Origin of the sequence: Achromobacter deleyi (assembly GCF_016127315.1) — a bacterium.
Taxonomy (GTDB): Bacteria; Pseudomonadota; Gammaproteobacteria; order Burkholderiales; family Burkholderiaceae_B; genus Achromobacter; species Achromobacter insuavis_A.
Genome location: NZ_CP065997.1, coordinates 2,378,120 through 2,435,071 on the forward strand (window position 1 = coordinate 2,378,120; position 56,952 = coordinate 2,435,071).

The window sequence follows — 56,952 nt, forward strand, 5'->3', positions numbered from 1 at the left end:
CGCCGGTGCGCACCTTGCCGCGGAACACGTAGTAGGACCAGGCGGTGTACATCAGGATAATCGGAATGATGGCGAGCGCGCCGACCAGCGCGAAGCCCAGGCTCTGCGGCGGCGCGGCGGCGGTCCAGATCGACACGTCGGGCGGAATCACCGCGGGCCAGATGCTGATGCCCAGGCCGCTGTAGCCCAGGAACACCAGGCACAGCGCCAGCACGAACGGCCCCGCGTCGGGCGCGCCGCGCACGCGCCGCATCAGGTCGATGCCGGCCGCCGCCACCAGCAGCGGCACCGGCAGGAACCAGAACATGTTGGGCAGGCTGAACCAGCGCTGCGCGATCTGCGGCTGCGCCAGCGGCGTCCACAGGCTGAGCACGGCGATCACCGCCAGCAGCGCCAGCGTCAACGGCCGCGCCAGCGCGCACATGTGGCGGTGCAGGCGGCCCTCGGTCTTCATGATGAGCCAGGTGCAGCCCAGCAGCGCGTAGGCCGCCACCAGGCCCGCGCCGGTGAATAGCGAGAACGGACTGATCCAGTCCCACGGCCCGCCCTGGTAGGCGCGGTCGACCACCGGAATGCCCTCGATGTAGGCGCCCAGCGTCACGCCCTGGAAGAAGGTGGCGCAGAGCGAGCCGAGCACGAAGGCGCGGTCCCACAGCGCGCGATGGCGCGGGTCGGCCTTGAAGCGGAACTCGAACGCCACGCCGCGGAAGATCAACCCCAGCAGCATGAACACCAGCGGCAGGTACAGCGCGCTCAGGATCACCGAGTAGGCCAGCGGAAACGCGGCCAGCAGCCCCGCGCCGCCCAGCACCAGCCAGGTCTCGTTGCCGTCCCAGACGGGCGCGACGGTGTTGACCATGGCGTCGCGTTCCTCGGCGTCGGCGATCAGCGGAAAGAGGATGCCGATGCCCAGGTCGAAGCCGTCCATCACCACGTACATCATCACGCCGAACAGGATGATGCCGGCCCATATCAATGCAAGGTCGATGCCCATGGCGTCAGGCTCCTTTGAATCCAGGTTGCGCGGACTTGGCGTCCGCCGAGGTGGACGCGGCCGATAGCGGCCGCGACGGCTGGCGCGGTTCGCCGGGGCCGCCGGACAGTGGCGCATGGCCGGGCGCCGGGGTCGGGCCCATGCGGATCAGGCGCAGCATGTACGACACGCCGGCGCCGAACACGAACAGGTACACCACCACGAACAACACCAGCGTCAGCGTCAGTTCGCCCAGGCCATGGCGGGTGGCGGCGTCGGCCGTGCGCATCACGCCGTAGACGATCCACGGCTGGCGGCCGATCTCGGTGACATACCAGCCGGCCAGGATCGCCACCAGGCCGGACGGCCCCATCCACAGCGCGAAGCGTTGCAGCGCGCGCGACTGGTACAGACGGCCGCGCCAGCGCGCCCACAGCGCCCAGGCCGCCAGCAGGATCATCAGCATGCCCAGTCCGGCCATGACGCGGAACGACCAGAACACCACGGTGGCGTTGGGCCGGTCCTTGGGCGGATACGACTTCAGGCCGGGGAATTGGCCGTCCCAGCTGTGCGTGAGGATCAGGCTGCCCAGGCGCGGCACGTTGAGCGCGTAGCGGGTTTCTTCGCGCTCCATGTCGGGGATGCCGAACAGCGTCAGCGGCACGCCGGCGCCGGGCTCGTTGTCCCAGTGGCCTTCGATCGCCGCGATCTTGGCGGGCTGGTGCTTGAGCGTGTTCAGGCCGTGGAAGTCGCCCACCACCGCCTGCAGTGGCGCCGAGATCGCCAGCATGGCCATCGCCATCGCGAACATCTTTTTCACCGCCGGGCTGCGGTCGCCGCGCAGCAGGTGCCAGGCGCCGGACGCGCCCACCATCAGCGCGGTGGCCAGGAACGCGGCGATGCCCATGTGCGCCAGGCGGTAGGGGAACGAGGGATTGAAGATCACCGCCAGCCAATCGGTCGGCACCACGCGGCCGTCCAGGATCTCGTAGCCCGCGGGCGTCTGCATCCAGCTGTTGGACGCCAGGATCCAGGTGGCCGACACCAGCGTGCCCAGCGCCACCATGATGGTCGAGAAGAAGTGCAGGCCCGGGCCCACGCGCGACCAGCCGAACAGCATCACGCCGAGAAAGCCGGCCTCCAGGAAGAACGCGGTCAGCACTTCGTAGGCCAGCAGGGGCCCGGTGACGCTGCCGGCGAAATCGGAAAAGAAGCTCCAGTTGGTGCCGAACTGGTACGCCATCACCAGGCCGGACACCACCCCCATGCCGAAGTTGACGGCGAAGATCTTGGTCCAGAAGTGGTAGAGGTCGCGGTAGACGGTGTTGCGGGTGCGCAGCCAGCAGCCTTCGAGCACGGCCAGATAGCTGGCCAGGCCGATGGTGATGGCGGGGAAAATGATGTGGAAGGAAATGGTGAATCCGAACTGTATTCGGGCAAGCAGTAGCGCGTCGCTATCCATGGCGGGTGATTCCTGACTTCAAGGCCCGCGCGATCCTGCCGCCACCGGGCGGCGCGCGCGGACAGGCCGATGCCTGTAGCGCCAAGATAGGCCGGAGCCGCTGTGCAGTACAGATTCAGACGACGACGAAAAAAGCGGATCAATTTGGCGATGCGGTCATGCCGCGGCCCGGATTCCCATAGGGAAAACGAAGCGGGTGCGATGAAAGGGCCAGATGGCGGTGTTACAAAAAAAACGGCGCAGCGGTGAGGCTGCGCCGTCTGCTCCGGCCGCCGCGCAGGGGCACCTGGCGGCGGGCCGGACCCGTCAGGTCGCCTGCGCGGCGCGCTGCCGCTGGCGCAGCGCCGTGACGGTTTCGCCGGCCACGCCCCAGCTGTCGGTGTCGACTTCCTCGATGACCACGAACGTGGCCTGCGGGTCCTTGCCGAGCACGCGCACCACCAGGTCGGTGGCGCCCTTGATCAGCTCGGCCTTCTGTTCGCGCGTGGCGCCTTCGCGGGTGATCTGGATGTTGATGTAAGGCATGGTTGTCTCCTAGGCGAGTTTCGATGATACGCGGCGCTGCACGCGCTGGCTCAGCCACACGCTGGCCACCACGATCGCCATGCCGGCCATCTGCGCCGCGCTCAGGCGCTGGTCCAGCAGCGCCCAGCCCAGCAGCACCGCCGACACCGGGCTCAGGAAGCCCAGCGACGACACCACCGCGGGCTCCAGCCGGGCCAGGCCGCGGAACCAGATGACGTAGGTCAGCGCGGCGCCGATCAGTCCCAGGTAGGCGATGCCCAGCACGTTCAGCAGGGTCGGCGCGGGCAGCGCCGGTTCGGCCAGCAAGGCGAGAGGCACGAGCAGCACGCCGCCCGCCGTCAATTGCCAGGAGGTGAACGCCAGCGCCGACACCGGCGGCTGCCAGCGGCGGCTCAGCACCGTGCCCAGCGCCATCGACGCGGCGCTGGCCAGCCCGGCCGCCACGCCCACCGGATCCAGCGCCGCCTTCGGCCCCAGCACCAGCAGCGCCACGCCGCCGATGCCGGCCAGGGCCGCCAGCACCGCCAGGCCGCGCACCGGCGTGCCCAGCAAGGCGCGCGCCAGCAGGATCACGACCAGCGGCTGGATCGCGCCCAGGGTCGCGGCCACGCCGCCCGGCAGGCGGTAGGCGGCCACGAACAGCAGCGCCCAGAAAATGGAAAAGTTCAGCGCGCCCAGGATCGCGGTGCGCAGCCACCAGATGCCGTGCGGCAGCTTGCGCACCGCCAGCAGCAGCAACAGCCCGGCGGGCAGCGCGCGCAGCATCGCCACCGTCAGCGGATAGCCCTGCGGCAGCATCAGGGTGGTGACGACATAGGTGCTGCCCCAGATGGCGGGGGCGGTGGCGGTCAGGAGCAGGTCGGTGCTGCGCGGCATGGCGGGATTCCTTCAGGCCGGCCACGCCAAAGGGCGCGGGCCGGCGGCTTCGATACCGACAGGCTAATTGAATCGCGCCCGGACGATAATATCGATTCCGGTCGCGACATCATTCACTGCCAGTAAATAAAAAAGGGCCGTCCCATGGATCATCTCACCGCGCTCAAGGTCTTTCGCCAGGTGGTCGAGCAGGGCGGCTTCGCCGCGGCCTCGCGCCAGTTGCGCCTGTCGCCCGCGGCCGTCAGCAAGAACATCGCCGAACTCGAGGCGCACGTCGCCGCGCGGCTGCTGAACCGCACCACGCGCCGCATGAGCCTGACCGAGGCGGGGCGGCAGTACTACGAGCAGGTGGCCCGCATTCTCGACGACCTGAACGAGGCCGAGCTGGCGCTGGGCCCCTTGCAGCAGGAGCCCAGCGGCACGTTGCGCGTCAGCGCGCCGCTGTCGCTGAGCCTGACCCTGCTGTCGGCCGCGATGCCGCGCTTCCTGGCGCGCCATCCGCGCCTGTCGCTCGACCTGCACCTGGAGGATCGCCGCATCGACCTGGTCAAGGAGGGGTTCGACGTGGCCATCCGCGGCAGCGACCGGCTCGAGGATTCGAGCCTGGTGGCGCGCAAGCTGATGGCGCTGGAGCATGTGCTGTGCGGCGCGCCGGCCTACTTCGAGCAGCATGGCGAACCGACGCAGCCGGCCGACCTGCGGCGTCTGGAGTGCGTGCGCTTCACGCTGTCGGGGCATGCGGATGAATGGACCTTCCGGCGCGGCGCGCAGGTCGAGCGGGTGCCGGCGCGCGGCCGCTACAAGGTCAGCTCGAGCCTGGCGGTGTGCGACGCGTTGCGGGCCGGATTCGGCGTCAGCCTGGTGCCGCGGGTATATGTGCGGGACGACCTGGAACGCGGCACGCTGCGCGCCGTGCTGCCGGACTGGACGCCGGTGGAGACCGACGTCTACGCGGTGTACCCGTCGCGCCGTCACATGGTGGCCAAGGTGCGCGCGCTGGTGGACTTCCTGGTCGAGGAACTGGCGCCGCCGCCGGCGTGAGGCCGGCGCGGCGACAGGCAGGGCGCGGGAAACGGCCGGACGCCGCCGCCCGACGCCCGGCGCGCATCAATACATGTGCTGCCCGCCGTTCATGGCCACATTGCTGCCGGTCATGAACGCGGCCGCGTCGCTGCAGATGAACGCCACCAGCGCGGCGATCTCGTCGGGCTCGCCCAGCCGGCCCAGCGGAATCTGCGGCAGGATCTTCTCCTTGAGCACTTCCTCCGGCACGGCCTTGACCATGCGCGTGGCCAGGTAGCCCGGCGACACGGTGTTGACCGTGACGTTCTTTCGGGCCAGTTCCAGCGCCAGCGCCTTGGTGAAACCGTGGATGCCGGCCTTGGACGCGGCATAGTTGGTCTGCCCGAAGGCGCCCTTGGAGCCGTTCACCGACGAGATGTTGACGATGCGTCCCCAGCCGCGGTCGGCCATCGGCCCGCAAAGGGGTTGCGTCATGTTGAACATCGAGTCGAGGTTGCTGCGCAGGACCTCGTTCCAGTTCTCGTAGCTCATCTTGCGCAGGCTGGCGTCGCGTGTGATGCCGGCGTTGTTGATCAGGATGTCGATCTGGCGGCCGTCGTCGGCCAGGCGCCGCGCCAGCGCCTGGCACGAGTCGTAGTCGGCCACGTCGACCTTGACCATGTCGTAGCGGCGTCCGGCGGCGGCCTCTTCGTCGAGCCATTCGCGCGTGGCGGCCTCGCTGGAGTGGCAGGTGACGATGACGTCGTGGCCGGCGTCGTGCAGGGCCCGGGCGATGGCGCGGCCCAGGCAGCCCGCGCCGCCGGTGATGAGCGCGGTGCGTTTAGTCGCCATGGCGCGCTCCGAACTGGCTGGCCTCGCGCATGGCCGAGCAGGCCGAGGTCATCTGGTCGCAATACGACGACCACATGCGCGTCAGCGGCGAATCGGCCAGGCCGCCGCTGGCCGCGGCCGAGGCGTTGCGCAGCCAGCCGCTCACGGCTTCGCTGACGCCGGCGGCCAGCGCCGCCTGGTCTTCCAGCGCGGCGTGGGTGATGGCCTGGCTGGCCTCGAGCTGGCACTGCCATTGCTTGCGCGTGACCTCGCCCAGCGCGGGGGCGATGTTCTGCCAGTTGCCGTCGAGCTTGAGCGGCGCCAGGGTCGACAGGTACTGGCCGGTGCCGTCGCTGGCCAGGCGCTGGCCCAGCTGCAGCCAGCGCTGCTGGCTTTCGCGCGCCAGTTCGCCCAGTCGTTGGCAATAGGCGGCGTTGGCGCCGGCGAGGTCCTGGGGCGTGGGGGCGGTTGTCTTCTTCATCATGCGTCCTTTTAAGAGAGTGGTAAGGGGCAACGAATGCACAGGCCTCACGCCATCTGGCTGAGGGTCTTGCGGAATCGGGTCAACGAGAAGGCGAACAGGACGCTGCCGATCAGCGCCAGCGCCAGGAAGGGCTGCCACACGACGCTCAAGCCCGCGCCGCGGAAAAGAATGGCCTGGCCGAGTTCCACGAAATGGGTGGTGGGGGCGGCCAGCATGATGTTCTGCACGAAGTCCGGCATGCTTTCGCGCGGCGTGGTGCCACCCGACAGCATCTGCAGCGGCAGCAGCACCAGCACCAGCAGCATGCCGAATTGCGGCATGCTGCGTGCGAGGGTGGCCATGAAGATGCCCATGGAAGTGGTCGCGAACAAGTGCAGCGCCACCCCGGCCAGGAACAGCGCCACCGATCCCTCGACCGGCACCTGCAGCAGGCCACGCACGACGAATGTCAACGATAGCCCAGCCGACACCAATACGACCAGCCCCATGGACCAGACTTTCGCCAGCATGATCTCGGTGGGTGTTACAGGCATGACAAGCAGGTGCTCGATGGTGCCGTGCTCGCGTTCGCGGATCAGCGCGGCGCCGGTCAGGATGATCGACAGCATCGTGACGTTGTTGATGATCTCCATCAGGCTGCCGAACCAGGCCTGCGTCAGGTTGGGGTTGAACCGCATGCGCACCGCCAGGTCCACCGGCAGCTCGGTCGGCTTGCGGTAGCGCTTGACGAATTCGTTGATCTCGTCGGTGATGATCTGCTGGATGTAGCTGCTGCCGGTGAACGCCTGGCTCATGCGGGTGGCGTCCACGTTCAGCTGGATCTCGGCCGGCTTGCCGGCCAGCACGTCGCGCTGGAAGTTCGGTGGGATGTTGACCGCGAAGGTATAGCGCCCGGCGTCCATGCCGGCGTCGGCCTCGGCCGAGGTGACCATCTCGGGCCGGGTGAAGTGCGGCGGGTAGAACGCCGAGGTGATGCGCGCCGACAGCGGCGAGGCGTCCTCGTCCACCACCGCGATTGCGGCGTTGTGCAGCGACTCGGGCACGGCGGTGGCGGCCGTGTAGATCATCAGCGTGAACGACACGCAGATCAGGACCAGCATCATCGGGTCGCGCGCCAGGCTCCACAGTTCCTTCACGCCCAGCCGGAAGATATTGGCGGTATGTCGCGGCATGGCTCAGGTCTCCTGCTTTTTCAAAAGGAGCACCGACGCGCCCAGGATCACGGGAATCGCGACGATCAGGGGCCAGAACGATCCCTGCAGGTTGGAGAAATCCAGCGCCTTGCTGAACACGCCGCGGCTGATCGTGAGCATGTGGGTGGCCGGGTAGACCTGGCCGATCAGCTTGCCGGCGCCTTCCAGCGACGACACCGGGTTGAGCAGGCCGGCGAACTGCACCGCCGGCACCAGCGTGCCGATCATGGTGAAGAACAGCGCCGCGATCTGGCTGCGGGTGAAGGTCGAGGCCAGCAGGCCGATGGCGGTGGCCACCACGTTGTAGATCAGCGCGGCCGCCAGCAGCGTGGCGAAGCTGCCGGTGATCGGCACGCCGAACAGCGTCACCGCCAGCAGCGCCATCAACAGGAAGTTGAGCATCGCCAGCGCCACGTAGGGCGCCTGCTTGCCCAGCAGGAATTCCAGCCGCGTGACCGGCGTGACGTACAGGTTGATGATCGAGCCCAGTTCCTTCTCGCGCACCACCGCCAGCGCCGTCAGCATGGCCGGCATCATCAGCAGCAACAGCGGGATCACGGCCGGCACCATGGCCGGCAGGCTGCGCACGTCGGGGTTGTAGCGAAAGCGCGTCTCGATGCCGACCTGCTGCGTGGCGGCGGCGCCCAGCCGTTCACGCGCCTGCTGCTGCTGCCAGCCCTGGTGCATGCCGAGCACGTAGCCGCGGATGGTCTCGGCGCGCTGCGGCATGGCGCCGTCGATCCAGACGCCGACCTGCGCGTTGCGGCCGCGCTCGGCGTCGCGCGCGAACCCCTGCGGGATTTCGATCGCCAGGGACAATTCGCCGCTGCGCATGCGCGCGTCCATGTCCTGGTAGCTGCTGATCGGCGGCTGCTCGATGAAATAGCGCGAGCCGGCCAGGTTCAGGCTGTAGTTCTGGCTCAGCGTGGTCTGGTCGCGGTCCATGACCGCGTAGCGCAGGTCTTCCACGTCCAGGCTGATGCCAAAGCCCATCACGAACATCAGCAGCAGCGAGCCGGCCAGCGCCAGCGTGGCGCGCACCGGGTCGCGGCGCAGTTCCAGCGCCTCGCGCCACATGTAGCTGAAGGTGCGCTGCAGGCTGAAGCCGCGGGCCTCGTGCGCCGCCGGTTCCGGGGCGGCAGCGGGGGCAGGCGCCGGCGCTTGCGCCTGGCCCGGCTGGGTGCCCGCGCCGGCGTCGATCAGGTAGGCGATGAAGGCTTCTTCCAGCGTCCTGGCGCCGCGCATCCGCGTGATCTCGTCGGGCGCGGCGCTGACCAGCACCTTGCCGGCGTGCATCAGCGACATGCGGTCGCAACGCTGCGCCTCGTTCATGAAGTGGGTCGAGATGAAGATGGTGACCTGGTCGCGCCGCGCCAGCGCGATCAGCAGGCGCCAGAAGTTGTCGCGCGCCACCGGGTCCACGCCCGAGGTCGGCTCGTCCAGGATCAGCAGCTCGGGCTTGTGCACCATGGCCACCGCCAGCGACAGGCGCTGGCGCACGCCCATCGGCAGCTTCTCGGGCAGTTCATCCAGCGACTCGCCCAGGTCGAAGCGCGCCGCCATCTCGTCGACCCGGCCCGCGATCTCGGCCTCGGGCACGTGGAACAGACGCGCATGCAGCACCAGGTTCTGCCGCACCGTCAGCTCGCCATACAGCGAGAAGGCCTGCGACATGTAGCCGACGCGGCGCCGCGTGTCGATGTTGCGCGGGTCGACCTCGGCGCCGAACAGCCAGGCCTTGCCCTCGCTGGCCGGCAGCAGGCCGGTCAGCATCTTCATGGTGGTGGACTTGCCGCAGCCGTTGGAACCCAGGAAGCCGAAGATCTCGCCCTTGCGGATGCGGAAGTTGACGTGGTCGACCGCGACGAAATCGCCAAACCGCATGGTCAGGTCGCGCGCCTCGATGGCGATGACGGCGTCGTCGTCCAGCGTCAGCGGCGGGATCTCGACGGGCTTGTGGCCGCGCCGCTTTTCCTCGGGCAACAGCGCGATGAAGGCGGCTTCCAGCGTGTCGGTGCCGGTGCGCTGGCGCAGCTCGTCGGGCGTGCCGGTGGCCAGCACGCGGCCCGCGTCCATGGCGATCAGCCAGTCGAAGCGCTGGGCCTCGTCCATGTAGGCGGTGGCCACGATCACGCTCATGCCCGGGCGCTCGCGGCGGATGTCGTTGATCAGGTCCCAGAACTGCGCGCGCGCCAGCGGGTCGACGCCGGTGGTGGGTTCGTCCAGGATGAGCAGGTCGGGGTCGTGGATCAGCGCGCAGCACAGGCCCAGCTTCTGCTTCATGCCGCCGGACAGCTTGCCGGCCGGACGCGACAGGAACGACGCCATGCCGGTGCTCTGCGTCAGGCTGTCGATGCGGCGGCGACGCTCGGCCTCGCCGTGGCCGAACAGGCGGCCGAAGAATTGCAGGTTCTCTTCCACCGACAGGGTCGGGTAGAGGTTCTTGCCCAGGCCCTGCGGCATGTAGGCGATGCGCGGGCAGACCGCGTCGCGATGCGCCTTGCTGGCCATGTCGCCATCCAGCACCTCGACCGTGCCGGCCTGCACCGCGCGCGACCCCGCGGCCAGCGCCAGCAGGCTCGACTTGCCCACGCCGTCGGGGCCGATCAGGCCCACCATGTGGCCGGCGGGGATGTCCAGGGAGATATCGTCCAGCGCCAGCGTCTTGCCATAGCGCAGCGTCACCCCCGACAGCTTGACCACCGGGGCGGAGGAGGCTGTCGTGGTCGCGTTCATCACGGCACCTTGACTTCAAGGTTGGCGGGCCATTGCGCGTCGCCGTCCAGCTTCAGCCAGGCCACGCCGGGCAGCCCGGTCTTGACCTGCCGCAGGTGTTGCCGCAGCAGTTCGGGATCGATCTGCGCCTTGACGCGGAACATCAGTTTCTGGCGCTCGGTGGCGGTCTCGACGGTCTTGGGCGTGAACTGCGCGGTGCTGGCCACGAACGACACCTTGGCCGGGATCACGTACTGCGGCGCGGCGTCCAGCACGATGCGCACGTCCTGTCCCAGCGCCACGCGGCCCGCGGCCTGCTCCGGCAGGAAGAAGGTCATGTAGACGTCGGCCAGGTCCACCATGTTCAGCACCTTGCCGCCGGCGCCCAGCACTTCGCCGGCCTGCGCCACGCGGTACTGCACCCGGCCGTCGCGCGGCGCGCGCAGCTCGCTGTCGGTGATGTCGGCCTCGATGCGGGCGATGGTGGCCAGCGCCGCGTTGACCGCGGACTGGGCGCCCACCTGGGCCGCCTTGGCCGCGTCGATGGCCGCCTGCGCCGCCTTGACCTGGGCGCGCGCGGCGTTGACGGCGGCCTGCGCGCTGCGCATGCGGGCGCGGTCGTCATCCAGTTCCTGGATCGACGAGGCGCCTTCCCTGGACAGCGTCTCGGAGCGCGCCAGGCGCCGGCGCGCGGCGTCCAGCTCGCTTTCGCGCTGCACCACCACGGCCTCGGCGGCCAGCTTGTCGCTCTCGCGTTGCGCGATCTGGGCGCTGGCGCTGGCGGCGTTGTTGATGGCCTGCTGGTGCTGGGCGCGCGCTTCCTCGCGCTGCGCCTGCAGCGTGTCGATCTGCATGCGCGCCAGCGGCTGGCCGGCGGCGACGAAGTCGCCCTCGCTCACCAGCACGTCCTGCACGCGGCCGGCCAGCTTGGTGGCGACGTCGACCTCGGTGGCCTCGATGCGGCCGTTGCCGCTGACGAAGCCGGCGCCGGGGCCGGTGTCGGACAGCATGCGCCAGCCGTAGTAGCCGGCGGCGGCCACGGCCAGGATCACGAGGACGGGAATCAGTTTTCGGGTGGGCAGCTTCATGATGCGGATCCTGTGTCGGTCGGCGCGGGGACGGTCGGAGTGGCGGGTGTGCCGGGCGCGGGCGTGGCGGGCGCCTCGGTGCCGCCGCCGAGCGCGGCATACAGGCCGACGCGGGCCGACAGCAGCGCGCGCCGCGTCTGCACCAGCGTCTGCTGCGCGGCCAGCAGGTCGCGCTGGGCGTCGAGCACTTCGAGGTAGGGCGAGGCGCCGTGGTCGTAGCGCAGCTTGGCCAGGCGCGCGCGTTCGCCTTGCGCGGCGACGGTGGCGCGCAGCACCGCGACCTGCTCGGCCAGCCAGCGGCGCGCCGACAGCGCGTCGGCGACATCCTTGAAGGCGCTCTGGATGGCGCGTTCGTAGCCGGCCACGGCCTGGTCGCGGCGCACCTCGGCCAGGTCCAGGTTGGCGCCGCGGCGGCCGGCGTCGAAGATCGGCAGGTTGATGCTGGGCGCGAAGTTCCAGGCGCGGCTGCCGCTGCCGAACAGGCCGTCGAGTTCGGCGCTGGCGGTGCCGAAGGCGCCGGTCAGCGTGATGCGGGGGAAGAACGCGGCGCGGGCCGCGCCGATGTTGGCATTGGCGGCGCGCAGCTGGTGTTCGGCGGCGACGATGTCGGGGCGGTTCGTCAGCAGGTCGGAGGGCAGGCCGGCGGGCAGGTCGCGCATCACGCTGGCGTCGTCCAGGCCCGCCTGTGGCAGGGGCAGCGCCAGCGGCTTGCCGGTCAACAGCTCCAGCGCGTGGGCCTGGGTGGCGCGTTGGCGTTCGAGATCGGCGCCCAGCGCGCGGGCCTGCTGCCACAGGGTTTCGACCTGGGTCAGGTCGAGCTTGGAGATCGAGCCGACCTCGTAGCGGCGGCGGAAGATGCGCAGCGATTCCTCGCGCGAGGCGATGGTTTCGCGCGTCAGCGCCAGGCGTTCATCCAGTTCGCGCAGCGACAGGTAGCTGTCGGCCACCTGCGCGATCAGGCTCAGCGTGGCCGCCTCGGCGGCGGCATCGGAAGCCAGGTAGTTCTCGAGCGCGGCGTCCTTCAGGCTGCGCACGCGGCCCCAGAAATCCAGCTCCCAGGCCGCCATGCCCAGGCCGACCTGGTACTGGCTGGCCACTTGCGGCTGGCCGGTCAGGTTCAGGTCGCCCGGCGTGCGGCCGCGGGCGCCATCGGCCTGCACGCCGAGCGTGGGGAACTGGTCGGCGCGCTGGATGCCATAGAGCGCGCGCGCCTCTTCCACGCGCAGCAGGGCGGTGCGCAGGTCGCGGTTGTAGGCCAGGGCGTCGGTGATGAGGCCCTGCAGCACGGGATCGGCGAAGTAGTCGCGCCAGCCCACGCGGGCCGCGTCGGGAGCCGCCGACGCCGCGCCGGCCGGTTCGGGATAGGCCGCGGCCACCGGGAGGTCGGGGCGCACGTATTGCGGCGCCATCGACACGCAGCCTTGCGCCAGCAGCAGGGCCAGCGCAACGGGCGCGAGGCGGGCGGCGCGCCATGCCGGAGGGGAACGCCGAGTCATGCCTTATCTCTCCATCACGTAAGTGCCGGGCGCATCGCCCAGCGGGGGGTAGCCCTTGCGCGTGGCGCCCAGGGCTGGCGGTTTGGCGGGATTGCCCGACAGGGCATCGAGCCAGGCGCGCCAGTGCGGCCACCAGGAACCGTCGTGCGGCGTGGCGGCCGCCAGCCAGTCGTCCGGGGCCAGCGCCGGCGCGGCGGCCGGCCGCAGCAGGCTGCGAAAGCGCCGCCGCGGATGGCCGGGTTCGCTGACGATGCCGGCGTTGTGGCCGCCGCTGGTCAGCACGAAGGTCAGCGGCGCGGGCGACAGGTGGTGCAGCTTGTAGACCGAGCGCCATGGCGCCACGTGGTCGGTTTCGGTGCCGACGCAGAACGTCGGCAGGGTCAGGTCGGCCAGTCGCAGCGGACGGCCGTCGATGCCGTAGCGGCCGGCGGCCAGGTCGTTGTCCAGGAACAGGCGGCGCAGATATTCGCCGTGCATGCGCGCGGGCATGCGGGTGGCGTCGGCATTCCAGGCCTGCAGGTCGGTCATGGGGCGGCGCTGGCCCAGCAGGTATTCCGACACCATGCGCGACCACACCAGCTGCTGCGAGCGCAGCAGCTGGAACGCGCCGCTCATCTGCTGCGCCGGGAAGTAGCCCAGGGCCGCCATCTGCGTTTCGAGCAGCGCGACCTGGACATCGTCGATGAACAGGCCCAGTTCGCCGGGTTCGCTGAAATCGGTCTGCGCGGCCAGCAGGCTGAGGCTGGCCAGGCGCCGGTCGCCGTCGCGCGCCATGGCGCTGGCGGCCATCGCCAGCAGCGTGCCGCCCAGGCAATAGCCCGCCGCGTGGATCGCGGCGCCGGGGACGATCGCCTCGATCGCCGCCAGCGGCTCATGCACGCCCAGGCGCAGGTAGTCGTCCATGCCCAGGTCGCGGTCCGCGGCGGTGGGGTTCTTCCACGACACGCAGAACACCGTGTAGCCCTGGCCGACCAGATAGGCGATCAGCGAGTTGCGCGGCGACAGGTCCAGGATGTAGTACTTCATGATCCAGGCGGGCACGATGAAGATCGGCTCGGGCCGGGTGCGGGCGGTCGTGGGGCGGTACTGGATCAGTTCGGCCAGGCGATTGCGCAGCACCACCTTGCCGGGCGTGGCCGCCACTTCATGGCCGGGACGGAATTGGTCCGCGCCGGCCGGCGGCAGTCCGCTCCATTGGCGCAACCCGTCTTCCCAGGCCGCCCGCGCGCCGCGCAGCAGGTTGGCGCCGCCCTCGCGGACGGTCTGGCGCAGCACCACGGGGTTGGTGAACGGATTGTTGTCGGGCGCCAGCGGCTCCAGCCACTGGCGCGCCGCGAAGGCGGCCAGCTCGCGCTGGTGGCGGTCGGCCAGGGGCAGGGCGCGGACACAGGCGTCGCCGTTGCGCCGGGCCTGCTCGAAGCCCAGGCGCCACAGCGCGTAGGGCCATTGGCGCCAGGCGTCGTCATCGAACCGGCCTGCGGGCGCCGCGGTCTGCTTGGGGGCTGGCGGGGGCGTTTTCGGCATGATGGCTCCGTGGCGCGGGCGGCGGGAGTGCCGCTCGCGTGGGGCCGGACCGTCACGAAACCGGGCTTGTGGCCTGGCGTCGGACCAATCCGACTCAACCGTCTTGCGCCCATTGTGCCGCCGCGGGGGTGGGCAATCCTTGATCAGGATCAAGCTAACGACTGACTGGTCGGTTTTTAATGGGTGTGTTGGCCGGCCATGACGTCGCGCCAACTCGCACAGGAGCCAGGGTGATGAGTACGCCACGCCAGCGTCTCCCGCCAACCGTGCGCGTCGGGCAAATCCTTGACGCCGCGCTGCAGGAGTTTTCGGCCGCCGGCTATGCCGGCGCCCGGATGGACGACATCGCCGCGCGCGCCGGCCTGTCCAAGGGCGGCCTGTACGCGCATTTCGCCAGCAAGGAAGAGGTGTTCGAGGCGCTGCTGGCGCGCTACCTGAGCCCGCCGCGGCTGGACGCCCGCGCCCTGGTCGAGGGCTCGGCCACGCCGCGCCATCTGGCCGAGCGCATCGTCAACCATCTCCATGCCAGCCTGGCCAACCCGGCCATGATCACCGCCATGCGCCTGCTGCTGGCCGAGAGCGGCCGCGTGCCGCACCTGGCGCGGCGCTGGCGCCAGGACACCGCCGACGCGCACCAGGCCGACATCGCACGCCTGCTGGAACTGGCGCGCGAACGCGGCCTGTGCGGCGACGGCGCCGCGCTGCGGCATCCCTGGCTGCTGCTGTCGCCGGTGGTCCATGCCATCTTCATGGCGATCCTGCTGGGGCCGGACGAGCGCCTGAACCTGCCTGAACGGCGCGAGGCGCACGTGGCATTGATCTGCGGGCTGCTGTAACGCGCTCGCCGACGCGCTACCAGCGATAGCTGGCGGTCGCGACCACCGTGCGCGGGTCGCCGTAGTAGCAGCTGCCGTAGCCGCAGTTGGCGATATAGGTCTTGTTGCTCAGGTTGCGCGCGTTCAGCGCCAGGTTCCAGCGACCGGTCTCGTAGCCGATCATCGCGTCGAACAGCACGAACGACGGCACCGGCACCGGCGCTTCGCCGCCGTCGCCACGGTTGGAGCCCGTGAAGCGCGCGCCCAGGCCGACCTTGATTCGCGATTCGAAGCGGTAATCCACCCACAACGAGGCGCGGTTCAGCGGCACGGCGGTGGCCTGCCTGCCGATCTCGGCGGGATTGCTGCTGGCGGTCACCACCGCCTTGGGCGTCCACGAGTACGAGGCGATCACGTTCAGGCGCGGAATCGGTTGCAGCGTGGCTTCGAACTCGACGCCGCGCACGGTGACTTCGCCGGTCTGCCTGGGCATGGCGTCGGCGTCGTAGCTGATGTAGTTCTGGCGCCGCAGGTCGAACACCGCCGCGCTGTAGCTGTCCTTGGTGCCGGGAGGCTGGTAGCGGATCCCGGCCTCGTACTGGCGGCTGGTTTCGGGCTTGAACGGCTGCTTCTGGGTCGGGTCCAGCGTGGCCGTGGGAATGAACGATTCGGAATAGCTGACGTACGGCGCCCAGCCGGTCGGGTCGACGTACACGAGGCCGGCGCGGCCGCTGAATTTGTTGTTGCGCAACTTGGTGGTGCTGTCATCCAGGCGGCTGCGGACCTTGATGTCGGCCATGTCGTAGCGGCCGCCCAGCGTGGCGACCCAGCGTTCGTTCCACTTGATCTGGTCCTGCAGGTACAGGCCGGTCTGTGCCAGGGTCAGGTCCGCGTCCATCCAGGGCGCGCCGCGCATGACCGGGCCCTGGTGATACTTCGGGTCATAGACGCTCAGCGGGGGCGCGCTGCCGCCGCTGAAGCTGACCTGGTCGATGCCGGTGCGTTGGTAGTCCACGCCGACCAGGATGCGGTGGCGCCAGTCGCCCAGCGTCAGGTCCGTCTGCGCCTGGTTGTCCATGGTGAAGCTGCTGATGCGTTCGCGGCTGCCGGACACCGAGCGCCGCAGCGTCTGGTAGTTGGCCGGGTCGGCGGCATCGTCATTCACGGTAAGGTAGCCGTTGGCCTGGACCGCCGAGTAGTCGAGATCCAGGCGGCCGTAGCGCAGGTTCTGGCGCAGCGTCAGCGCGTCACTGACGCGATGCTCCAGCTCGTAGCCCGCCAGCCATTGCTTCTGGTCGAAGTAATCGTAGCCGGGTTCTCCGACGAACAGCGACGCCGGGATGTGCGTGCCCGCGGCGGTCGGCGCCAGCGATCCCTCGGCGGGGCGCGCCCGCGTGTAGGTGCCGCCGCGCTTGCTCGCGTACTGCGCCAGCAGGGTCAGCGTGGTGTCGGCCGACGGCCGCCATGTCAGCGACGGCGCCAGGTACAGGCGGTCGTTGTCGATGCCGTGCGTGGGCAGCTCGGAATCCAGTCCCATGCCGACGAAGCGGTAGAGCCACTTGCCCTCCTCATCCAGGGGGCCGGTGAAATCGGCCGCGATGCGGCGCCGCTGGTGATCGCCCACCTGCGCCTGCAATTCATGCAGCGGTTCGTCCTGCGGCCGCTTGCTGACCACGTTGACCAGCCCGCCGGGCCCGCTCTGGCCATACAGCACGGAGGCCGGGCCACGCAGCAGTTCGATGCGCTCGGCGCCGTAGTTCTCGGTCTGCCAGATGCCCCAGTTGCCGTTGTTGCGCAGTGGCAGGCCATCCAGGAAGAAGCCCGGGCTGTACGCGTCGAAGCCGCGCAGCGAGACCCAGTCGTAGCGCGAGTCGGCGCCGTAGGTGGTGATGGCCACGCCGGGCGTGTAGGCCAGGGCATCCTTGATGTTGGTGGCGCCCAGCGCGTTGTAGCGGTCCGCCGTGATCACCGAGATCGACTGCGGCGTTTCGATGATGGGCGTGTCCGTCTTGGTGCCGGTGGCGCTGCGGCGTGCCACATAGCCCTGTACCGGCCCCCAGGCGCTTTCCGGCGCGCCGGTGACGCCGATCGGCGCCAGCGTGGGGACCGGTTGCGTGCTGCGCCGGAGCGTGAGCGCGCCGCCGGGCAGCGCCACCGCCTCGAGGCCGGAGCCGGCCGTCACGTGCCGCAGCGCCTCGTCCAGCGTGTAGGCGCCGCGCAGCGCGGGCGCTTCGAGCCCGCGCACCACGGCGGGGTCCAGCGACAACACGCGGTTGTTCTGTATCGCGATGCGGTTCAGCGTGACGGCCAGCGACGCGGCCGGCAGGTCGTAGTCGAGGCGGGCGGATTGCGCGGTGGCGGCGGGGGCGATCAGCGCGGCCAGGAAGAGCAGGCTGGCGCGGGACAGGCGGGGCATGGCGGGGGTCTCCGGGAGCAGAAAGGGGGTGGATCTACCCGGAGGTGTATGGGCGCCGGAAAACCGGACAGGCAATGTGTAACAACGGTGCGTCGCGGCCGGCGGCGGGTCAGGCCACGTCGACCCAGGTCAGCCAGCCGCCATAGCGGGTGACCCTGAGCGGCAGCGTGGCGGCGAGCGCGGCCCAGGCCTGGTCGGGATGGTCGAGCGAAAAGACGCCCTGCACCCGCAGAGCGGCGGCGCGTCCGGACAGGTGCAGGGCGCCGCGCATGTAGGGTCGCAGCGCATCCGCCACGGTGGCCAGCGGCGCGTCCAGCACGTCCAGGCGGCCTTCGCGCCAGGCCGCCATGGCGGCCGCCGATGCCGCGTCCAGCGTCTCGATGCCGGCGGCGCCGTAGCGTGCCGCCTGTCCCTGGCCCAGGTCCAGTTGCTGACCCGAGCGGCTGTCGATGCGCACCTCGTGGACCAGCACCGCCGCCAGGCTGTGGTCGGTTTCCTTGCGCACCATGTACTCGGTGCCGCGGGCCCAGGCCGTGCCGTCCTCGGTGGTGACGCCGAATGGCCGCCGGGGGTCGGGCGCGACCGCCGCGACCAGCGCGCCGCGCAGCAGGCGGACCCGCCGCACGTCGGCGTCGAATTCCAGCCGGACCTGGGTGCGTGCATCCAGGTCCAGCCTGCTGCCGTCGTCCAGGGCGATCGACAGGCGTTGCGCGATGCCGGTGCCGAGATCGCCGCGCGCCTGCCACAGGCGGCTGCCGAGCCAGGCGCTGCCGACGCCCACGCCCGCCAGGGCCAGCGTCTTGCCCAGGAATTGACGTCGCGAGGGGCCGCGCGCCAGCAGGTCGCGCAGCGGCGAACCGTCGGCGCAAGGCTGGCCCGTGGCCCGCAACGCCTGCAACGGCGCGCCGATGCTGGTTTGCAGCGCCTGCCAGGCCAGCGCATGGGCGGGGGCCGCCTCGCACCACTGCCTGAAACGGGATTGGTCCTCGGCGCTGGCGGCGCCGGAACAGAGCCGCACCATCCATTGCACGGCCTGGCGGTCGATCTCGGGCGTCATGCGCGGTCCTCGCGTTGCGCCCGCAGGCAGCGTTCCAGCGCCTGGGCGAAATGGCGCTGCACCGTGCGCACCGACAACCCCATGCGCTGGCCGATTTCGGCATAGCCCAGGCCATCGAGCTGGCTGTACAGGAACACGGCGCGCACGGCGGGCGGCAGGCCGGCGAGCAGGGTGTCCACGCGCAGCAGCATTTCCATGGTCAAGGCCTGCGATTCGGGCGAGGGCGCGCAGTCGCCGGCGTGCAGCGCCAGCCATTGCAGATAGGCCTGTTCGAGCTCGCGCCGCCGCCAGAAATGGAACAGCAGCCGCCGCGCGATGGTGGACAGGTATGCCTTGGGTTCGGCGATCTGGCAGGGCGAGCGCGCCGCCGCCACTTGCAGGAACGTCTCGGAGGCGAGGTCTTCGGCGTCGGCGTGGTTGCGCAGCCGGAAGCGCAGCCGGTCCACCAGCCAGGGCCGGTAGTCCACGTACAGGGAAGCAAGGGCGGAGAAGGCGGGGAGCTTTCCCATCGGACATACCAGGCATCAGGAATAAGTATCATTCAGTATATTGGAAAAGCGCGTTGTCGAGCGCTTGTGTTCGCTCCGCGCGCGGGATCGCCTCGCCCTGTATCCTTGCGTCACTCCCATGACTGCAGCAGCGAGGACGATGTGCCTACCTCTGGAATGACGGTCCGCGCGCCGTCCTGGCGCTATTTTCCCGTGGCCCTGGCCCTGGTGCTGCCCGTGCTCGCGTGCGTGGCCTGGACCTGGCTGCATGCCCAGCGCAGCGAACGCGCCGATGCCGCCGTCGCGGCCCAGATCGTGCGGGTCCAGACCGAGCAGATCCTGGCCCGCGCCCTGGATATCCTGCCGCGCGTCACCGACCTGTCGGCCAGGTCCTGTGAAGAGGCGCGTTCCGACCTGTACCGCTGGGGCACGCTCAATCCCTATTTCCGTTCGCTGCTGCTGGTCAATCACACGCACATCTATTGCTCGTCCGCGTTGGGCGAAGTGGACTACGACTCGGGCGTGTTCCAGCGCTGGCCAGTCGGCATCTCGCCGACGCAATGGTTCCTCAGCGTGTCCGGCACGCCGCTGGCGCCGGACCGGCCCGCGCTGCTGCTGGGCATGGCCGGCGAAAACGGCCATGGCGGCGCGGTGGTGGTGGATGGCCGCTACATCCAGGATGTCTTGAACGCGGTCTCGTCGCTCGGGACCTACCAGTTGGAGGTGACGCTGGGCAACGGCGCGCCGATCCACAACGACGGCTGGTCGGCGGCCGGGCTGGAGCAGATGGGCGGATCGGCGATGTCGATCGCCGGCCGCGGCGAGCTGGCCATCAAGGTCATGGCGCCGCCCGAAGCGGTGGTGCGCGCCTGGCAGCAGCTGCTGATGGCGTATCTGCCGGTGGCCCTGCTGTGCGGCGCGCTGCTGGCGCTGGGCGCGTATCGGTTGCAGGCCAACCGGCAGTCGTTCAAGGAGCAGCTGCGGCGGGCGATGGCGGCCGACGAGTTCCACGTCGAGTACCAGCCGGTGTACGGCAACCGCACCGGCCGCTGCGAGGGCGCCGAGGCCCTGATGCGCTGGACCCGCCCGGGCGTGGGCCCGGTGCGGCCCGACATCTTCATCGCGGCGGCCGAAGCCGAGAACATGATCGTGCCGCTGACGCAGCACCTGCTCAAGCTGATCCAGCGCGACATGCAGGGCTGGGCCACGCCGCCGGATTTCCACATCGCCGTGAACGTGGCGCCGGAACACCTTTCCTGCCCCGCGCTGGTGGAGGACGTGCAGGCCTTCCGCGGCGCCATCCGGCCGTCGCTGATGGTGCTGGAGATCACCGAGCGCAGCCTGATCTCGGACAGCGGCCAGGCCCGCAGGAACATCGAGACGCTGCGCGAACAGGGCGTGTTCGTGGCCATCGATGACTTCGGCACGGGGCATTGCTCGCTGTCGTACCTGCAGAAATTCCCGGTCGACTATCTCAAGATCGACAAGGGGTTCGTGCAGGCCATTGAGCCCGGTGGCGAGGAAACGCCGGTGCTCGACGTGATCATCACGCTGTCGCATCGGCTGGGCTTGGCGGTGGTGGCCGAAGGCGTCGAGATGCCGGAGCAGTTCACCTACCTGACTGCGCGCGGCGTGGCCTATATCCAGGGCTATCTGTTCGCGCGGCCGATGCGCTCGGCCGACTTCGTCCGCTGGTATGCCGAGAACGCGGCGCGGCCGCCCGTGGCGCAAGCGACCGCCGGCTGAGGCCGCGCCAGCGAGAAAAGCAGCAGCGCGACCAGCAGCGAGGCCAGCGCGAGGGCAAGCCGCATGATTTACCTCGTGGGATAAAAAATTATTGTTCTACGATAATTTGTTGCTACACTACAGCAACTTTCTGACCCTCGCAACGTGTTCTGGAGACCCCCGTGGCCGCCGCGCTGACCCCCCCTACCGCCCAGCAGAAGCCCGCCGCCAGGCCGGCGCGCAACCGGCTTGAACGCATCCGCGGCCTGTCCCGCTGGATGCGCGGCCTGCTCATCGCCGCGGCGGTGCTGCTGGTCGCCGCGATGATCGGCATGTGGTTCTTCACTTCCGAGGCGGTGCTGGCCCGCGCCATCTATTCGTTCCTGGGCGTCACGCCGTCGCCGCAGGCCGCCGAGAGCGACGCGCTGCGCATCGGCCTGGCGCCGACGCTGAACGCGCCGCGCCTGCAACTGGGCTTTGGCTATCGGGTGCTGGGCTTCGCGTTGTTCGGCGTGCTCGCCGGCCTGGCGCTGCGCGGCATCGCGCACGCTTATGCCATGTTCACGGACTTCGGCCGCGGCGACGTGCTCACGGTCGCCACCGCGCGCCGGCTGCGCGGCATCGCCGCGCTGGTCACGGCCTTCAGCCTGGCGGTGCCGGTGCTGAAGACGGTGCTGGTGTTGGCCCTGACCCTGGCCAACGGGCCGGGCGGGCGCCACATGCTGATCGATATCGACGTCAGCGACATCCTGCTGGCCCTGCTCGGCGGGCTGCTGTTCTCGCTGGCCTGGGCCATGGAAGAGGCGGCCCAGGTTGCCGAGGAAAACCGAGGGTTCATCTGATGGCGATCGTCGTGCGGCTGGATGTGATGCTGGCGCAGCGCAAGATGAAGGCGCGCCAGCTGGCCCAGGAAATCGGCATCACCGAGCCGAACCTGTCGTTACTCAAGTCGGGCAAGGTGAAGGGCATGCGCTTCGACACGCTGGAACGCATCTGCGAAGTGCTGCAATGCCAGCCCGGCGACCTGCTCGAGTACCAGCCGGGCGGGCCGTCGGACGACGCCGACCCGGACTGACCTGCTCTCCCATTTTCCTGTCACCCGACGCGCGGGTTCCACCCGCGCGCCGGCTTCCCACGTCCCTTTGATGGATGCCTGTCGTCATGCCCGTCCTCTTCGCGATTCCCCGCGCCGCGCGGCGCGCCGTGTTCCTGCTGGCCTGTGCCGCGCCCTTGGCCGCCTGCGCGCCCACCGCACTGGCGCCCGGCGCCGCCGCCAATGTGCGCATCACCCATAACGAGCCCGGCAAGGAGTGCGCGTTCCTGGGCGATGTCACCGGCAGCCAGGGCAACTTCCTGGCGGGGGCGATCACCTCCAACGCCGACCTGGAGACGGGCGCGCGCAACGACCTGAAGAACCGCGCGGCGGCGCTGGGCGGCAATGTGGTCTACCTGCTGACGCAGCGCGCCGGCCAGACGGGCGGCAAGGACCATCAGGAACAGACCAACGTCACCCTGTCGGGCAACGTCTATCGTTGTGGTTAGCGCGTAGGGGAGGCGGCGGGCGCGTTCAATGGTCGCGCCGAGGGCGGCCTCAGCCGGCCTTGGCCTGCGGCGTGGCCTTGGCGAAGAACAGCTCGGTGATCGACTGGCTGTCCAGCGCCTCGCCGTTGATGGCGCGCGTCAGCAGCTCGGCTCCGAGCAACTGCACCGAGAACACCAGGTCCGGCTGCACCCGGCGGATCTTCTCCAGGTGTTTGCTGGTGTTGACCAGGGCCACGGTCTTGGCGCCCTCGTCGCCGGTGGCCTCCTTGGCGGCCAGCACGATGAAGGCGTTTTCGGCGTCGTCCTCGCGCAGCGCCAGCACGTAGCGCGCGCGGGCGATGCCCGCGCTGCGCAGCACCTCGACGCTGGACGGGTCGCCTTCGATCAGGTCGGTGGCGGCCGGGTACTCCTGCGGGGTGCCGGCCGGCACGATGACCGTGACCTCATCGCCTCGGCGGCGCAGGCCGTCGTAGACGCTCATGGCCAGGGGCGTGGCGCCAGCGATGATGATGTGGTTCTTTCTCATGGCGTTGGAAAACCGGCCCTTGACCAGCCGTTTCAGGTTGCCGCCGATCACCGGGCCGGCGATCGCGCTGATGGAGGTGGCGAAGACGGTGATGCCAAGAATGATAATCGACGCGGTGAACAGGCGCGCCGCGTTGCTGTGCGGCGTGATGTCGCCATAGCCCACCGTCGACATCGAGACGATCGAGAAATACAGCGCGGTGGCCGCGTCCTTGATCGGCGGATTGAATTCCTCGCCCATGTAGAGCGTGCCGAAGACCGCGTAGATCAGCAGCGACACCATGCTGACCAGCGCGAACAGCGAGCCCGCGGTGACGCTGGCGCGGTCGAAGCGGCGCCAGTACGCGATCAGCGCGACCACCAGCACCAGGGTATAGATGCCCAGCCCGGCGCGGCCGCCGTCGCCCAGGATGGCGAAGGTGCCGATGCCGATCAGCAGCACCAGCGAGAAGGCCCAGGCGATGCGCGCCTTCAGGATCAGCCCGAGCGCGATGATCTGCAGGCCCACGCCCAGCACCAGCCGGGGGATCTCCAGCAGGCCGACCACCTGCATCACGTCATGCCAGTTGTCGAGCGCGAGCCAGAAGGAATACTCGCGGGCGCGCACTTCGCGTAGCACCGGATGCATGAAGGCATACCCGTCCAGCGCCACCAGGATGGCGAGGCACCAGTTGGGCGGAACGAGGGCGATGGCGCGGCGCAATTGGCGCGCGGCGCGGGTCAGCGGAGAGGGCATGGCGGGGCGTCCTTTGGCAGCATTCTATCGGCCCTCGCGCAGGGCTTGCTATATCCAATATGTATAGAAGGCTATCAACAAAGAATTACTTGAATTGCGGCCGACGTCCTAAACTTCCTTCATCACGCGGCTATCCGAAAGGAACGCCGCTGATACGGGCGACAAGCCCGCCAGCTGCAAGGGCGGACGAAATCCCCGGGCGTTAATCACGCTGCAGCTTGGGCGGGGACTAGAGACCCCAACCGGGCTCACGGCTAGCCCGTGCGTGAGTTGTACGAGGCACGAATGTTGGAATCGCGTGATCTAGGTAGAAGGCATCAGTGCCGGCTGATGACTCCAGGCTCACGTGTTGTTTTAGCGCGGCGTCTTACCTTCGGGGCAGCGCCGCGTTTTTTTCGCCTGGCGCCAGCCTCCTGGCCCGTAGCGTATCAGTAAGAGGGCGCGTTCGCATCCAGCGTATAGCGGCGCCAGTCTCCCTGTCCTTCCGGACGACCTTCCTCTCCCCCCTCCCGCGGTTCCAGTTCCAGCGTGATATCCGCCGCGAACATATAGCCCCAGCCATGCACGGCGCGGATCGGCAACGTCATGTGATTGGCGGCCGCCTTGCGCCGCAGGCGGCTGATCATCACGTCGACGAAGCGGCGCCGCGTGATGGCGCCGTCGGCGTCCTCGGCGCCATCCGGGTAGAACGCATCGCGGCTGACCTTGCGGTCCGGCGCGTTGACCAGCCGGGTCAGGAAATCGCGTTCGCCCGTGGTCAGGCCGAGGCTGTAGCCCCGCGGACTGATCAGCGTCCAGCCCTTGTTGACCAGCCGCCAGGCCTCCTGCTGCGGTTCGTCGGCCGCGCCGTCGGCCATCTGGTCGGACATGTCCAGGCCCACCGCGCGCCGCACCAGCGCCTGCAGCACGGCCGCCAGTTCCAGCCCGGTGACATCGGGCGGCAGGCAGGCATCGGCGCCACAGAGCAGCGTGCGGATGCGGTTCTCTTCGTTGCCGAAGGGCGCGATGGCGACGATGCCCAGGCCGCGGTCGATGGCGCGCAGCCGCACCGCGGCATTGTGGATGTCGGGCAACGGCGCTTCCAGGATGATCAATGGACTGGGGCGGCGGGAATAGCGGTCGTAGACGTCGGCCAGGTCATGGCAGCGGCGCACGCTGAATCCGAGGTGGGACAAGGCTTCGACCAGCCGGGCGTGCCTGGCGTCTTCCAGGCCGAGAAAGATGACATCCAGCGTGTTGTTCATGGATGCCCGCCTGCGCCTGCGTTGCGTGTCATGCCCCTCTCCCTCTGCTGCGCCATGATGTGGCGGCATCTGGCGATGTTGTCTGGTGGCGGGCGAAGGTCTGAACTGTTGATCCGTGCCGGGGCCACGGCCCGCTGAGGCTACGGTCGGGGTCTGGGACGGCGCTTGGCTCGAGCGCGTTGCGCCCAGGCCGCCGATGATCCGATTCCGCATGGAAGTCACGCCCGTGTTTCATTTAAACACGGGCGTGTTTTTTTGTGAAGATACGTTTCTGTAGTTTCTGCTGGTAACACGGGCCTCGCCGCATATCCGCCCGAAGCACTTGAAACGCTGTTTGTTTATGCGGTTGCGACAATAAAATATTAAGTATTACCGATACATTATTTTCTATTTTTAATCGCCGAATGCCCATAAACTCGGGCCGGCCTTAATGCCCGGCCTGACGCCTGCGGACCTTGGAGGAGGGAGGCAGGGCCGGGCCCGACGCGTGCGCGCAAACCGATGATAGCAAGGGGTTTTTTCAATTCCCCGCAGGTCCCGGCGCCGGCCGGGGGCGGCGCGCCGACACGGGCCGAGGAGGGCGCCGCGATTTACGGATTAGCCCAGGAATTGGGGTGTAATCCGTTTATTTGACGGCAGTATTGAGATGTTTTAATCAAATAAATAAATTCATATTAATGTCTCAGGTTGATCGATTGGACACGTTTAGCCATCGTCTGCGCAATGCAAGAATGCTTCAGGGATGGACACAGAAAGACTTGGCAGTCGCGAGCAACCTGTCGCAAAGCGCTATCGGCAACTATGAGAGCGGCCAACGTCTGCAGCCTTCCAGCGACGCGCTCATCAAGCTGACCCGGGCACTGCGGGTCAATCCCATGTGGCTCAGCACCGGCGAAGGGCCGATGCTCAACCCTGGTTATGCCGAGCCCGCCACGAATGCGGGCAACCATCCCGAGCAGCCGCCCTGGCCGTTCGAGACGGTGTCGTACGCCACCTATGCGCGCCTGAGCCAGCAGGAAAAGCGCCAGATCGAACAGGTGCTGGCGGCCTACATCAAGGCGCGCGGCGAATAGTCCCCACCGCGGTGGATGCGGCTCGTTGCCGCGGCGCCTTCCTGCGCGCCGCCTCGGGCGCGGCCTCCGCTTGCGCCGGTGGCGGCGCCGTGCGCAGGCGCCGGCGCAGGCGTTCCACCGGATCGGCGATCAGGCTGTTGAGCAACGCGGCCAAGCCGATACAGCCCGCCACCACCAGGGCCGTGAACATGGCCGGCTGGCGCAGTTGGGTGCCGTCGAGCAGCCAGCCGAAGAACAGGATGACCAGCGCGTGGCAGATGTAGATCGGGTAACTCAGCTCGCCGATGATCTTGTCCAGCCGGTGGCGCGACTGGAACAGGAAGGCCAGTGGCAGCAGCGCCGCGAACAGCAGCACCGCCAGTGCGTCGCGCAGCGTGTGCGGCAGGCCGATGGAAAAATGGACCAGCGCGTACAGCGTCAGCAGGCCGGTGCCCAGTTCGGGCAGCCAGGCGACGCGGCGGCTCCACGCCTGCCAGCGCGGCAGCAGCACCTGGTGCGACAGGGATCCGGCCAGGAACAGCGCCAGTTCGGTGGGGAAAAAGCGGTAGGTCCAGGGGTCGCTCAGGCCGATGCCGCTGGCGATCAGCACCGCGCGCAGCGCCAGCGATGCCACCAGCAGGACCAGCAGGCGCCGCGGCGAATGCAGCACGAAGGGGGCAATCAGGTAGAAACTCATCTCGACGCCCAGCGTCCAGGCCTGCGGCACCAGCAGGCCCTGGTACAGCGGCACGTCGCTGCGGGCGAAGCTGCCGGTGAAGGCCAGCGCGCCGTGGTCGATGCCGAAGAACATCAGCCAGTCCTGCCCCAGGATCACCAGGTTCGACAGCGCCAGGAACAGCGTGGCGGCCAGCGGCAGTCCGTCATAGACGCGCCAGAACGCGTCGCCGCCGGCGGCGTAGGCCAGCAGCGTCAGCGCGGCCACGGCCAGGTAGACCGGGTACAGGCGCAGCGCGCGGTTGGCGTAGAACCGCCCGGGCGCGCCGCGGTAGTGGTCGGTGGCCGTCAGCACATAGGAGATCAGGAAGCCCGAGATCACGTAGAAAAGCTGCACCGCCAGGCGCCCGCCCACCAGCCAGTCGGTCGTGCCGCCGCCCAGATGGTCCAGGACCACGGACAGTGCCAGCAAAGTTCTCAGCATGCCCATCGCCGTGTCTCCGGAAAGGATGGATCTGCCCGGTTCCGCGGCCGGTCTGCGCCGGCGGGGCGGAAGGGGTCAGTCGATTCTGCGCGTGGCGCGGGCGCGCCGCCATGCGGCATTCGATGCAGCCCCCCCTGCGCGCGGCGTAACGCGTCCCGGGCGGCGTGCAGCTTTCGGATTCGGCTGTCGGGGGGAGGCACGGGACGTGCGGGTCCCATGGCGGTTACAGTCGGGGGTGTGTCCTTTCAGGAGTGCTGTCCATGTTTACTTCCCTGTCTTCGCGTTGCCGGCTGCTCGGCATCGGGGTGCTGGCCGTGGCGCTGGCCGGCTGCGCCGGGTCGACCGGGGGCGCGCGCGCCCAGGGCGCCGCGGCCGCCAACGCGGCCAGCAGCGCCGACTCGCTGGCCCAGACCAGCTGGGAACTGGTGCGCTGGACACGCGCCGGCGGCGCCCTGCGCGACATTCCGCATGGCGACAACGGCGAGCCGATCCGCCTGACCTTCCTGGCGCAGGGCAAGCTGTACCGCGCCGAGGGTTTCTCGGGCTGCAACGAATACAAGGGCACGTACAAATTGCAGGCCGGCAAGCTGTCCATCGACGCGCCCGCCTCCACCCGCATGGCCTGCGTGCCGGCCCCGCGCGCCGAGCTGGAAAACGACTATCTGCGCGGCCTGACCGCGATCGACACGTTCACGCTGGACAGCGGCGGCGCGCCGCGCCACCTGACCTTCAACCTGCGCGGCGGCGACGTGCTGGAATTCGAGCGCCGCCAGGATCCGCCCACGCCCTGAGCGCGCGCGGGCCAGGTGTTTCAGTCTGTTTGGCGCGCGCGGCCGGCGGCCGCGCCGCGCCTACAATGGGCGCTGCCCGAGCCCCCCGGCAAGCGTGCCGGCGGCGGGCCGTCTTTGTTTCTTGCGGGAGAGTTCCATGGCCTTGTCCACTTCCTGGCGCTGGATCGCGCCGTGCGCCCTGGCGTTGACGTTGGCGGCCTGCGCATCCCCGCCGCGCACCGCGGACGGGCGCGACCCGCGCTTTCAGCCGGCCGCGGCCTCGGACGTGCTGGCGCAGACCAGCTGGGACCTGGCGCGCTGGACCCGTCCGGGCGGCGCGCTGCGCTCGATCCCGCACCCGTCCTCGGGCTCGCGCCCGCTCACCATCGGCTTCATCCATGACCAGGGCGCCACGCGCGCCACGGGCTTCGCCGGCTGCAACACCTACAGCGCGCCCTACACGGTGGCCAACGGCCAGCTGATCATCCAGTCCAACCCGGTGGCGACGATGATGGCCTGCGCGCCCGTGAGCATGCAGCTCGAACAGGAATTCCTGGCCGGGCTGACGCGCATCACGGCCACCTCGTTCGACAACACCAACAATCCGCAGCGCATGACCTGGGCGCTCAGCAACGGCGATACGCTCGATTTCGGCCGCCGCACCGACCCCGTCGCGGGCGGGCAGGTGGGGCCGACCAAGCTGGTCTACGTCAATGCCGAACGCGTGCCGTGCAACGCCGGCGCCGGCCGCGCCATGTGCTACCAGGTGCGCGACAGCGCGGCGCAGCCGTGGCAGCTCTGGTATGGCGACATCACCGGCTTCAATTTCCAGCCGGGCATCCGCTACCGCCTGCGGGTGGTGGAGGTCCGCGATCCCAATCCGCCCGCCGACGCCTCGGGGCTGCGCTGGGTGCTGGATACGGTGGTGGAACAGGAAATCGTGCGACGCTGAGCCGCCGCGCGCCGGGGCGCGCTTGACCTGCGGCAAGCGGGCGGCGCGGCCCAGCGTTTACTATTACGGCCTTCGCCGTTCCACGCCCCGCTTTGCCATGTCTTCCGTCGTCAATATCGCCGCCTACAAATTCGTCTCGCTGGACGCGCTGCCCGAACTGCGCGCCCGGCTGCTGGCCGAGGCCGGCGCGGCCGGCCTGAAAGGCACCATCCTGCTGGCCGGGGAAGGCATCAACCTGTTCCTGGCGGGCGCGGCCGACGGCATCGACGCCTTCCTGCGCGATCTGCGCGGCGACGCCCGCTTCGCCGACCTGGAAGTGAAGTTCAGCCACAGCGCGCAGGTGCCGTTCCGCAAGCTGCTGGTGAAGATCAAGCGCGAGATCATCCGCATGGACCACCCGACGATCCGGCCCGAGGCCGGCCGCGCGCCGGGCGTGGATGCGCAGACGCTGGCGCGCTGGCTGGCGCAGGGCGCCGACGACAATGGCCGTCCGGTGGTCATGCTGGACACGCGCAACGCCTTTGAAGTCGACGAGGGCACGTTCCGCGACGCCATCGACTGGCGCATCGACCGCTTCACGCAGTTCCCGGCGGCCGTGCAGTCGCACCGCGCCGAGCTGGAAGGCAAGACCGTGGTCAGCTTCTGCACCGGCGGCATCCGCTGCGAGAAGGCCGCGATCTACATGAACGAGGCCGGCATCGAAAACGTCTATCAGCTCGACGGCGGCATCCTCAAGTACTTCGAGGAAACCGGCGGGCCGGGGTTCGACGGCAAGTGCTTCGTGTTCGACGAACGTATTTCCCTCGATCCGGCGCTGACCCCGAGCCAGGACTGATCGCGCACGGGCTTTGGTCGTGCCTTCCGCTGCCGCACCATCGCCACGATGCAAAAAACCCGCCGATCGGCGGGTTTTTTGCATGGCGCGGGGAGCGGATCGGGCGATCAGCGCACGCGCATGCCCGGCTTGGCGCCGGGGAACGGCTCCAGCACGTAGATGCCGGCGTCGACCGCCTCGTCGGCGTGGCTGGCGGCCAGCACCATGCCTTCCGAGACGCCGAACTTCATCTTGCGTGGCGCCAGGTTGGCGACCATGACGGTCAGCTTGCCGATCAGGTCCTCGGGCTTGTAGGCCGACTTGATGCCGGAGAAGACGTTGCGGTGGCGGCCTTCGCCCACGTCCAGCGTCAGGCGCAGCAGCTTGGTCGAGCCTTCGACGTGTTCGCAGTTGACGATCTGCGCGATGCGCAGGTCGACGCGGGCGAAGTCGTCGATCGAGATGGTCTCGGCCAGCGGCTCGCCGCCGGGGATCACGGCGGGGGCGGTGGGCGGCTCGAACAGGTCTTCCAGCATCTGCGGCTCGACGCGCTGCATCAGGTGCTTGAACGGCGCCACGCGCTGTGGCAGCACCGCGGCGTCGGCCCAAGTGAAGTCGGCGTCGGCGGCGAACAGCTCGCGCGCGACACGCTCGGCCAGTGCAGGAAGCACCGGTGCCAACATGACGGACAGTGCTTTGAAACCCGCTAGCGAACGTGAGCAGATGTCTTGCAGTTTGGCTTTCTGTTCAACGCTAGCGGTTGCGATGCCTTTGGCCAGTACCCAAGGTTGATCAGCGTCGAACACCTGATTGAGTTGATCGGCGAAAGCCATGATCTGACGAATGGCTCGGTTGTATTCGCGCTCTTCAAACCATTTCTGAATCAGTTCGGCTTCGAGCTTCCAATTTTCAGTCAAAGGCGTGGTGTCGCCGATATAGGCCAGTTGACCATCGAAGTGCTTGGTAATGAAACCCGCTGCGCGGCTGGCGATGTTGACGTACTTGCCGACCAGGTCGCTGTTGACGCGGGCGATGAAGTCCTCGGGGTTGAAGTCCATGTCTTCGACCCGGGCGTTCAGCTTGGCGGCGATGTAGTAGCGCATCCACTCGGCGTTCATGCCGAGTTCCAGGTAACGCAGCGGCGAGATGCCGGTGCCGCGGCTCTTGGACATCTTTTCACCGCTGACGGTGATGAAGCCGTGCACGTTGACCGCGTCCGGCGTCTTGCGGCCGGCGAACTTCAGCATCGCGGGCCAGAACAGCGCGTGGAAGTAGACGATGTCCTTGCCGATGAAGTGGACCTGCTCGGTGTTGCCGGCCGGGTCCAGCAGGGCGTCGAAGTCCAGGCCGCGCACGGCGCAGTACGACTTCAGCGAGGCCAGGTAGCCCACCGGCGCGTCCAGCCAGACGTAGAAGTACTTGCCCGGCGCGTCCGGGATCTCGATGCCGAAGTAGGGCGCGTCGCGCGAGATGTCCCAGTCGCCCAGCTTGGCTTCGCCGTCCTCGGCGCCCAGCCATTCGCGGGTCTTGGCCAGCATCTCGGGCTGCAGGTGCTTGCCGCCGTTGGCGTTGCTGCCGGTGGTCCATTGCTGCAGGAATTCGACGCAGCGCGGGTCCGACAGCTTGAAGAAGAAGTGGTCGGACGACTTCAGCACCGGCGTGGCGCCGGTCAGGGCCGAGTACGGGTTGATCAGTTCGGTGGGCGCGTAGACGGCGCCGCAGACCTCGCAGGAATCGCCGTACTGGTCCTTGGCGTGGCACTTGGGGCATTCGCCCTTGATGTAGCGGTCGGCCAGGAACATGCCCTTGACCGGGTCGTAGAACTGCTCGACGGAGCGGGTCTCGATCAGGTCCTGCGCCTTGAGCGCGCGGTAGATGTCCTGCGACAGCGCCACGTTCTCGGGCGAGTCGGTGGTGTGCCAGTGGTCGAAACGGATGTGGAAGCCGTTCAGGTACTGCGGGCGCTCGGCGGCGTAGCGCGCCACCAGCGCCTGCGGCGTGATGCCTTCTTTCTCGGCCTTCAGCATGATCGGCGCGCCGTGCGCGTCGTCGGCCCCCACGAAGTGCACCGTGTGGCCCGCCATTCGCATCGAACGAACCCAGATGTCGGCCTGGATGTACTCCATGATGTGGCCGATGTGGAAGGATCCGTTGGCGTAGGGCAGCGCAGTGGTGACAAAGAGGGTGCGAGACATGGTTGTCGGTCGAGGTTGAGGGGAAAAATGGGTTGGCCGGCCATTTTAGGGCAATGGCGGCGATGCGCCCGCGGCGGCGGGCGGCGGGCCCTTGAAACGACACAACCCGCCGGTCGCGCACGGGGGCGCCAGGCGGGTTGGGGGACAGCGGGCCGGTCGGCCGGCCGCGAGTGCGCGGCGCGGGCCGCCGCGGGATGCGGCGGGCGCCGGCGATGCCGCGCTTAGCGGATCTCGCGGGCCTCGACGTCGATCACGTCGCCGCGCGGCTGCGTGGCGAACGGGGCGGTGGCGGACTGGAACGGGCCCGGACGGGCGCCCTGACGCTGGCTCCAGTAGGCGCGCACGCCGAACGGCTTGCCGCGCACCTTGGCGACCACGTACAGGATTGCCACGGCGATCGCCGTGGACAACATGAAGACCAGCGCCATCGCCATGCCGATCAAGGCCAGGGCGGCGAATAAGACGGCTCGGAAGAAGCGGATAAGAGTATTGGTCATGAAGGTCGGATGCAAAACGCAGCGAAAGGTTCCCGGTATCCGCTATCCTTTAGGGGATGGCGGGCCGCAGAAGCCGCGCTGCCTACGGAACCATAGTGACATGAGTATAACGATAGAACACATCCGCGCCGCGCTGCGCGCCGCGCAAGACCCGAATACCGGCCTGGATCTGGGTGTATCTGTAAAAGATCGTGACATCCAGCTCGACGGCGGCCGCGTCGCCGTGGCGCTGGAACTGGGCTATCCGGCCGATGCCGTCCGCGACCAGGTGCGCGAGATCGCCGTGGCGGCGCTGGCCGCCGCCGGCGCGCCCGGCGCCCAGGTCAGCGTGTCCTGGAAGGTGGCGGCGCATGCCGTGCAGAAGGGGCTCAAGCCGCTGCCCAATGTGCGCAACATTATTGCGGTCGCCTCCGGCAAGGGCGGCGTGGGCAAGAGCACCACGGCCGTGAACCTGGCGCTGGCCCTGGCCGCCGAGGGCGCCAAGGTCGGCCTGCTGGACGCCGACATCTACGGCCCCAGCGTGCCGACCATGCTGGGCATCTCGGGCCGTCCCGAAAGCCTGGACAACAAGAGCATGGAGCCGCTGACCGGCCATGGCCTGCAGGCCAATTCCATCGGCTTCCTGATCGATGCCGATTCGCCCGCCATCTGGCGCGGCCCGATGGTCACGCAGGCGCTCGAACAATTGCTGCGCCAGACCAACTGGCGCGACCTCGACTACCTGATCGTCGACATGCCCCCGGGCACCGGCGACGTGGCCCTGACCCTGGCGCAGAAGGTGCCGGTGGTGGGCGCGGTCATCGTCACCACGCCGCAGGACGTGGCGCTGCTGGACGCCCGCAAGGGCCTGCGCATGTTCCAGAAGGTCGAGGTGCCGATCCTGGGCGTGGTCGAGAACATGGCCATCCATATCTGCTCGCAATGCGGCCACGCCGAACACATCTTCGGCGAAGGCGGCGGCCAGCGCATGGCCCAGCAGTATGAAACCCCGTGGCTCGGCAGCCTGCCGCTGACGCTGGCGATCCGCGAGCAGACCGACGCGGGCACGCCCACCGTGGTGGCGGATCCGGGCAGCGAAGCCGCGGGGCTGTACCGCGCCATCGCCAGGAAGCTGGCGGCCGGCGTCGCGGCGCTGCCCCGGGACATGGCCGGGAAATTCCCGTCCATCGTCGTGCAGCAGCCGACCTGACGCATGCGGTGGACAGCCCGGGCCTTCTTGGCAGGACTTTGCGTAGTAGCGGGCGAGGCCGTGGCCAAGCGTCCGGAAATCATCGTGGACCCCGGCGGCGTGCCGCCGGCGGCGCTGCAGGCGATCACCGAGGCGGTGGGCGCCATCGCGCGCCTGGCTGAAGACCAGGACGGCGGCGAAATCAACCGCCTGCGGCGCCGCGCGCGCGACGCCACCCTGGCCGCGCTGGCCACCCAGGGCTATTTCACCCCCACCGTCACGCTCGAGGCCGGCACCGACATCGGCGGTGAAACCTGGGACATCGGCATCGTGCCGGGCAAGCGCACCACGGTGTCGTCGGTCGACCTGACCTTCACCGGCCGCATCACGCGGCCGGAATACGCGCAGCGCGTGCAGAAGCTGCGCGACGACTGGCTGCTCAAGCCCGGCCAGCCGTTCATCAACGCCGACTGGAACAAGGCCAAGTCGAACCTGCTGGACGAGACCTCGGTGCGCGACTTCATGCTGGCGCGCATGACGGCCTCGGAAGCCGACGTGCAGGCCGATACGGCCTCGGCCGCCTTGCGCGTCACCATCGACAGCGGGCCGCAGGTGCGCATGGGCGAACTGAGCACCGACGGCCTGGAGCGGGTGCCGCCCAAGCTCATCACCCGCTACGTGCGCTATTCGCCGGGCTCGCCCTACGACCAGAACCGCCTGGACGAATGGCAGCAGGACCTGCAGTCCACGGCCTTCTTCCGCGGCGCCTTCGTGGCGCTACGGCAGCCGGGCAGCGACGCGCAGACGGCCGAGCCGCTTTCCGACCGGGCCCGCGCGCCGGGCGCGGCCAACGCCGCCGAGTCGGCGCCGGCCGGCGACCCGGTGGTGTCCGGCGCCGTGCCGCCGCCGCCACCCGCCTACGATTCCGATGGCGAAGTGACGCTGCCGGTGCAGGTGCGGGTGGTGGAGGCGCCGCCCAAGCGCTTCTCGGCGTCGATCGGCGTCGATGACGAGGCCGGCGTGCGGCTGGAATCGCTCTACCGCCAGAATGTGGTGTTCGGCCAGCCCGTGACGATGGAATCGGGTTTCAGCGTGGACCGGCTGCAGCAGCGCGTCTACACCGACATCCTGCTGCCGCCGACCGAGCGCGGCTACAAGGATTCCGTCGGGGTGCTGGCGCAGCATTCCGACATCCAGGGCCTGGCGGTGACCCGCTACGCGCTGGGCGCCACCCGCAGCCAGGAACGCAAGGGCGCCGGCGACAGCCGTGTTACCTACGAGACCCGTTGGGGCCTGCTGCTGGCGCACGACGACGTCAAGATCGATGGCGGCGACGAATATTCGCTGCCCACGCTGACCGCCACCGGCGAATGGCTGCGGCGCGACGTGGACAACAAGTACGACCCGCGCGAGGGCAACCTGATCGCGCTGGGCGGCGGCGTGGGTGTGACGCTGGATACCGGCGAGCCCTACACCCGCGCGCGTTTCCGCGCCCAGAAGTGGTGGCCCATCGGCAAGCTGGACGTGCTGACCGTGCGCGGCGAGGTCGGCCGCGTCTGGGCCAACGGCAACGTGCAGGTGCCGGACGATTTCGGCTTCCGCACCGGCGGCGCGCGCTCGATCCGCGGCTACAAGTACCAGAGCATCGGCCTGCAGCGCGACAAGGCCGTGGTGGGCGCGCCCACGCTGGTGGTCGGCAGCATCGAGTACGACCACTACTTCAATGAACGCTGGGGCATGGGCGTGTTCGTCGACGCGGGCGACGCGGCGCAATCGTTCGGCGACATGTCGCTGGCGGTCGGCTACGGCGTGGGCGCGCGGGTGCGCACGCCGGCCGGCCCGCTGTTCCTGGACGTGGCCTATGGCCAGCGCGAGCGCGACCTGCGCCTGCATTTCTCGCTGGGGATCGCGTTTTGACGGGGCTGCGCCGATTCCTGCGCCACGTGCTGGTGTGGTGGTTGCCGGGGCTGGCGATGTTGGCCGTGCTGGCGTGCAGCTTCGTGTTCTGGCTGCTGGCCTCGCAGACCGGATCGCGCCTGCTGCTGACCACCGCCGCCCAGCAACTGGACGGCCAGGCGCTGGCGGTGCGCGGCTCGGTCCTGCGCGGGCTGGAGGTCGGCCGGCTCGACCTGAATGTAAGCGGCACCCGTATCGGCATCAGCGACCTGCGCCTGAACGTGAATTGGCGCGCGCTGGGCAACCGGCTGCTGCATGTGCGCGAACTCTCGGCCACGAATGTCGAGATCGGCCTGACCGCCGGCGAGGACGCGCCGGCCGATGACAAGCCCGGCGAACCCTTCAGCCTGCCGGCGCTGCCGGTGGACATCGCGGTGGACCGGCTGGCGCTGGGCGAATTCCATCTGCTGCAGGACGGTCAGCCGTTGCCGGTCGAACTGGGCGACCTGAGCGCCACGTTCGCCGCCGGCAAGCAGGGCGCGCAGTTGCGCATCGCCAATCTGCGCGTGGGCCACGAGATCGGCCAGGCGCAACTGAGCGGACAGGCCGAGCTGCAGGGCCTGGCCGAGCCGTGGCCGTTCGCCGCCCGGCTGGACGTGACGGCGCGCGGATCGGGCCCGGATTCGCCGTTGTGCCAGGCCGACCAGCTGAGCGGCAAGTTCGCGCCGCCCGTGAAAGCGGCGCCGGCGGCCGCCAAGGCGCCGGACGCGGCCAAGCCCCGGGCCGGCGCGGCCAGGGCCGATGCCGCCAAGGGCAAGGCCGCCGCCAGCGCCAAGGCGCCCGCCGGCGCGTCGCCGGAGGCCGTCCAGGACAAGGCCGCGACCGCATTCGTCGGCCCGCCGGCGCCCGCCTGCCAGGTGATCCTGCGCGCGGACGCGGCCGGCTCGCTGGATGGTATCCAGGCCAAGCTGGATGGCACCGGCGCCGGTTTGGCGCTGGACGTGGTGGCCGACCTGGCGCCGCGCACGCCGCTGGTGCTGCGCAGCGCGCGCGCCGATGCGCTGCTGCCGGACAAATCGACGCTGTCGGCGCGGCTGGACCTGCAGGCGGTGGACGGCCAGCCGGGCCGCGACCGCATCGTCGGCACGCTCGGGGCGCAGCGGCTGGACCTGTCGCCCTGGCTCGGCGACGCGCTGCCGCCGGCCGTGGTCAGCGCCAATGCGCAATTGAGCGCCGAATTCGAGAACCTCAGCCAGCTGCGCCAGGCCGCGATCGACCTGCGCTTCGAAGACGGCGCGCGCTGGAACAAGCAGGTGCTGGCCGGCACGGTCAAGGCGCAGGTGGATATCGCCGCGCCCGCCGCCGCCCCGGCCGCGCCGCCGTCCGCTGACGGCGCCGCCCGCGCGGTGGCGGATGCCGCCACGCCGCCCGCCGCCGCAACCGCCGACCTCTTGGCCGGCCTGCGCATCCACGATTTGGACGTGGACCTGAAACTGGGCCCGAACCGGGTCCGGGCGCAGGGCGAGATCGGCGGCGCCGACGGCGCGCTGACGCTGGACGCGCAGGCGCCGCAGCTGGACGCGTTCTGGCCCGGCATTCCGGGCGGCGCCGACCTCAAGGGCAGGCTCGGCGGCACTGTCGCTTCCCACAAGGGCGAAATCACCGCCGGCTACAACCCGGCCAAGCCGCGCCCCGGCGTGCTGGGCGAATCCCGCGCCCAGGCCACCCTCGCCTTCACCGGGGGCTGGGGCAAGGGCGCGGCGGGCGAGCCCGATGCCGCCCTGACCGGCTGGCGCGGCGCCTTTTCGCGCCTGACCGCCGACAGCGCCGGCTTCACCGTCTCGGTCGACCGGCCGGTGACGCTGTCGTACCTGCCGGCGGCGCTGGCGCCGCAATGGCAGTGGCAGGTGGGCCAGACGGTGATTGGCGTGGCCCTGCCCGGCAAGGAAAAGCTGGCGATCGCCCACAAGGGCTCGCGCGGCGATGCCAAGCGCTGGGAAACCGCCGGCCAGGCCGATAACCTCGTCATCACGGCCGCCATGGCGCGCCAGGTGATCGCCGCCGTCGACCCCGAGGCCGCGGCGAAGATGAGCAAAGGGCCCAAGCGCGTCAACGCCACCGTGGCCGAGAACCAGCGCCGCATCGCGCTGGACGCGTCCTGGGACCTGAAATTCGACGGCCGGCTGGCCGGCCGCGCCCGCATCGCGCGCCGCGACGGCGATCTGTTGATTCCGGGCGATCCGCCGGTGCCGCTGGGCGTGAAAGCGCTGGTGCTGGACCTGACGGCCACGCCGACCTCGGCCAATGCCAGCCGCCTGGACGCCAAGCTGGACCTGGCCACCGACAAGATGGGCAAGATCGCCGGCAATGGCACGGCGGTGCTGGCGGTCGACGCCAAGGGCGGCATGGCGCTGGATCCGCGCCAGCCGATCCGCGCCAGGCTGGACGCGGACATCACCGACCTGGCCTGGGTCGGCCTGTTCGTCGGCGATTCGATGGAAATCGGCGGCCAGGTCAAGGCCAACCTCGAGGCCCAGGGCACGCTCAATGGCAAATGGAGCGCCAGCGGCGCGATTCGCGGCGACAAGCTGCGGGTGGTGCGCATCGACGACGGCGTGCGCCTGATCGAGGGCAAGCTGTCGGCGCGCCTGGATGGCGACAAGCTGGTGCTGGACAGCCTGCGCTTCCCGGCCTCGCTGCGGGTCATGCCGGCCGAATGGCGCACCAAGGAATGGATCACCACCAACCCCGAGGCCAAGGACGGCTATGCCGAGGCCAAGGGGCAGTGGAACCTGATCGACGGCGGCGGCAGCGTGCGCCTGACGCTGTACCGCTTCCCGGCGCTGCAGCGCTCGGACCGCTACGCCATGGTGTCCGGCACCATCGACCTGAACGCCGCGATGCCGCGCATCGACATCGTCGGCGACCTGAAGGCGGACGCCGGCTGGTTCAGCCTGGAGATCCTGCAGGGCGTGCCCTCGCTGGACGACGACGTCAAGGTGCGGCGCGCGGGCGACGATCCCGGCGCCGTGTCGACCCCGTTGCAGACCAGCATGAACCTGAAGTTCGACATGGGGCCGCGCTTCTACATCACCGGCATGGGGCTGGACGCCGGCCTGCTGGGGTCGATCCAGATCCTGCTGAACGACGGCCGCCTGACCGGCGTGGGCGCGCTGCGCACCCGCGGCGGCGGCATCGAGGCCTATGGGCAGAAGCTGCGGCTGCGGCGCGGCACGCTGACCTTCCAGGGCCGCCTGGACAATCCGTTGCTGGACATCGAGGCCCTGCGCACCGGCGAACAGGTCGAGGCGGGCGTGAAGGTGGTGGGCACCGCGCAGCGGCCGCGCATCGACCTGGTGTCGTATCCGGACGTCAGCGACGTCGAGAAACTGTCGTGGCTGCTGCTGGGCCGGGGCCCGGACGAAAGCGGCAGCGACGCCGCGCTGCTGCTGTCGGTGGGCACGGCGCTGCTGGGCGGCGGCCAGCCGTTCTACAAGCAGTTCGGGCTGGACGACGTCAGCGTGCGCACCGGCAACCTGGGCAGCTCGGGCAGCATCCTGCCGGACCGCACCGTGGCCGGCGACGTCAACCGCGACAGCGACAGCCAGCTGGCGACGCAATTCCTGGTGGCCAGCAAGTCGTTCGCCAACGGCATCACGCTCAGCGTCGAGCAGGCGCTGGCGGGCAGCGACACCGTCGGCCGGGCCAGCTACCGGCTGGCGCGCGGCCTGTCGCTGGACCTGAAGGGCGGCTCGGTGAACGGCATCGCGCTGGTCTACCGGACGTTCTTCGGCGATTGACGTGCGTGACCCTTCCGTCCCCGTTCGGGGACGGGTCGGCGCGCTCGGGATAAAATGACGCCCATTCCATTTCCCCAAGCACTCTCGCCACCATGAGCATCAAAAGCGACCGCTGGATCCGCCGCCAGGCCGAAGCCGGCATGATCGAACCCTTCGAAGCGGGGCAGGTCCGCACGGCCAATGGCGGGCGCATCGTCAGCTACGGCACCAGCAGCTACGGCTACGACGTGCGTTGCGCCGACGAATTCAAGATCTTCACGAACATCAATTCCACCATCGTCGATCCCAAGAATTTCGACGAAGGCTCGTTCGTGGACTTCAAGGGCGACGTCTGCATCATCCCGCCCAACTCGTTCGCGCTGGCCCGCACGGTGGAATACTTCCGCATTCCGCGCAGCGTGCTGACGATCTGCCTGGGCAAGAGCACCTACGCGCGCTGCGGCATCATCGTCAACGTGACGCCGCTGGAACCCGAATGGGAAGGCCACGTCACGCTGGAATTCTCGAACACCACGCCGCTGCCGGCCAAGATCTATGCCGGCGAAGGCTGCGCCCAGATGCTGTTCCTGGAAAGCGACGAGGTCTGCGAGACCTCGTACGCCGACCGGGGCGGCAAGTACCAGGGCCAGCGCGGCGTGACCCTGCCGCGCACCTGATCGCCCGCGGCGGGGGCGCCGCCCGGCGCGCCCCGCCTTGCCTCAACGCCCATCAGGGGCGGCCTGGCGCCCCGGCGCCGGGCGCAGGTATTCGATGTCCCACTCGCTTTCCGACACCTGCGCGAAGCCGTGGCGGCGATAGAAGCGGTTCGAGTCGCTGCCGCGCAGCGCGCCCACGCTGACCGGCAGGCCACGGCGGTCGGCATCGAGCAGCAGGCGGCCCAGCACCTGGCCGCCCACCCCCAGCCCTTGCGCCGCGGGCGCCACATACAGATGATCCAGCCGCAGGCCGTCGCCGTCGGGACGCAGCGCGTAGAAGCCGACGCGCGCGCCGTCGCGCTCGATGATCCAGGTGTGATCCGGCCGGAAGGTATCGCGCAGGCGGGCGCGGGCCCGCTCGGGGTCGAACCGGCCCAGGCGTTCCAGGCTGTCGCGCATGGCCTCGATGCGGATGGCCAGCAGGGCCTCGAAATCGGCGTGGGCGGCCGGCACGTCGCGTAGCGCGCCGGCCGCCAGCGCGTCGTAGCCCTGGCCCAGGAACCGCAGCAGGCAGATGCCGTGGCCGAACGGATCGCTCAGGTGGGCGATGCGGCCCCAGTCATGCGATACCGGGGGATCCTCCAGCGTCGCGCCCGCCGCCACCGCCCGTTCGACAGCGCTGTCGACGTCGTCGACCACCACATCCAGATGCACCGGCGTCCAATGGCGGGCGTAGTCGCGCGCTTGTCGCGCGGCGCTCGCGGCGGGCGTGCCGGCGGCCTTTTCCAGCAGGTAGATCGGCGCCGACGCGCCCAGCATTTCCGCGGCCCCGGGACCGAGGCGGCGATGCAGCGCCAGGCCGAAGGCGCGGCTGTAGAAGTCGATGGCCGCCTCGAGATCGGGCACGTCGATGTTGACCAGGATGCGCATGATGTCTTTCCGCAGGAGGGGATCGCAAAACATAGCATGGCGCGCACGCCGCGTTGCAATCGCGCCAGCGGCTTGCGCGGCGCTAAAGAACGCGGGGGCGCGACCGTAAAATGACATATGTGTTTGCCGATTTGGCGACGTCATCTCAGCAAGCGTGAGCAAGGCCTATCCGTGCGTTACCCCCATATCCCCTGGCTGCCCCTGTTGTTCTATCCCGCGCTGCCGGTGATTGCGGCGGTGGGGCTGTTGCTGTGGCGCCAGTGGCCGCCGGCGCTGACGCTGATCGTGCCGTTCGTGCCGTGGGTCATGGCGCTGGTCGGCGCGGCGATCTGCCTGATGTACCAGCGTTCGCAGACGCTGGCGCTGATGCTAGGCGTGCTGACGGCCGTGGCCATCTGGCCGACGCTGGCCAGCGAGGCGCCGTGGGCGCTGGGGCCGGCGCTGGTGTGGTGGTCGCTGGCCTACACCATCAACGCGCTCTGGGCGGAACGCGCCGGCATGCTGTGGGACCTGGCCGCGCGCATCGGCCTGATGGCGGTGGGCGCCGCGGCCATCGCGCTGGCCGGCAAGGACGGCGTGGGGCAGTGGTTCGGCACGCTGGCGGTGCAGGGCATGCTGGCCCGGCTCGGCATCCCGGCCGAGGCGCTGGCGGCGCTGCTGGTGACCGGCCTGACCCTGACCCTGCTGCTGTTGCGTTATGGCCGTCCGCAGCAGGCCGGCCAATGGCTGGGTTTCGTCTGCATGGCCTGGGCGCTGCCGCGCGGCGGCCAGCACGCGATCGAACTGGCCGTGATGGCATCCGCCGCGCTGACATCGCTGTCTATTTCGCTGGCGCACGAGGGCTACCACATGGCCTTCCGCGACGAGCTGACCGGCCTGCCGGGCCGCCGCGCGCTCAACGAACGGCTGCAGCGCATGGGCCGCGTCTATACGTTGGCGATGGCCGACGTCGATCACTTCAAGGCGTTCAACGACACCCACGGCCACGACGTCGGCGACCAGGTGCTGCGCATGGTCGCGGCGCAGCTGCGCCGGGTGCCGGGCGGCGGCTATGCCTACCGCTACGGCGGCGAGGAATTCACGCTGGTGTTTCCGGGCAAGACCGCGATCGAGGCCATGCCGCACCTGGAAACCGTGCGGCGCGCGATCGAGGCCTACCAGATGCGCCTGCGCGACAAGCCGGCGCGGCCCAAGGCGGACCAGGTGGGCTTGCGCCGCCGCGGCGGTCGCGGCCGCAATACCCGGCCGCTGCGGGTCACGGTCAGCATCGGGGTGGCCGAGCGCGGCGAGGCGTTGCGCGCGCCGGACGCGGTCATCAAGGCGGCCGACCAGGCGCTGTACAAGGCCAAGGACGGCGGCCGCAACCAGGTCTGGGCCTACGGTTCGCGGCGCCGCGCCGGCGCGACCTGATACCGGCGCCGTCCGACGCCGGAGTGAGGTTCCGTCAGTGCAAACCGCCCCTAGCGGCCGGGCAGCGCCAGCGCCATCAGCACCTCGTCGTACAGCTCGCCGTTGACGCACAGGGCCTCGCGTTCGAGGCCGTATTCCTCGAAGCCGAGGCTGGCGTACAGCTGCCGCGCCGCCGCGTTGTTGGCGGTGACGCTCAGCTGCACCGTGCGCACCCCGCGCATGGCGCCGGCGTGCTCGATGGCCGCCCGCATCAACTGGCGGGCCAGCCCCCGGCCGCGCCAGCCGGGCGCCACGTAGACGCTCCAGATGTGCGCCTTGTGGCGCATCTTCAGCTTGCGCTGGCGGCTGACGCCGATGATGCCGGCCAGCGCCGCTGCCGAGAACACGCCGAACATCGCGCTGTCGTCCGCCGGGGCGATCCAGTCGCGGATGTCTTCCAGTGTCAGCGTGTGTTCCTCTTCGTAACTCGATCCGAACGCTTCCGGGGTCTCGCGCAGGGCATCCAGGCGCAACTGGCGCAGCCCCTGGGCATCCTGGGGGATCAGACGTCGGACAAGCAGGCCGGATGCGGAATTCACGGGACGGGGCAGTGTTGGGAATAGGGTACGGTCAGGGTGCTGACGGGCCAGTATAGGCGTGCGGGCTGCCTATAATGGGGCAACGCCGCTTGCGGTTTTCACAAAGGAGCCAATGATGTTCGGTTTCCTCAAGATAAACCATGAGGCCGAGCGCGACGAGGTCCAGGAAGAGTTCGTGGCCCGCGTGGCTCACGCCGCCGAGGATTTCGTCCAGGCCGCCGGTTCCGCCGGAGCCGGGCTCGACTACACACCGTCGAGCGTCCATGCGCTGGAAGATGCGCTCGAAGCCGCGCATGTGGGCACATTGCCCCTGACTCCCATGCAGACCGTCGGCGCCGCCGCCTACCTCTACGAGGTGGCCCGGCGCGCCCATGGCGGCCTGTACGAGGTCTGCGACGACGAGGACCCGGTGGTGCTGGTCTGCGGCGAGCCCGACGCCGAGGTCTGCTTCGGCGCCATCGCCAAGGTCGAGCGGCGCATCCGCTACGGCGCCGCCGAGGCCATCCCGCCGTACTTCGACCGCTTCATCGCGGCCCTGGACGCGGGCGAGGCCCGCACCCTGAGGTAGGTCCGCGCGCCTCGCGCGGGGGCCTGGCCGGCGTTATCCCGGCCGCCCCGCGGGGGCCGCTCGCGGACTCGTTGCAACGGTCTTCGGGAAAACCATAGGGTCTGGAGAAAAACGGCCCTACAATTCGGCCATTCCCGCCGCCGGCGGGGACCTCGCGCCCGCCTGTCATCAGACGGTTTTTCACTAGAAGTACACTCGCGTCCGCCAACACGGTCCGATTCGCCTTGCCCCCAGGAGCGCCTGCATGAAATTCCGCTTCCCCATCTTCATCATCGACGAGGACTACCGTTCCGAGAACGCGTCCGGTCTGGGTATCCGTGCTTTGTCTTCGGCGATCGAGGCCGAGGGCGTCGAGGTGATCGGGGTGACCAGTTACGGCGACCTGAGTTCGTTCGCCCAGCAGCAGAGCCGTGCCAGCGCCTTCATCCTGTCGATCGACGATGAAGAGTTCGACGTGGATTCGCCCGAGGACGTGGCCAGCGCGATCAAGAACCTGCGCACCTTCATCGGCGAACTGCGCTTTCGCAACGCCGACATCCCCATCTACCTGTATGGCGAGACGCGCACCTCGGAACACATTCCGAACGACATCCTGCGCGAGCTGCACGGCTTCATCCACATGTTCGAGGACACCCCCGAATTCGTGGCGCGCCACATCATCCGCGAAGCCCGCAGCTACGTCGACAGCCTGCCGCCGCCGTTCTTCCGCGAGCTGGTCAAGTACGCGCAGGATGGTTCCTATTCCTGGCACTGTCCCGGCCACTCGGGCGGCGTGGCGTTCCTGAAGAGCCCGGTGGGCCAGATGTTCCACCAGTTCTTCGGCGAGAACATGCTGCGCGCCGACGTCTGCAACGCCGTCGACGAACTGGGCCAGCTGCTGGACCACACCGGCCCCGTGGCCGAATCGGAACTGAACGCGGCGCGCATCTTCCACGCCGACCACTGCTATTTCGTGACCAACGGCACCTCGACCTCGAACAAGGTGGTGTGGCACGCCAACGTCGCCGCCGGCGACGTGGTGGTGGTGGACCGCAACTGCCACAAGTCGATCCTGCACGCCATCACCATGACGGGCGCGATCCCGGTGTTCCTGCGCCCGACGCGCAACCACCTGGGCATCATCGGCCCGATCCCGCTGGAAGAGTTCCACCCGGACAACATCCGCAAGAAGATCGAGGCCAACCCGTTCGCGCGCGAAGCGGTGAACAAGAACCCGCGCATCCTGACGCTGACGCAGAGCACCTACGACGGCGTGATCTACAACGTCGAGATGATCAAGGAGCAGCTGGGCAGCTATGTCGACACGCTGCACTTCGATGAAGCCTGGCTGCCGCACGCCTCGTTCCACGAGTTCTACCAGGACATGCACGCGATCGGCCAGGATCGTCCGCGCAGCAAGGACGCGATGGTGTTCGCCACCCACTCCACGCACAAGCTGCTGGCCGGCATCTCGCAGGCCTCGCAGATCATCGTGCAGGAGTCCGAGACCCGCAAGCTCGACCGCAACGTCTTCAACGAAGCCTACCTGATGCACACGTCGACCTCGCCGCAGTACGCGATCATCGCGTCGTGCGACGTGGCCGCGGCCATGATGGAGCCCCCGGGCGGCACCGCGCTGGTCGAGGAAAGCATCCGCGAAGCCATGGACTTCCGCCGCGCCATGCGCAAGGTGGAGTCCGAGTTCGGCAAGAACGACTGGTGGTTCAAGGTCTGGGGCCCGAACCGCCTGGTGTCCGAAGGCATCGGCAACCGCAATGAATGGGTCCTGGAGTCCAACGAACACTGGCACGGCTTCGGCGACCTGGCCGAAGGCTTCAACATGCTGGACCCGATCAAGGCCACGGTCATCACGCCGGGGCTGGACATGTCGGGCAGCTTCGGCGAAACCGGCATCCCCGCCGCGCTGGTCTCCAAGTACCTGACCGAGCACGGCGTCGTGGTCGAGAAGACCGGCCTGTATTCGTTCTTCATCCTGTTCACCATCGGCATCACCAAGGGCCGCTGGAACACGCTGCTGACCGCGCTGCAGCAGTTCAAGGACGACTACGACCGCAACCAGCCGCTGTGGCGCATCCTGCCGGACTTCTGCCGTGGCCATCGCCGCTACGAGCGCATGGGCCTGCGCGACCTGTGCCAGCAGATCCACGAGGCCTACCGCGAGCGCGACGTGGCCCGCCTGACCACCGAGATGTACCTGAGCGACATGGTGCCGGCGCTCAAGCCGTCCGACGCCTTCGCCCGCATGGCGCACCGCGAGGTCGAGCGTGTCGACATCGACCAGCTGGAAGGCCGCGTCACCGGCGTGCTGCTGACGCCGTATCCTCCGGGCATCCCGCTGCTGATCCCGGGCGAGCGCTTCAACCGCACCATCGTCCAGTACCTGCAGTTCGCGCGTGAGTTCAACGAGCGCTTCCCGGGCTTCGAAACCTACATCCACGGCCTGGCCGACGAAGTGGGTCCGGACGGCGAGAAGCGTTACTACGTTGACTGCCTGATCGAAGACTGATCGGGTCCGGAGTCTTGATGTTCGATGTCGCCGTTCTCGGCGCCGGCGCCGCTGGCATGATGTGTGCCGCGGTCGCCGGTCAGCGCGGCCTGCGCGTGGTGCTGGTGGATCACGCCGAGCGGCTGGCCGAGAAGATCCGCATCTCCGGCGGCGGCCGCTGCAACTTCACCAACCTCGGCGCCGGCCCCGCCAACTTCCTGTCCGACAATCCGCATTTCTGCCGGTCGGCGTTGGCGGGCTACACGCCGCAGGATTTCCTGGCGCTGCTCAAGCGCCACCGCATCGCCTGGCACGAGAAGCACCGCGGCCAGCTGTTCTGCGACGATTCCAGCGAATCCATCATCGAGATGCTGCGCGCCGAATGCGACGCCGGCGGCGTGCAGTGGCGCATGGGTTGCCAGGTGGCCGAAGTGGCCCATGGCGAGGCCGGCTTCGAACTGCGCACCAGCCAGGGCGCGATCCGCGCGGCCAAGCTGGTGGTGGCCACGGGCGGCATGGCGATCCCGCAACTGGGCGCCACCGACTTCGGCCTGAAGCTGGCGCGCCAGTTCGGCCTGAAGGTGGTCGAGCCGCGGCCGGCGCTGGTGCCGCTGACCTTCGATCCGGCGCATTGGCAGCCGTTGTCGGAACTGTCCGGCGTGGCGCTCGAGGTCAACCTGGCCACGGGGCAAGGCAAGGCGCGCGGCGAGTTCCTCGAGGACCTGCTGTTCACCCATCGCGGCCTGTCGGGCCCGGCCATCCTGCAGATCTCCAGCTTCTGGAAACCGGGCGAGCCGATCGTCATCGACCTGGCGCCGGGGCGCGACCTGGCCGCCGAACTGCTGGCCGCCAAGTCCGGCAACCGGCAGCAATTGCACACGGTGCTGGCCGGCCTGTGGCCCAAGCGCCTGGCCGACCGCTGGCTGCAGCTGGCGGAGCAGGGCGGCAAGCCGGGCCTGGCGGCGCTGCGCCTGGCCGACGCGCCCGACAAGACCCTGCGCGCCCTGGCACAAGACATCCACCAATGGACGCTGGTGCCCAGCGGCACCGCCGGCTACAAGAAAGCCGAGGTCATGCGCGGCGGGGTCGACACCCGCGGGCTGGACCAGAAGTCGATGCAGGCCAAGACCACCCCCGGCCTGTACTTCATCGGCGAGGCCGTGGACGTCACCGGCTGGCTCGGCGGCTACAACTTCCAGTGGGCCTGGGCCTCGGGCGTGGCCTGCGGCAACGCACTGTAGGCGGGCACGACCCTTGCTGCGCGGGCGATAGCCTGTCCACATGACAGGCATTGCAACGTTATCGTTGTGATATCAAATAAAAATACCTATCATTTGTATTTCTAAAAATCAGACGCTTGTCATCACCGGCAGCGTCGCCCGACGGAGACCGCCTTGGCCTACACCTTGCCGCCCCTGCCTTACGCCTACGACGCGCTCGAACCCAACATCGACGCGCTGACGATGGAAATCCACCACAGCAAGCACCACCAGACCTACGTCAACAACCTGAACGCCGCGCTGGACGGCGCCGGCATCGCCACCGACGAGCCGGTCGACGCCCTGGTGGCGCGCATTGACCAACTGCCCGAGGCCATCCGCGGCGCGGTGCGCAACAACGGTGGCGGCCACGCCAACCACAGCCTGTTCTGGTCGGTGATGTCGCCGCAGGGCGGCGGCGAGCCCGATGGCGCGCTGGCCCGCGCCATCGACGCCGAACTGGGCGGCCACGCGGCCTTCCGCGAAGCCTTCACCAAGGCGGCGCTGACGCGCTTCGGCAGCGGCTGGGCCTGGCTCAGCGTGACGCCGGCCGGCAAGCTGGTGGTGGAAAGCAGCGCCAACCAGGACAGCCCGCTGATGCAGGGCAATACGCCGATCCTGGGGCTGGATGTGTGGGAACACGCCTATTATCTGAAGTACCAGAACCGCCGGCCGGAATACATCGGCGCCTTCTACAACGTGATCGACTGGTCCGAGGTGGCGCGCCGTTACGCCGCCGCCGTGGGCTGATTCCGGGTTGCGCGGAGGCCAGCAGTCCATGAACACCTTCAGCCGTCATCGCATCCGGCCCGCGGCCACCAGCGTCAGCGTGTGGACGCTGGCGGTGCTGGTCGCCTGCCTGGGCCTGCACCAGGCGTGGGTCTATTTCGATGCCAATGCGCCGCACGTGGCCGACGCGCTGCTGGGCGGCATGGTGGCGGCCGGCGCCACCGCGGCCGGCACGCTGCCGGTGCTGTTCGCGCGCACCATCCCGCAGAAGATGCAGGACAGCATGTTCGGCTTCGGCGCCGGCGTGATGCTGGCGGCCAGCGCCTTTTCGCTGGTGGCGCCGGGCATCACGGCGGCCGAGGCCCAGGGCGCCGGCCCTTGGGGCGCGGGCCTGACGGTGGGCGCCGCCATCCTGCTGGGCGCGGCGGTGCTGCTGCTGATGGACCGGCTGTTGCCGCACGAACATTTCATCAAGGGCCGCGAGGGCATCGAGGCGCACCGCCTGCGCCGCACCTGGCTGTTCGTCTTCGCGATCACGCTGCACAACCTGCCCGAGGGCCTGGCCATCGGCGTGGGCTACGCCGGCAACGATCCGGTGCGCGGCACGGCGTTGGCCACCGGCATCGCCATCCAGGACATTCCCGAAGGGCTGGTGGTGGCGGTGGCCCTGATCGCCGCCGGCTACAAGCGCGCGTTCGCGGTGGCGCTGGGCATGCTGTCGGGCCTGGTCGAGCCGGTCGGCGCGGTGCTGGGCGCGGCGGTGGTGGGCTGGTCGGCGGCGCTGCTGCCGTGGGGGCTGGGCTTCGCCGCCGGGGCGATGCTGTTCGTGATCAGCCACGAGATCATCCCCGAATCGCACCGCAAGGGGCACGAGGTCTACGCCACCTGCGGGCTGATGCTGGGCTTCGTGCTGATGATGCTGCTGGACACCGCGCTGGGCTGAGCGGCCGCCTCGCGGGGGCCGGCCCGCGGCCTCGGATCGAGGCCGCGGATCAACAACGGAACTGCGTTTCGCGGTATGCTTTCGGCGCTGTCACGCATGTTGCGGGAGAGAGCGGCCGTCCGCGGCCGCCGCCGAAGGCGCAATTCGCCCAGAATCGCTCAGGTATCCCATACCGCGCATGTTTGCCCTGTCCCGGTTTTTACCGCGCGGACGCGGCAAAGCAGCACTCTGGAGAGACCTGGCGCCGCTGCCCAAATAGGGACATAGCGCGCAGCCCAGGCGCCGAAGGTGCAAACCCGCCACGCGGGGCAACTCTCAGGCAAAAGGACAGAGGGGCGGAAAATTCAGCCGTTGCGCGGGCGTTTCCTGTCCGCCGGCGGCATTCCGTAACCCTGGCCCCGCTGCCGCTCCGGAGTACCCGCGCATGTCCGCAACCCTCAAACGCACCCCGCTGGCCGACGAACACATCGCCTCCGGCGCCCGCATGGTCGATTTCGGCGGCTGGGACATGCCCCTGGCCTACGGCTCGCAACTGGAAGAGCACCACGCGGTGCGCCAGGACGCCGGCATGTTCGACGTGTCGCACATGCTCAACGCCGACGTCACCGGCCCCGACGCCTTCGCCTTCCTGCAGCGCCTGGTGGCCAACGACGTAGCCAAGCTGACCGTGCCCGGCAAGGCGCTCTACACCTGCATGCTGAACCCGCAGGGCGGCGTCATCGACGACCTGATCGTCTACTTCTTCGCCGCCGATGAATGGCGCGTGGTGGTCAACGCCGGCACGGCCGACAAGGACATGGCCTGGATGCAGCGCGTCAGGCAGGCCGGCAAGTTCGACGTCACCATCACGCCGCGCCGCGACTTGGCCATGATCGCCGTGCAGGGCCCCAACGCCCGCGCCAAGGTCTGGGCCGCGCGTCCGGCCTGGCAGGCCGCCAGCGAGCCGCTGACCCCGTTCGTGGCCGCCCGCGTCGGCGACGACACCCTGGTGGCGCGCACCGGCTACACCGGCGAAGACGGTTTCGAGATCGTGCTGCCCGCCACCGAGGCGGTGCAACTGTGGCGCGACCTGGCGGCCCAGGGCGTGCGCCCGGCGGGCCTGGGCGCGCGCGACACGCTGCGCCTGGAAGCCGGCATGAACCTGTACGGCCAGGACATGGACGAACTGACCCAGCCCGGCGAAGCCGCGCTGACCTGGACGGTGTCCCTGAAAAACCCCGAGCGCCGTTTCATCGGCCGCGACGCGCTGGAGCAGTTCGCCACGCCCGCCGCCTTCATCGGCCTGAAACTGCAGGAGCGCGGCGTGATGCGCGCCCACATGGCGGTGCGCACCCCGCACGGCGTGGGCGAGCTCACCAGCGGCACCATGTCGCCGACCCTGGGCGTCTCGATCGGCTTCGCGCGCCTGCCGCAAGGCGTGGCCGCGGGCGACACGGTCGAGGTCGACATCCGCGGCAAGTGGGTGCCCGCGCTGGTCTGCAAACTGCCGTTTGTCCGTAACGGCAAAGCCGTCGAACACTCGTAAACTCGAAGCTTCGCGGCGCTGGCCGGCCCCTTGGGGCAGGGCCGGCGGCGCGAGGCGCGCAACACCATTTCCTTATCCGAATCCCCCAGGAGTTCCCATGAGTCTGCCCACCGATCGCAAGTACACCGAGTCCCATGAATGGGTCAAAGCCGAAGGCGACGTGTTCGTCGTCGGCATCACCGATACCGCCCAGGACCAGCTGGGTGACCTGGTCTTCGTCGGCGACGTCAAGGTCGGCGCCAAGCTGAACGCGGGCGAGACCGCCGGCGTGGTCGAGTCGGTCAAGGCCGCCTCCGACATCTACGCGCCCGTGGCCGGCGAAATCGTTGCCTTCAACGACGAGCTGGAAAGCAACCCCAACCTGATCAACGAATCGGCCTTCACCGCCTGGATCTTCAAGATCAAGCCGGTCAACGCCGCCGATGCCGACAAGCTGCTGGACGCGGCCGGCTACGAAGCCGTCGCCAACGGCTAAGCCCGTCAGGGCGGGCGCGGCGCTGGCGCCGCCGCCCGTCCATGCATCACCGTCCGTCCCTCCGACGACACCGCCATCTCGAGATCCCCCCATGTCGCGCGCCCTAGACACCCACACCGACTTCATTCCCCGCCACATCGGCCCCTCCGACGCCGACCAGGCCGCCATGCTCGCCGCGATCGGCAGCCCCAGCCTGGACGCCCTGATCGAAGAAGTCGTGCCGCCCAAGATCCGCAGCCAGGCGCCGCTGGCGCTGCCGCCGTCGCGCAGCGAAGCCGACGTGCTGGCCGAGCTGAAGCAGATCGCCGGCCGCAACAAGGTCTTCCGCAACTACATCGGCCAGGGGTACTACGGCACGCAGACGCCCAACGTGGTGTTGCGCAACATTCTCGAGAATCCCGCCTGGTACACGGCCTACACGCCGTACCAGCCCGAGATCTCGCAGGGCCGCCTGGAGGCCCTGCTGAACTACCAGACCATGGTCGCCGACCTGACCGGGCTGGACATCTCCAACGCCTCGCTGCTCGATGAAAGCACCGCCGCCGCCGAAGCCATGACGCTGGCGCGCCGCGGCGCCAAGTCGCAGAGCCCGGTGTTCTTCATCTCGCGCCACGTGCATCCGCAGACCATCGAAGTCGTGCGCACGCGCGCCGAGGGCCTGGACATCGAGATCGCCATCGGCGACGAGGCCGAAGGCCTGCCGGAGTGCTTCGGCGTGCTGCTGCAGTACCCGCACAGCACCGGCTCGGTGGCCGACTACCGCAAGCTGGCCGAGGCCGCCCACGCGCAAGGCGCGGTGGTGGCCGTCGCCACCGACCTGCTGGCGCTGGCGCTGCTGGCCGCGCCGGGCGAGTGGGGCGCGGACATCGCCATCGGTTCGGCCCAGCGCTTCGGCGTGCCGTTCGGTTTCGGCGGCCCGCACGCCGGCTTCATGGCCTGCAAGGACGCCTTCAAGCGCAACATGGCCGGCCGCCTGGTCGGCGTGTCCAAGGACGCCCAGGGCAACCCGGCGATGCGCCTGGCCCTGCAGACGCGCGAACAGCACATCCGCCGCGAGAAGGCCACCTCGAACATCTGCACCGCGCAAGTGCTGCTGGCCGTGATGGCCGGCATGTACGCCGTCTGGCACGGCCCGGCCGGCATCCGCCGCATCGCCGAGCGCGTGCAGCGCTACACCGCCATCCTGCGCGCCGAACTCGGCAAGCTGGGCATCAAGGTCGCCAACGACACCTTCTTCGACACGCTGCTGCTGGAAACCGGCCCGGCCACCCCGGCCATCCTGACGGCCGCCGAGTGCGAGCACGTCAACCTGCGCCGCGTCGACGGCGCCCGCCTGGCCGTGTCGCTGGACGAGACCGTCACCGCCGCCGACCTGCAGGCCCTGGTGAACGTGTTCGCCGCCGGCCTGGAGCACGATGACGTCGAACTGGACGTCGACGCGCTGGACGCCGCCGCCGCCGGCGGCATTCCCGCCGCCGTGGCGCGCGAAAGCGCCATCCTCAAGCATCCGGTGTTCTCCAGCGTGCAGTCCGAGACCGACATGCTGCGCTACCTGCGCAAGCTGGCCGACAAGGACCTGGCGCTGGACCGCACCATGATCCCGCTGGGTTCGTGCACCATGAAGCTGAACGCCACGGCCGAGATGATCCCCATCACCTGGCCCGAGTTCGCGCTGGTGCACCCGTTCGCGCCCGCCTCGCAGAGCAAGGGCTACGACGAACTGATCACGCGCCTGTCGGCCGCGCTGTGCGAAATCACCGGCTACGACAACATCAGCCTGCAGCCCAACTCGGGCGCGCAGGGCGAATACGCCGGCCTGCTGGCGATCCGCGGCTACCACCAGGCCAACGGCCAGCACCAGCGCAACATCTGCCTGATCCCGTCGTCGGCCCACGGCACCAACCCCGCGTCGGCGCAGCTGGCCGGCATGGAAGTGGTGGTGGTGGCGTCCGACGCCAACGGCAACGTCGACCTGGTCGACCTGCGCGCCAAGATCGAACAGGTCGGCGACAAGCTGGCCGCGCTGATGATCACCTACCCGTCCACGCACGGCGTGTTCGAGGAAGCCGTGACCGAGATCTGCGACCTGGTGCACCAGGCCGGCGGCCAGGTGTACCTGGACGGCGCCAACATGAACGCCATGGTCGGCGTGGCCAAGCCGGGCAAGTTCGGCTCGGACGTGTCGCACCTGAACCTGCACAAGACCTTCTGCATCCCGCACGGCGGCGGCGGCCCGGGCGTCGGTCCGGTCGCGGTGCGCGCGCACCTGGCGCCGTACCTGCCGGGCGTGGTCAACGAACAGGGCAAGCTGCCCGGCGAAGCCAAGGTGGGCCCGGTCTCGGCCGCACCGTTCGGCTCGGCCGGCATCCTGCCGATTCCGTTCGTGTACATCGCGCTGATGGGCGCCGACGGCCTGCGCCGCGCCACCGAAGTCGCGATCCTGAACGCCAACTACATCGCCACCCGCCTGCGCGACCACTACCCGGTGCTGTACGCGGGCCGTAACGGCCGCGTGGCGCACGAGTGCATCCTGGACGTGCGTCCGCTCAAGGACACCAGCGGCATCAGCGCCGAGGACATCGCCAAGCGCCTGATGGATTACGGCTTCCATGCCCCCACCATGAGCTTCCCGGTGGCCGGCACGCTGATGGTCGAGCCGACCGAATCCGAAGGCGTGGCCGAGCTGGACCGCTTCATCGAGGCGATGATCTCGATCCGCGAGGAAATCGCCCAGGTCGAGCGCGGCGAACGCGATCGCGAGGACAACGTCCTGAAGAACGCGCCGCACACCGCGCAGATGCTGCTGGCCGAGGAATGGCTGCACGACTACCCGCGCCAGCAGGCCGCGTACCCGGTGGCGTCGTTGCGCGATGCCAAGTACTGGCCGCCGGTGGCGCGCGTGGACAACGCCTACGGCGACCGCAACCTGGTGTGCGCCTGCCTGCCGATCGAAGCCTACGCCTGATGCCGCATGAGGGTTCGCCCCACGGGGCGCACCCTCGAGGCCCGCCTGGCGACAGGCAAAAAAAACCCCCATCGCAAGATGGGGGTTTTGTTTTTTGCGCGGCCGCCTTACTTCTTGGCCGGCGCCGCCGTGACGGTGTTGGCGAAGTCCTCGGTGATGCTGAAGTAGGTGTTCAGCAGGATCTGGAGGTTCTTCTTGCCAATGCCGCCTTCGGCGTTCATGTCCATCTGCAGCACGGCCTGGTTCTTGTCGTCCAGGTAGGCGCGGGTCCAGCGGTATTCCTGGTTCCAGGCGTTGATGGCCTTGAGCGTGGCCGGCTTCTTGCTGGCGTAGGTCGCGGTGGCCACCAGGTCGTAGCACTTCTCGGAGAAGTCGTTGCACAGGAATTCCAGGCGCAGGTCGGTGGCGCCGGTACTGCTGGCATCCAGGATCAGGACCGGCCCTTCGTCGCCGTCGGTTTTGCGCGTGTTGTAGCCCATGTCTTCGAGCATGTGGGCGACCGCGTCGACGTCGAATTCATTGACCACGTCGGCGTTGCTGGTGGCGGCCATGTCGTCGTCCATGGCGGTGGCGCCGGCGGCCGGCTCCGCTTCGTCTTCGTCGTCGTCCATCGCGCTGTTCATGCCGGTCGCGCCGAGCAGGCCCGAGAACAGTTCGTCGGCCGGGATCTTCTTGCCGTTCAGGTCGCCCATGCCGTCGGCGAAGTGGAACTTGCCGACGATGTTGTCGCCGTCGTTCTTGCCGACGTTGAACATCTCGGCCATGCCCGACATGCTGCGCACGTTGTCGGCGGCTTCGGCGGCGGCCTTGTCGGCGGCCATGCCGTCCTTCTTGATGGCGTACTGCACCATCAGGTCCTGCACCATCGGCTTGGAGATGATCAGGGTGGCGTCGATCTGCTTGATGGCCTTGACCACGATTTCCTGCGGCGTCAGGTTCTTGACGTCGGGCGGGTTGGCCAGGTCCAGCTGGACGGTCAGCTTGCTTTCGCCCTTGCCGGTCTTCCAGCTGATCGGGTCGATGCTGAACGACGGATTGCCCGCGAGCAGCTTGCCGGCGTTGTCCAGCAGCACCTGGAACTGTTCGTCGTTCAGGCCTTCGTCGCGGGTGCCGGCCATGTACTGGCGGATCAGCTGGTTGTAGGTGTCCGACAGCTGCTTGACCGCGGCGCCGTCCAGCTTGGCCAGCTTGATCACGGCCTGGCCGTTGCCCAGCGCCACGTCGTTCACGTTCAGTTCGCCGGTCTGGTAGGCGGCCTGGATGTTGATGTTCTTGTCGTCTTCGGACAGCTTGACGGTGTAGCCGAAGTTGTCGAGCGCGACCTTGACGTCGACGTCAGGCTTGGTGACATCGATGCGCTTGATCTTGATGGCCGAATCGCCGACCGACAGGCCGAACTTGCCCATGCGGCTGTCGACGTCCATCGTCAGGCCCGTCATCAGCATCTTGATCGGGTCGCTGCTCTTGCTGCCGTCCACGGCCAGCGTGTCGGTCTTGGCGGTGGCGGTGATCGCCTGCAGGCCGCGGTCGAAGGTGCCGGTGATTTCCATGCCGCTGAAATCGACCGAGTTGCCGTCATGGACGACCTTCACCGGCGCGATGCGGGCGGTCGAGGCGGTGTGGCCGCCGAAGCTGACCACGGCGTCGGACACCAGCGGCGAGACGTCCTTGGTCAGCTCGAACACCGGCTTGACGTTGTCGGTCTTGGCCAGCTCGGCGTGCACGAAGGCCAGCTTGGGGGCGATGGCGCCGCGCGCCAGCGCGCTCTTGGGGAACGGGCCGTGCTCGATGCGCGTGTCGAATTCGATCATGCCGGCGGGCATGTCGTCCGGGGTCTTGTCGTTCTTGACGAACGACAGGCCGTAACGCGCCTGGGTCGAGAACAGGCCGCGCTCGTATTTGATCTGGTCGATGCGCAGGCCGAACAGGGGCGTGAGCTTGGCCAGCTTTTCGTTGGCCTCGGCCAGGCGCTGCTGGGTGCTTTCCTCGATGCGCTTGCCGGTGTACCACGTGGCACCTACCCAGCTTCCCGCTCCCACTATGACCACGGCTAGGGTGATCGCTACGCTCTTTTTCATCGTTTTGCTTTGTCGTTGATTGTCGAGTCTTGTCCCTGCGGCGCGGCGCCGGTGACGGCGCGTCGGGGGGCACGGACATGTTCATCGGCCTGTCAGGACCCGCGGCGAGTATACCGAGGCGCAACGGCACGTTGCAGTGCGCGCGGTTACCGAAGATTTCAAAATGAAAGCCGGCGCCCTCGGGCGCCGGCCATATTGTCGACAAAACCGGTTTTCAGAGCGGGTCGAGCGGGTAGATCGGCCGCCGCACGTGCTGGAAGTCGAGCTGGGCGTAGTCGGAGGTGGTGACGCCCACGCCGGTGCATTCGATGATCTCGGTGGCCATGGCCGAGAAGCCCGCGCGCCAGTGGACGCGGCTCTTGAGCACCACGTAGCGCTTTTGCAGCGGGTCGATCCCGGCCGACAGCAGGCAATTGATGTCGAACGGCTCCTGGTGGCGCGACACCACCACGATCTCGACCCGTCCGGTGTCGATCACCACGGTCAGGCCGGTGTCGTTGCGTACCCCGCGGTACATGGGGCCGCGGTTCAGGTAGACGCCGTCGAACACCAGCTTGACCCGCCCGGTCACGGTCAGCGGCTCGCTGGCCTGCTTGATGGCGGGCATGGCGACCTTGCCGCCCAGCGGCAGGGTGACGACGCTGCCGACGCCGGCCGTGGCGGCCTCGCGCGCCGCCTGCGGATCACAGATGGCGTAGAACACCACGTTGTCCAGTTCCTGGCGCAGGACCTCGGCCAGCACCGCGGTGGTGTCCATGGTGCCGCCGGAGCCGGTGTTGTCGAAGTGGTCCAGCAGCACCACCGGGCCTTGCTCGATGGCCTTGGCGCGGGCGATGGTGGGGGCCAGCGGCTCGGGATGGAACACCCACTTGGCGCGGTCGTTCCAGGCGCGCTCCAGCAGTTCGTCGCGGTATTGCTCCGCCTGGGCCAGGTTGGCGTCCGTACAGACCACCGCGCTCAGGCCGGCCTCGCGGATGTCGGCGTGCGGGAAACCGACGAACACCGACGCCGCCAGCACGCCTTCGGCCTCCAGCTGGCGGCAGCGTTCCTGCAGCGATTTGTTGGGCTCGGCGTGGGTGCCCTGGCACATGACGTGCGGCAGCATGGGCTTGCCGGCCCAGGTCATGACCGGCTTGATCTCGCCTTGCAGCGTACGCACGATGACGTTGGCGGCGCGCACGCCGGCCTCGCGGATGTCCACGTGCGGATAGGTGTGGAAGCCGCTGATGACGGTGGCGTGGTCGACGATGTCGGCGTAGATGTTGGCGTGCATGTCGAGCGTCACGGCCACCGGCGTCTCGGGATCGATCTCGCGCAGGCGCCGCAGCAGGTCGCCCTCGGCGTCTTCCATC

Annotated in this window: 46 protein-coding genes and 2 riboswitches (2 of these 48 only partly in view); of the genes, 23 read left to right on the forward strand and 23 right to left on the reverse strand. The window is 69.0% G+C overall.

Annotated features, from left to right (window positions below):
* From cydB to I6I07_RS10755, 4 genes are all read right to left on the reverse strand, one after another.
* Window positions 1-994, reverse strand: partial view of a cytochrome d ubiquinol oxidase subunit II gene (cydB, locus tag I6I07_RS10740; protein WP_198486618.1) — the 5' portion only. The gene continues 14 nt to the left of window position 1, outside the view; the window shows 994 of its 1,008 coding nt (coding positions 1-994); the start codon lies at window positions 992-994; its stop codon lies beyond the left edge, outside the window.
* A gap of 4 nt (window positions 995-998) precedes the next feature.
* On the reverse strand, window positions 999-2,435 hold the full coding sequence (locus I6I07_RS10745) for a cytochrome ubiquinol oxidase subunit I (RefSeq protein ID WP_198486619.1): 1,437 nt from the start codon (window positions 2,433-2,435) through the stop codon (window positions 999-1,001).
* A gap of 306 nt (window positions 2,436-2,741) precedes the next feature.
* Complete coding sequence (locus I6I07_RS10750; protein ID WP_006391465.1) at window positions 2,742-2,960, reverse strand: tautomerase family protein; 219 nt, start codon at window positions 2,958-2,960, stop codon at window positions 2,742-2,744.
* A 9-nt stretch (window positions 2,961-2,969) separates the two neighbouring features.
* Entirely contained in the window at window positions 2,970-3,836 is an 867-nt protein-coding gene (locus I6I07_RS10755) for an EamA family transporter (protein WP_198486620.1), read from the reverse strand.
* Window positions 3,837-3,980: 144 nt separating this feature from the next.
* On the opposite strand from I6I07_RS10755, the gene I6I07_RS10760 reads away from it, so the two are divergent.
* Window positions 3,981-4,877 (forward strand): LysR family transcriptional regulator, encoded by an 897-nt coding sequence (locus I6I07_RS10760; protein ID WP_198486621.1) that lies wholly within the window; start codon window positions 3,981-3,983, stop codon window positions 4,875-4,877.
* Window positions 4,878-4,943: 66 nt separating this feature from the next.
* Here the strand turns inward: I6I07_RS10760 and phbB are convergent, their stop codons facing one another.
* From phbB to I6I07_RS10795, 7 genes are read right to left on the reverse strand one after another with little or no spacing between them, the layout of a single operon-like run.
* Window positions 4,944-5,690 (reverse strand): acetoacetyl-CoA reductase, encoded by a 747-nt coding sequence (phbB, locus tag I6I07_RS10765; protein ID WP_198486622.1) that lies wholly within the window; start codon window positions 5,688-5,690, stop codon window positions 4,944-4,946.
* Window positions 5,680-6,153, reverse strand: coding sequence for a hypothetical protein (locus I6I07_RS10770; protein WP_006391459.1), 474 nt, complete (start codon window positions 6,151-6,153; stop codon window positions 5,680-5,682). The genes phbB and I6I07_RS10770 overlap by 11 nt, the downstream gene beginning before the upstream one ends.
* 44 nt (window positions 6,154-6,197) lie before the next feature.
* A complete protein-coding gene (locus I6I07_RS10775; RefSeq protein WP_006391458.1) occupies window positions 6,198-7,325 on the reverse strand; it encodes an ABC transporter permease in 1,128 nt (375 codons plus the stop codon).
* A gap of 3 nt (window positions 7,326-7,328) precedes the next feature.
* The gene (gene rbbA / locus I6I07_RS10780; RefSeq protein ID WP_198486623.1) at window positions 7,329-10,082 is read right to left on the reverse strand and encodes a ribosome-associated ATPase/putative transporter RbbA; all 2,754 of its coding nucleotides are present in this window, start codon (window positions 10,080-10,082) and stop codon (window positions 7,329-7,331) included.
* The gene (locus I6I07_RS10785) at window positions 10,082-11,149 is read right to left on the reverse strand and encodes an HlyD family secretion protein (RefSeq protein WP_198486624.1); all 1,068 of its coding nucleotides are present in this window, start codon (window positions 11,147-11,149) and stop codon (window positions 10,082-10,084) included. The genes rbbA and I6I07_RS10785 overlap by 1 nt, the downstream gene beginning before the upstream one ends.
* Window positions 11,146-12,645, reverse strand: coding sequence for an efflux transporter outer membrane subunit (locus I6I07_RS10790; RefSeq protein ID WP_198486625.1), 1,500 nt, complete (start codon window positions 12,643-12,645; stop codon window positions 11,146-11,148). The genes I6I07_RS10785 and I6I07_RS10790 overlap by 4 nt, the downstream gene beginning before the upstream one ends.
* Before the next feature lie 3 nt (window positions 12,646-12,648).
* Window positions 12,649-14,169, reverse strand: coding sequence for a PHA/PHB synthase family protein (locus I6I07_RS10795; RefSeq protein ID WP_198486626.1), 1,521 nt, complete (start codon window positions 14,167-14,169; stop codon window positions 12,649-12,651).
* Window positions 14,170-14,402: 233 nt separating this feature from the next.
* Between I6I07_RS10795 and I6I07_RS10800 the strand changes: the two genes are divergently transcribed.
* Window positions 14,403-15,005 carry a TetR/AcrR family transcriptional regulator gene (locus I6I07_RS10800; RefSeq protein ID WP_035359571.1) on the forward strand — a complete coding sequence of 201 codons (603 nt, stop codon included), beginning with the start codon at window positions 14,403-14,405 and terminating at the stop codon, window positions 15,003-15,005.
* A 16-nt stretch (window positions 15,006-15,021) separates the two neighbouring features.
* Here the strand turns inward: I6I07_RS10800 and I6I07_RS10805 are convergent, their stop codons facing one another.
* From I6I07_RS10805 to I6I07_RS10815, 3 genes are all read right to left on the reverse strand, one after another.
* Window positions 15,022-17,400, reverse strand: a complete 2,379-nt coding sequence (locus I6I07_RS10805) for a TonB-dependent siderophore receptor (RefSeq protein ID WP_198486627.1) — start codon at window positions 17,398-17,400, stop codon at window positions 15,022-15,024.
* A gap of 109 nt (window positions 17,401-17,509) precedes the next feature.
* Entirely contained in the window at window positions 17,510-18,457 is a 948-nt protein-coding gene (locus tag I6I07_RS10810; RefSeq protein WP_198486628.1) for a FecR family protein, read from the reverse strand.
* A complete protein-coding gene (locus tag I6I07_RS10815) occupies window positions 18,454-18,966 on the reverse strand; it encodes a sigma-70 family RNA polymerase sigma factor (RefSeq protein ID WP_061073257.1) in 513 nt (170 codons plus the stop codon). The genes I6I07_RS10810 and I6I07_RS10815 overlap by 4 nt, the downstream gene beginning before the upstream one ends.
* Window positions 18,967-19,107: 141 nt before the next feature.
* Between I6I07_RS10815 and I6I07_RS10820 the strand changes: the two genes are divergently transcribed.
* The 4 genes from I6I07_RS10820 (at window position 19,108) to I6I07_RS10835 (ending at window position 22,212) form a co-directional block, all read left to right on the forward strand.
* Entirely contained in the window at window positions 19,108-20,691 is a 1,584-nt protein-coding gene (locus I6I07_RS10820) for an EAL domain-containing protein (RefSeq protein WP_332840434.1), read from the forward strand.
* Window positions 20,692-20,852: 161 nt separating this feature from the next.
* Window positions 20,853-21,512 carry a hypothetical protein gene (locus tag I6I07_RS10825; protein WP_198486629.1) on the forward strand — a complete coding sequence of 220 codons (660 nt, stop codon included), beginning with the start codon at window positions 20,853-20,855 and terminating at the stop codon, window positions 21,510-21,512.
* Window positions 21,512-21,745: a helix-turn-helix domain-containing protein gene (locus I6I07_RS10830; protein ID WP_198486630.1), complete on the forward strand. Its 234-nt coding sequence runs from the start codon at window positions 21,512-21,514 to the stop codon at window positions 21,743-21,745. The genes I6I07_RS10825 and I6I07_RS10830 overlap by 1 nt, the downstream gene beginning before the upstream one ends.
* Before the next feature lie 86 nt (window positions 21,746-21,831).
* Window positions 21,832-22,212, forward strand: a complete 381-nt coding sequence (locus tag I6I07_RS10835; RefSeq protein ID WP_006391448.1) for a DUF4156 domain-containing protein — start codon at window positions 21,832-21,834, stop codon at window positions 22,210-22,212.
* 49 nt (window positions 22,213-22,261) lie between these two features.
* Here the strand turns inward: I6I07_RS10835 and kch are convergent, their stop codons facing one another.
* The gene (gene kch, locus I6I07_RS10840) at window positions 22,262-23,473 is read right to left on the reverse strand and encodes a voltage-gated potassium channel protein (protein WP_198486631.1); all 1,212 of its coding nucleotides are present in this window, start codon (window positions 23,471-23,473) and stop codon (window positions 22,262-22,264) included.
* A gap of 428 nt (window positions 23,474-23,901) precedes the next feature.
* Entirely contained in the window at window positions 23,902-24,717 is an 816-nt protein-coding gene (locus tag I6I07_RS10845) for a response regulator transcription factor (RefSeq protein WP_061073261.1), read from the reverse strand.
* A 731-nt stretch (window positions 24,718-25,448) separates the two neighbouring features.
* Here I6I07_RS10845 and I6I07_RS10850 point away from each other — a divergent pair.
* Window positions 25,449-25,790: a helix-turn-helix domain-containing protein gene (locus I6I07_RS10850; protein ID WP_232626035.1), complete on the forward strand. Its 342-nt coding sequence runs from the start codon at window positions 25,449-25,451 to the stop codon at window positions 25,788-25,790.
* Here I6I07_RS10850 and I6I07_RS10855 read toward each other — a convergent pair.
* Window positions 25,771-26,928 (reverse strand): acyltransferase, encoded by a 1,158-nt coding sequence (locus I6I07_RS10855; protein ID WP_332840435.1) that lies wholly within the window; start codon window positions 26,926-26,928, stop codon window positions 25,771-25,773. The two genes, I6I07_RS10850 and I6I07_RS10855, sit on opposite strands and share 20 nt — an antisense overlap.
* A 260-nt stretch (window positions 26,929-27,188) precedes the next feature.
* On the opposite strand from I6I07_RS10855, the gene I6I07_RS10860 reads away from it, so the two are divergent.
* The 3 genes from I6I07_RS10860 to I6I07_RS10870 all read left to right on the forward strand — a co-directional run bounded on the left by I6I07_RS10860 (window position 27,189) and on the right by I6I07_RS10870 (window position 29,485).
* Window positions 27,189-27,719, forward strand: coding sequence for an META domain-containing protein (locus tag I6I07_RS10860; protein WP_054487664.1), 531 nt, complete (start codon window positions 27,189-27,191; stop codon window positions 27,717-27,719).
* Window positions 27,720-27,855: 136 nt separating this feature from the next.
* The gene (locus I6I07_RS10865; protein ID WP_198486634.1) at window positions 27,856-28,650 is read left to right on the forward strand and encodes an META and DUF4377 domain-containing protein; all 795 of its coding nucleotides are present in this window, start codon (window positions 27,856-27,858) and stop codon (window positions 28,648-28,650) included.
* A 97-nt stretch (window positions 28,651-28,747) separates the two neighbouring features.
* A complete protein-coding gene (locus I6I07_RS10870) occupies window positions 28,748-29,485 on the forward strand; it encodes a sulfurtransferase (protein WP_198486635.1) in 738 nt (245 codons plus the stop codon).
* A gap of 107 nt (window positions 29,486-29,592) precedes the next feature.
* On the opposite strand, the gene metG is transcribed toward I6I07_RS10870, so the two are convergent.
* Entirely contained in the window at window positions 29,593-31,659 is a 2,067-nt protein-coding gene (metG, locus tag I6I07_RS10875) for a methionine--tRNA ligase (protein WP_198486636.1), read from the reverse strand.
* Window positions 31,660-31,880: 221 nt separating this feature from the next.
* The gene (locus tag I6I07_RS10880) at window positions 31,881-32,156 is read right to left on the reverse strand and encodes a hypothetical protein (protein WP_006226181.1); all 276 of its coding nucleotides are present in this window, start codon (window positions 32,154-32,156) and stop codon (window positions 31,881-31,883) included.
* Between the two features lie 100 nt (window positions 32,157-32,256).
* Between I6I07_RS10880 and apbC the strand changes: the two genes are divergently transcribed.
* The 4 genes from apbC to dcd all read left to right on the forward strand — a co-directional run bounded on the left by apbC (window position 32,257) and on the right by dcd (window position 39,676).
* Entirely contained in the window at window positions 32,257-33,345 is a 1,089-nt protein-coding gene (apbC, locus tag I6I07_RS10885) for an iron-sulfur cluster carrier protein ApbC (protein ID WP_198486637.1), read from the forward strand.
* 3 nt (window positions 33,346-33,348) lie between these two features.
* Window positions 33,349-35,241: an autotransporter assembly complex protein TamA gene (locus tag I6I07_RS10890; protein WP_198486638.1), complete on the forward strand. Its 1,893-nt coding sequence runs from the start codon at window positions 33,349-33,351 to the stop codon at window positions 35,239-35,241.
* Between the two features lie 56 nt (window positions 35,242-35,297).
* Window positions 35,298-39,020 carry a translocation/assembly module TamB domain-containing protein gene (locus tag I6I07_RS10895; RefSeq protein WP_198487483.1) on the forward strand — a complete coding sequence of 1,241 codons (3,723 nt, stop codon included), beginning with the start codon at window positions 35,298-35,300 and terminating at the stop codon, window positions 39,018-39,020.
* A gap of 92 nt (window positions 39,021-39,112) precedes the next feature.
* Complete coding sequence (dcd, locus tag I6I07_RS10900; RefSeq protein WP_006226186.1) at window positions 39,113-39,676, forward strand: dCTP deaminase; 564 nt, start codon at window positions 39,113-39,115, stop codon at window positions 39,674-39,676.
* A gap of 42 nt (window positions 39,677-39,718) precedes the next feature.
* Here the strand turns inward: dcd and I6I07_RS10905 are convergent, their stop codons facing one another.
* The gene (locus I6I07_RS10905) at window positions 39,719-40,585 is read right to left on the reverse strand and encodes a GNAT family N-acetyltransferase (protein WP_198486639.1); all 867 of its coding nucleotides are present in this window, start codon (window positions 40,583-40,585) and stop codon (window positions 39,719-39,721) included.
* A 171-nt stretch (window positions 40,586-40,756) separates the two neighbouring features.
* Here I6I07_RS10905 and I6I07_RS10910 point away from each other — a divergent pair, with 171 nt between their 5' ends.
* On the forward strand, window positions 40,757-41,995 hold the full coding sequence (locus I6I07_RS10910; protein WP_198486640.1) for a sensor domain-containing diguanylate cyclase: 1,239 nt from the start codon (window positions 40,757-40,759) through the stop codon (window positions 41,993-41,995).
* 50 nt (window positions 41,996-42,045) lie between these two features.
* Here I6I07_RS10910 and I6I07_RS10915 read toward each other — a convergent pair whose 3' ends face one another.
* Window positions 42,046-42,573 (reverse strand): GNAT family N-acetyltransferase, encoded by a 528-nt coding sequence (locus tag I6I07_RS10915; RefSeq protein ID WP_420094573.1) that lies wholly within the window; start codon window positions 42,571-42,573, stop codon window positions 42,046-42,048.
* A 115-nt stretch (window positions 42,574-42,688) separates the two neighbouring features.
* Between I6I07_RS10915 and I6I07_RS10920 the strand changes: the two genes are divergently transcribed.
* The 8 genes from I6I07_RS10920 to gcvP all read left to right on the forward strand — a co-directional run bounded on the left by I6I07_RS10920 (window position 42,689) and on the right by gcvP (window position 53,522).
* Window positions 42,689-43,141 carry a hypothetical protein gene (locus I6I07_RS10920; RefSeq protein WP_198487485.1) on the forward strand — a complete coding sequence of 151 codons (453 nt, stop codon included), beginning with the start codon at window positions 42,689-42,691 and terminating at the stop codon, window positions 43,139-43,141.
* A 244-nt stretch (window positions 43,142-43,385) separates the two neighbouring features.
* A complete protein-coding gene (locus I6I07_RS10925) occupies window positions 43,386-45,647 on the forward strand; it encodes an arginine/lysine/ornithine decarboxylase (protein WP_198486641.1) in 2,262 nt (753 codons plus the stop codon).
* A gap of 17 nt (window positions 45,648-45,664) precedes the next feature.
* Window positions 45,665-46,867, forward strand: a complete 1,203-nt coding sequence (locus I6I07_RS10930; protein WP_198486642.1) for an NAD(P)/FAD-dependent oxidoreductase — start codon at window positions 45,665-45,667, stop codon at window positions 46,865-46,867.
* Window positions 46,868-47,020: 153 nt separating this feature from the next.
* Complete coding sequence (locus tag I6I07_RS10935) at window positions 47,021-47,635, forward strand: superoxide dismutase (protein WP_198486643.1); 615 nt, start codon at window positions 47,021-47,023, stop codon at window positions 47,633-47,635.
* A 28-nt stretch (window positions 47,636-47,663) separates the two neighbouring features.
* Window positions 47,664-48,557, forward strand: coding sequence for a ZIP family metal transporter (locus I6I07_RS10940; protein ID WP_198486644.1), 894 nt, complete (start codon window positions 47,664-47,666; stop codon window positions 48,555-48,557).
* Between the two features lie 92 nt (window positions 48,558-48,649).
* A riboswitch (glycine riboswitch) is annotated at window positions 48,650-48,742 on the forward strand.
* A 33-nt stretch (window positions 48,743-48,775) separates the two neighbouring features.
* A riboswitch (glycine riboswitch) is annotated at window positions 48,776-48,898 on the forward strand.
* 83 nt (window positions 48,899-48,981) lie between these two features.
* On the forward strand, window positions 48,982-50,082 hold the full coding sequence (gcvT, locus tag I6I07_RS10945; RefSeq protein WP_198486645.1) for a glycine cleavage system aminomethyltransferase GcvT: 1,101 nt from the start codon (window positions 48,982-48,984) through the stop codon (window positions 50,080-50,082).
* A 97-nt stretch (window positions 50,083-50,179) separates the two neighbouring features.
* Entirely contained in the window at window positions 50,180-50,557 is a 378-nt protein-coding gene (gene gcvH, locus I6I07_RS10950; protein ID WP_006385867.1) for a glycine cleavage system protein GcvH, read from the forward strand.
* 91 nt (window positions 50,558-50,648) lie between these two features.
* Window positions 50,649-53,522 carry an aminomethyl-transferring glycine dehydrogenase gene (gene gcvP / locus I6I07_RS10955; protein WP_198486646.1) on the forward strand — a complete coding sequence of 958 codons (2,874 nt, stop codon included), beginning with the start codon at window positions 50,649-50,651 and terminating at the stop codon, window positions 53,520-53,522.
* Window positions 53,523-53,629: 107 nt separating this feature from the next.
* Here gcvP and I6I07_RS10960 read toward each other — a convergent pair whose 3' ends face one another.
* Window positions 53,630-55,600, reverse strand: a complete 1,971-nt coding sequence (locus I6I07_RS10960) for a DUF945 family protein (RefSeq protein ID WP_198486647.1) — start codon at window positions 55,598-55,600, stop codon at window positions 53,630-53,632.
* A 214-nt stretch (window positions 55,601-55,814) separates the two neighbouring features.
* Window positions 55,815-56,952: the 3' portion of a M81 family metallopeptidase gene (locus tag I6I07_RS10965; protein WP_198486648.1), read on the reverse strand. Its footprint extends 338 nt past the window's final position; the window shows 1,138 of its 1,476 coding nt (coding positions 339-1,476); its start codon lies beyond the right edge, outside the window — the gene reads right to left on this strand; it ends in the stop codon at window positions 55,815-55,817.

Bases quoted from the DNA above. Each gene is read 5' to 3' on its own strand.
- I6I07_RS10745 (WP_198486619.1), bottom strand. From the start codon at position 2,435: ATGGATAGCGACGCGCTACTGCTTGCCCGAATACAGTTCGGATTCACC.
- I6I07_RS10775 (WP_006391458.1), bottom strand. From the start codon at position 7,325: ATGCCGCGACATACCGCCAATATCTTCCGGCTGGGCGTGAAGGAACTG.
- I6I07_RS10785 (WP_198486624.1), bottom strand. From the start codon at position 11,149: ATGAAGCTGCCCACCCGAAAACTGATTCCCGTCCTCGTGATCCTGGCC.
- I6I07_RS10750 (WP_006391465.1), bottom strand. From the start codon at position 2,960: ATGCCTTACATCAACATCCAGATCACCCGCGAAGGCGCCACGCGCGAA.
- I6I07_RS10880 (WP_006226181.1), bottom strand. From the start codon at position 32,156: ATGACCAATACTCTTATCCGCTTCTTCCGAGCCGTCTTATTCGCCGCC.
- I6I07_RS10755 (WP_198486620.1), bottom strand. From the start codon at position 3,836: ATGCCGCGCAGCACCGACCTGCTCCTGACCGCCACCGCCCCCGCCATC.
- kch (WP_198486631.1), bottom strand. From the start codon at position 23,473: ATGCCCTCTCCGCTGACCCGCGCCGCGCGCCAATTGCGCCGCGCCATC.
- I6I07_RS10890 (WP_198486638.1), top strand. From the start codon at position 33,349: ATGCGGTGGACAGCCCGGGCCTTCTTGGCAGGACTTTGCGTAGTAGCG.
- apbC (WP_198486637.1), top strand. From the start codon at position 32,257: ATGAGTATAACGATAGAACACATCCGCGCCGCGCTGCGCGCCGCGCAA.
- rbbA (WP_198486623.1), bottom strand. From the start codon at position 10,082: ATGAACGCGACCACGACAGCCTCCTCCGCCCCGGTGGTCAAGCTGTCG.
- I6I07_RS10960 (WP_198486647.1), bottom strand. From the start codon at position 55,600: ATGAAAAAGAGCGTAGCGATCACCCTAGCCGTGGTCATAGTGGGAGCG.
- I6I07_RS10810 (WP_198486628.1), bottom strand. From the start codon at position 18,457: ATGACGCCCGAGATCGACCGCCAGGCCGTGCAATGGATGGTGCGGCTC.
- dcd (WP_006226186.1), top strand. From the start codon at position 39,113: ATGAGCATCAAAAGCGACCGCTGGATCCGCCGCCAGGCCGAAGCCGGC.
- I6I07_RS10930 (WP_198486642.1), top strand. From the start codon at position 45,665: ATGTTCGATGTCGCCGTTCTCGGCGCCGGCGCCGCTGGCATGATGTGT.
- I6I07_RS10795 (WP_198486626.1), bottom strand. From the start codon at position 14,169: ATGCCGAAAACGCCCCCGCCAGCCCCCAAGCAGACCGCGGCGCCCGCA.
- I6I07_RS10815 (WP_061073257.1), bottom strand. From the start codon at position 18,966: ATGGGAAAGCTCCCCGCCTTCTCCGCCCTTGCTTCCCTGTACGTGGAC.
- I6I07_RS10925 (WP_198486641.1), top strand. From the start codon at position 43,386: ATGAAATTCCGCTTCCCCATCTTCATCATCGACGAGGACTACCGTTCC.
- gcvH (WP_006385867.1), top strand. From the start codon at position 50,180: ATGAGTCTGCCCACCGATCGCAAGTACACCGAGTCCCATGAATGGGTC.
- I6I07_RS10800 (WP_035359571.1), top strand. From the start codon at position 14,403: ATGAGTACGCCACGCCAGCGTCTCCCGCCAACCGTGCGCGTCGGGCAA.
- I6I07_RS10835 (WP_006391448.1), top strand. From the start codon at position 21,832: ATGCCCGTCCTCTTCGCGATTCCCCGCGCCGCGCGGCGCGCCGTGTTC.
- I6I07_RS10905 (WP_198486639.1), bottom strand. From the start codon at position 40,585: ATGCGCATCCTGGTCAACATCGACGTGCCCGATCTCGAGGCGGCCATC.
- gcvP (WP_198486646.1), top strand. From the start codon at position 50,649: ATGTCGCGCGCCCTAGACACCCACACCGACTTCATTCCCCGCCACATC.
- I6I07_RS10855 (WP_332840435.1), bottom strand. From the start codon at position 26,928: ATGCTGAGAACTTTGCTGGCACTGTCCGTGGTCCTGGACCATCTGGGC.
- I6I07_RS10860 (WP_054487664.1), top strand. From the start codon at position 27,189: ATGTTTACTTCCCTGTCTTCGCGTTGCCGGCTGCTCGGCATCGGGGTG.
- I6I07_RS10845 (WP_061073261.1), bottom strand. From the start codon at position 24,717: ATGAACAACACGCTGGATGTCATCTTTCTCGGCCTGGAAGACGCCAGG.
- gcvT (WP_198486645.1), top strand. From the start codon at position 48,982: ATGTCCGCAACCCTCAAACGCACCCCGCTGGCCGACGAACACATCGCC.
- phbB (WP_198486622.1), bottom strand. From the start codon at position 5,690: ATGGCGACTAAACGCACCGCGCTCATCACCGGCGGCGCGGGCTGCCTG.
- I6I07_RS10760 (WP_198486621.1), top strand. From the start codon at position 3,981: ATGGATCATCTCACCGCGCTCAAGGTCTTTCGCCAGGTGGTCGAGCAG.
- I6I07_RS10790 (WP_198486625.1), bottom strand. From the start codon at position 12,645: ATGACTCGGCGTTCCCCTCCGGCATGGCGCGCCGCCCGCCTCGCGCCC.
- I6I07_RS10920 (WP_198487485.1), top strand. From the start codon at position 42,689: ATGTTCGGTTTCCTCAAGATAAACCATGAGGCCGAGCGCGACGAGGTC.
- I6I07_RS10830 (WP_198486630.1), top strand. From the start codon at position 21,512: ATGGCGATCGTCGTGCGGCTGGATGTGATGCTGGCGCAGCGCAAGATG.
- I6I07_RS10805 (WP_198486627.1), bottom strand. From the start codon at position 17,400: ATGCCCCGCCTGTCCCGCGCCAGCCTGCTCTTCCTGGCCGCGCTGATC.
- I6I07_RS10770 (WP_006391459.1), bottom strand. From the start codon at position 6,153: ATGATGAAGAAGACAACCGCCCCCACGCCCCAGGACCTCGCCGGCGCC.
- I6I07_RS10895 (WP_198487483.1), top strand. From the start codon at position 35,298: ATGTTGGCCGTGCTGGCGTGCAGCTTCGTGTTCTGGCTGCTGGCCTCG.
- I6I07_RS10870 (WP_198486635.1), top strand. From the start codon at position 28,748: ATGTCTTCCGTCGTCAATATCGCCGCCTACAAATTCGTCTCGCTGGAC.
- I6I07_RS10940 (WP_198486644.1), top strand. From the start codon at position 47,664: ATGAACACCTTCAGCCGTCATCGCATCCGGCCCGCGGCCACCAGCGTC.
- metG (WP_198486636.1), bottom strand. From the start codon at position 31,659: ATGTCTCGCACCCTCTTTGTCACCACTGCGCTGCCCTACGCCAACGGA.
- I6I07_RS10850 (WP_232626035.1), top strand. From the start codon at position 25,449: ATGCTTCAGGGATGGACACAGAAAGACTTGGCAGTCGCGAGCAACCTG.
- I6I07_RS10865 (WP_198486634.1), top strand. From the start codon at position 27,856: ATGGCCTTGTCCACTTCCTGGCGCTGGATCGCGCCGTGCGCCCTGGCG.